The organism is Streptomyces sp. NPDC057280, assembly GCF_042668605.1.
Lineage (GTDB): Bacteria > Actinomycetota > Actinomycetes > Streptomycetales > Streptomycetaceae > Streptomyces.
On record NZ_JBHUYR010000016.1, the window covers coordinates 1 to 56,811 of the forward strand.

The window sequence follows — 56,811 nt, forward strand, 5'->3', positions numbered from 1 at the left end:
GTGGCCTGAACCATCAAGTTCCGGCCACCCCGGCGGCACGTTTCTGCTGAGGCGGGAAGCGGCTCAGCTCTCCTCGTGGGACACCGCGCGACGCGCGTCGGCGTCCAGCACGCCCCAGCTGATCAGCTGCTCGGTGAGGACCGAGGGCGACTGGTCGTAGATGACGGCGAGTGTGCGCAGGTCGTCCTGACGGATCGAGAGCACCTTGCCGTTGTAGTCACCGCGCTGCGACTGGATCGTCGCGGCGTAGCGCTGGAGGGGGCCCGCCTTCTCGGCCGGCACGTGGGCCAGCCGCTCCAGGTCGAGAACCAGCTTCGGCGGCGGCTCGGCGGCGCCACCCGGGGTGGTGCCCGGCAGCAGCTCCTGAACGGGCACACCGTAGAAATCCGCCAACTCGGCGAGGCGCTGCACGGTCACGGCACGGTCGCCGCGCTCGTACGAACCGACCACGACCGCCTTCCAGCGTCCCTGGGACTTCTCCTCGACACCGTGGAGGGAAAGGCCCTGCTGGGTGCGGATGGCCCGGAGCTTCGCCCCGAGCTGTTTGGCGTATTCGCTGGACATATAGCTCCCCGGCACTGTGTCGACGCGGCCGGCAGGGGCGCCGTACCGCGCGGCTGGTAACTCACTGTGAGGTTACGCAGCGTTACTCTTCCGCGTCAAGCCGAATGAGCCGCACCGACTCTTCCGTGGTGGCGGTGGCCGATTAGGCCATGGGGGTGATCAGGGGTGTCCTGAGGGCCTGCTACCGTGGATGGCGCAAATCCGACGTCCTTTAAGGTCCGTCCCGTGAGGCGGAGAAGGAGGTCCGTTTCGTATGGACAAGCACGACCAGCAGGACACGCAGTCCGATGCCCGGCCCGTTCTCGAAGCCCCGGACATCGCCCGCGTACTGACCCGCATCGCCCACGAGATCGTCGAACGCGCCAAGGGCGCCGACGACGTGGTGCTCCTCGGCATCCCGACCCGAGGCGTCTTCCTCGCCCAGCGGCTCGCCGCCAAGCTGGAGGAGATCACCGACCGCAAGATTCCGGTCGGTTCGCTCGACATCACCATGTACCGCGACGACCTGCGCATGCATCCGCCGCGTGCGCTGGCCCGCACCGAGATCCCCGGTGACGGCATCGACGGCCGCCTCGTCGTCCTCGTCGACGACGTGCTCTTCTCCGGTCGCACCATCCGTGCCGCTCTCGACGCCCTGAACGACATCGGGCGTCCGCGCGCGGTGCAGCTCGCGGTCCTGGTCGACCGCGGCCACCGCGAACTGCCCATCCGCGCCGACTACGTCGGCAAGAACCTCCCCACGTCGTTGCGGGAGACGGTCAAGGTCCAGCTCGCCGAGGAGGACGGTCGCGACACCGTGCTGCTCGGTGCGAAGCAGACCCAGTAGCAAGCCGCGCGGCACGTCCGTCCTCGGCGTGCCCTGCCTTGCCCCGGAATCTCCCGACCTGAACTTCCTTACGGAGCCTGACAGATGCAGCGTCATCTCATCTCGGCCGCCGACCTCACCCGCGACGACGCCGTCCTGATCCTCGACACCGCCGAGGAGATGGCCCGGGTCGCCGACCGGCCGATCAAGAAGCTGCCGACCCTGCGCGGCCGCACGATCGTCAACCTCTTCTTCGAGGACTCCACGCGCACCCGGATCTCCTTCGAGGCCGCGGAGAAGCGCCTGTCCGCCGACGTCATCAACTTCACCGCCAAGGGGTCGAGCGTCTCCAAGGGCGAGTCCCTGAAGGACACCGCCCAGACCCTGGAGGCCATGGGCGTCGACGCCGTGGTCATCCGGCACGGCGCCTCCGGAGCGCCGTACCGCCTGGCCACCTCCGGCTGGATCGACGCCGCCGTCATCAACGCCGGTGACGGCACCCACCAGCACCCGACGCAGGCCCTGTTGGACGCCTTCACGATGCGCCGCCGGCTCATCGGACGGGACGCCGGGCTCGGCCAGGACCTGTCCGGCAAGCGCATCACGATCGTCGGCGACGTCCTGCACAGCCGCGTCGCCCGCTCCAACGTCGACCTGCTGCACACCCTCGGCGCCGAGGTCACCCTCGTCGCCCCGCCGACCCTGGTGCCGGTCGGCGTCGAGACCTGGCCCTGCGAGGTGTCGTACGACCTCGACAGCACGCTCGCCAAGTCCGACGCGGTGATGATGCTGCGCGTGCAGCGCGAGCGCATGAACGCCGCGTTCTTCCCGACCGAGCGCGAGTACTCGCGGCGCTACGGCCTCGACGGCGAGCGCATGGCGAAGATGCCCGAGCACGCCATCGTGATGCACCCCGGGCCGATGGTCCGCGGCATGGAGATCACCGCCGAGGTCGCCGACTCCGAGCGCTGCACCGTCGTGGAGCAGGTCGCAAACGGAGTCTCCATCCGGATGGCCGTTCTGTACCTGCTGCTGGGTGGAAACGAGCCCGCCGTCAGCCACACCCGTATCGAGGAGAAGTAAGAGACATGAGCAAGATCCTGATCCGTGGTGCGAAGGTGCTCGGCGGCGAGCCGCAGGACGTGCTGATCGACGGTTCGACGATCGCCGAGGTGGGCGTCGGTCTGAGCGACGAGGGCGCCGAGGTCGTCGAGGCGGCCGGCAAGGTCCTCCTGCCGGGCCTCGTCGACCTGCACACCCATCTGCGCGAGCCCGGCCGCGAGGACTCCGAGACCGTCCTGACCGGCACGCGCGCCGCCGCCTCCGGTGGCTACACCGCCGTGTTCGCCATGGCCAACACCTTCCCGGTCGCCGACACCGCCGGCGTGGTCGAGCAGGTCTACCGGCTCGGCCAGGAGCACGGCTACTGCGATGTGCAGCCCATCGGCGCCGTGACCGTCGGCCTGGAGGGCAAGAAGCTCGCCGAGCTCGGTGCCATGCACGAGTCGGCCGCCGGTGTCACCGTCTTCTCCGACGACGGCAAGTGCGTCGACGACGCGGTGATCATGCGCCGGGCGCTGGAGTACGTGAAGGCCTTCGGCGGGGTCGTCGCCCAGCACGCGCAGGAGCCGCGGCTGACCGAGGGCGCCCAGATGAACGAGGGGATCGTCTCCGCCGAGCTGGGGCTCGGGGGCTGGCCCGCGGTGGCCGAAGAATCGATCATCGCCCGGGATGTCCTGCTCGCCGAGCACGTCGGTTCCCGCGTCCACATCTGCCACCTGTCGACCGCCGGCTCCGTCGAGATCGTCCGCTGGGCCAAGTCCCGCGGCATCGACGTCACCGCCGAGGTCACCCCGCACCACCTGCTCCTCACCGACGAACTGGTGCGGACGTACAACCCGGTCTACAAGGTCAACCCGCCGCTGCGCACCGAGCGCGACGTGCTGGCCCTGCGCGAGGCGCTCGCCGACGGCACGATCGACATCGTCGCCACCGACCACGCCCCGCACCCGCACGAGGACAAGGACTGCGAGTGGGCCGCGGCCGCCATGGGGATGGTGGGCCTGGAGACCGCGTTGTCAGTGGTGCAGGAGACCATGGTGGACACCGGACTCCTCACCTGGGCCGGGGTCGCCGAGCGCATGTCCTTCAAGCCCGCCGAGATCGGTCGGGCCAAGGGGCACGGGCGTCCCGTCTCGGCTGGTGAGCCCGCCAACCTCACGCTCGTCGACACGGAATACCGTGGGGACGTGGACCCCGCGGGCTTCGCCTCGCGCAGCCGGAACACCCCGTACGAGGGGCGTGAGCTGCCGGGCCGTGTGACGCACACGTGGCTCCGGGGCAAGGCCACGCTCGTCGACGGGAAGCTCACGTGACACCTGTAATCCTGCTGGCCGCCGACCAGAAATCGGCTGAGGTCACCGACTGGGCCGCGCGCATCGGCTGGCTCGTCGGGCTGGCCCTGTTCGTCGCCCTCATCTACTGGCTGATGCGCGAGGGCTGGAAGTGGCGCGGCACGCTCCAGGGTGACCTGCCCGAGCTGCCCGACGCGCCGGACGACCTCGGTGCGGCGAGACTGACGATGAGCGGCCGCTACCACGGCTCCACCACCGCCGGGCAGTGGCTCGACCGCATCGTGGCGCACGGCCTCGGCACCCGCAGCCGGGTCGAGCTCACGCTGACGGACGCGGGACTGGACGTCGTACGGCCCGGTGCGACCGACTTCTTCATCCCGGTCGGGGCGCTGCGGGAGGCGGTGCTCGGCAAGGGCATCGCCGGCAAGGTCCTCACCGAGGGCGGCCTGCTGCTCGTGACCTGGGAACACGGGGACAGGCTGATCGACTCCGGCTTCCGCTCCGACCACGCGGCCGAGCACAACGAGTGGGTCGACGCCATTAACTCCATGATCAAAAAGACGGACAAGACGGAAACGGAAGGCGCACGATGACGACCTCCACGAAGGGGAACGCCTCGCAGAGGAAAGGGGCGCTTCCCGCGGTACTCGTCCTGGAGGACGGCCGGATCTTCCGCGGCCGCGCCTACGGGGCCGTGGGGGTGACCTTCGGCGAGGCGGTGTTCTCCACCGGCATGACCGGTTACCAGGAGACCCTCACCGACCCGTCGTACCACCGCCAGGTCGTCGTGATGACCGCCCCGCACGTCGGCAACACCGGCGTCAACGACGAGGACCCGGAGAGCAAGCAGATCTGGGTCGCCGGATACGTCGTGCGCGACCCCGCGCGCGTGCCGTCCAACTGGCGCTCGCGCCGCTCCCTCGACGAGGAGCTGGCCCAGCAGGGCGTCGTCGGCATCTCGGGCATCGACACGCGCGCGTTGACGCGCCATCTGCGCGAGCGCGGCGCCATGCGCGTCGGCATCTTCTCCGGCGAGGCGCTGCCCGACGAGGGCACCATGCTGACCGAGGTGCGCCAGGCCCCCGAGATGAAGGGCGCCGACCTCTCCGCGGAGGTCGCCACCAAGGAGGCGTACGTCGTCCCGGCGATCGGCGAGAAGAAGTTCACCGTCGCCGCGGTCGACCTCGGCATCAAGGGCATGACCCCGCACCGGATGGCCGAGCGCGGCATCGAGGTGCACGTGCTGCCGGCCACGGCGACCGTCGAGGACGTCTACGCCGTCGACCCCGACGGTGTGTTCTTCTCCAACGGGCCCGGCGACCCGGCCACCGCCGACCACGCCGTCTCCGTGATGCGGGGCGTCCTGGAGCGCAAGACGCCCCTCTTCGGCATCTGCTTCGGCAACCAGATCCTCGGCCGCTCGCTCGGCTTCGGCACCTACAAGCTGAAGTACGGCCACCGCGGCATCAACCAGCCGGTGCAGGACCGTACGACCGGCAAGGTCGAGGTCACCGCGCACAACCACGGCTTCGCCGTCGACGCCCCGCTCGACAAGGTGTCCGACACCCCCTACGGCCGCGCCGAGGTCTCCCACGTCTGCCTCAACGACAACGTGGTGGAGGGCCTCCAGCTGCTCGACCAGCCGGCCTTCAGCGTCCAGTACCACCCCGAAGCGGCCGCGGGCCCGCACGACGCCGCCTACCTGTTCGACCGCTTCGTTTCCCTGATGGAGGGCCAGCGTGCCTAAGCGCACCGATATCCAGTCCGTCCTGGTCATCGGCTCCGGCCCGATCGTCATCGGCCAGGCCGCCGAGTTCGACTACTCCGGCACCCAGGCATGCCGCATCCTGCGCGCCGAGGGCCTCCGCGTCATCCTGGTCAACTCCAACCCGGCGACGATCATGACCGACCCGGAGATCGCCGACGCCACGTACGTCGAGCCGATCACCCCGGAGTTCGTCGAGAAGATCATCGCCAAGGAGCGCCCCGACGCCCTGCTGCCCACCCTGGGCGGCCAGACGGCCCTCAACACGGCCATCTCGCTGCACGAGGCGGGCACGCTGGAGAAGTACGGCGTGGAGCTGATCGGCGCCAACGTCGAGGCCATCAACAAGGGCGAGGACCGCGACCTCTTCAAGGACGTCGTCGAGGAGGTCCGCAAGAAGATCGGGCACGGCGAGTCCGCCCGCTCGGTCATCTGCCACTCCATGGAGGACGTCCTCGCGGGCGTCGACACGCTCGGCGGCTACCCGGTCGTCGTCCGCCCGTCCTTCACCATGGGCGGCGCCGGCTCCGGCTTCGCGCACGACGAGGAGGAGCTGCGCCGCATCGCCGGCCAGGGCCTCACGCTCTCGCCGACCACCGAGGTGCTCCTCGAGGAGTCCATCCTCGGCTGGAAGGAGTACGAGCTGGAGCTGATGCGCGACAAGCACGACAACGTCGTGGTCGTGTGCTCCATCGAGAACTTCGACCCCATGGGCGTGCACACCGGCGACTCGATCACCGTCGCCCCGGCGATGACGCTGACCGACCGCGAGTACCAGGTGCTGCGCGACGTCGGCATCGCGATCATCCGCGAGGTCGGTGTCGACACCGGCGGCTGCAACATCCAGTTCGCGGTGAACCCCGAGGACGGTCGCGTGATCGTCATCGAGATGAACCCGCGCGTGTCCCGGTCCTCGGCGCTCGCCTCCAAGGCGACCGGCTTCCCGATCGCCAAGATCGCCGCCAAGCTCGCCGTCGGCTACACCCTCGACGAGATCCCGAACGACATCACCCAGGAGACCCCGGCCTCCTTCGAGCCCACGCTCGACTACGTGGTCGTGAAGGCCCCGCGCTTCGCCTTCGAGAAGTTCCCGCAGGCCGACTCCACGCTGACCACGACCATGAAGTCGGTCGGCGAGGCCATGGCCATCGGGCGCAACTTCACCGAGGCCTTCCAGAAGGCGCTGCGCTCGCTGGAGAAGAAGGGCAGCCAGTTCACCTTCGTCGGCGAGCCCGGCGACAAGGAGGCCCTGCTCGCGGAGTCCGTCCGGCCCACCGACGGCCGGATCAACACCGTCATGCAGGCCATCCGCGCGGGCGCCACGCAGGAGGAGATCTTCGAGTACACGAAGATCGACCCCTGGTTCGTCGACCAGCTCTTCCTCATCAAGGAGATCGCCGACGAGCTCGCCGAGGCCCCGGAGCTCACCCCCGAACTGCTGGCCGAGGCCAAGCGGCACGGCTTCTCCGACCAGCAGATCGGCGAGATCCGCGGCCTGCGCGAGGACGTCGTCCGCGAGGTCCGGCACGCGCTCGGCATCCGCCCGGTCTACAAGACGGTCGACACCTGCGCCGCCGAGTTCGCCGCGAAGACGCCGTACTTCTACTCGTCCTACGACGAGGAGACCGAGGTCGCGCCGCGCGAGAAGCCCGCGGTCATCATCCTGGGCTCCGGTCCCAACCGCATCGGCCAGGGCATCGAGTTCGACTACTCCTGCGTCCACGCCTCCTTCGCGCTCAGCGACGCCGGGTACGAGACCGTGATGGTCAACTGCAACCCCGAGACCGTCTCCACGGACTACGACACCTCCGACCGCCTGTACTTCGAGCCGCTGACGCTGGAAGACGTGCTGGAGATCGTCCACGCGGAGTCCCTCGCGGGCCCGATCGCCGGTGTCGTCGTCCAGCTGGGCGGCCAGACCCCGCTGGGCCTGTCGCAGGCGCTCAAGGACAACGGCGTGCCGATCGTCGGTACGTCCCCCGAGGCGATCCACGCCGCCGAGGACCGCGGCGCCTTCGGCCGCGTGCTCGCGGAAGCCGGCCTCCCGGCTCCCAAGCACGGCACCGCGACCACCTTCGCCGAGGCCAAGGCCATCGCCGACGAGATCGGCTACCCGGTCCTCGTCCGGCCGTCGTACGTCCTCGGCGGCCGCGGCATGGAGATCGTCTACGACGAGACCCGCCTCGCCTCCTACATCGCCGAGTCGACCGAGATCAGCCCCTCCCGGCCGGTCCTCGTCGACCGCTTCCTCGACGACGCCATCGAGATCGACGTCGACGCGCTCTACGACGGCACCGAGCTCTACCTCGGCGGCGTCATGGAGCACATCGAGGAGGCCGGCATCCACTCCGGCGACTCGGCGTGCGCGCTGCCCCCGATCACCCTGGGCGGCTTCGACATCAAGCGCCTGCGGGCCTCCACGGAGGCCATCGCGAAGGGCGTCGGGGTCCGCGGCCTGATCAACATCCAGTTCGCGATGGCCGGCGACATCCTCTACGTCCTGGAGGCCAACCCGCGCGCGTCCCGTACGGTCCCCTTCACCTCGAAGGCGACCGCGGTACCGCTGGCCAAGGCCGCCGCCCGCATCTCGCTCGGCGCGACCATCGCCGAGCTGCGCGCCGAGGGCCTGCTGCCCGCTCACAGCGACGGCGGCGAGCTGCCGTTCGACGCGCCGATCTCCGTCAAGGAGGCGGTCATGCCGTGGTCGCGCTTCCGCGACGTCCACGGCCGCGGTGTCGACACGGTCCTCGGCCCGGAGATGCGCTCCACCGGCGAGGTCATGGGCATCGACGCCGTCTTCGGCACGGCGTACGCCAAGTCGCAGGCGGGCGCCTACGGCCCGCTGCCCACCAAGGGCCGCGCGTTCATCTCGGTCGCCAACCGCGACAAGCGGTCGATGATCTTCCCCGCGCGTGAGCTGGTCGCCCACGGCTTCGAGCTGCTCGCCACCTCCGGCACCGCCGAGGTCCTCAAGCGCAACGGCATCAACGCCACGATCGTGCGCAAGCAGTCCGAGGGCACCGGTCCCAACGGTGAGAAGACCATCGTCCAGCTCATCCACGACGGCGAGGTCGACCTCATCGTCAACACCCCGTACGGCACGGGTGGCCGCCTCGACGGCTACGAGATCCGTACGGCGGCCGTGGCACGGTCGGTGCCGTGCCTGACGACGGTCCAGGCGCTCGCCGCGGCCGTCCAGGGCATCGACGCCCTCAACCACGGTGACGTGGGCGTCCGTTCGCTCCAGGAACACGCGGAACACCTGACCGCGGCCCGCGACTAGCAGCCCTGAGGGGGACACCGGAAACGGTGTCCCCCTCTTCGTGAGGACACCATGTACAAGATCTTCTTCAACCTCGTCTTCAAGCGGATGGACCCCGAGAAGGCCCACTACCTCGCCTTCCGCTGGATCCGGCTGGCCGTCAGGATCCCGGTCCTGCGGACGTTCGTCGCGGCGGCTCTCGCACCCCGTCACAAGGAACTCCGCACCGAGGCCTTCGGTCTGCGGATGCACGGCCCCTTCGGGCTCGCGGCCGGCTTCGACAAGAACGCGGTCGCGATCGACGGCATGTCGATGCTCGGCTTCGACCACGTCGAGATCGGCACGGTGACGGGGGAGGCCCAGCCCGGCAACCCCAAGAAGCGCCTGTTCCGGCTCGTGAAGGACCGCGCGCTCATCAACCGCATGGGCTTCAACAACGACGGCTCGCTTGCCGTGGCCGCCCGCCTGGCGTCCCGTACGCCCGTGTTCAAGACGGTCGTGGGCGTCAACATCGGCAAGACCAAGGTCGTACCGGAGACCGAGGCCGCCGCCGACTACGTGAAGTCGACCGAGCGGCTCGCGCCGTACGCCGACTACCTGGTCGTGAACGTGTCGTCCCCGAACACCCCGGGGCTGCGCAATCTGCAGGCCACGGAGTCGCTGCGGCCGCTGCTCACCGCCGTACGCGAGGCCGCCGACCGTACGGTGACGACTCGCCGCGTCCCGCTCCTGGTGAAGATCGCGCCCGATCTCGCGGACGAGGACGTCGACGCCGTCGCCGACCTGGCCGTCGAACTCGGCCTGGACGGGATCATCGCCACGAACACCACCATCGCGCGCGAGGGCCTCGGTCTGGCATCCGAACCCGCGCTGGTGAAGGAGACCGGCGGACTGTCCGGGGCGCCCCTGAAGGCGCGCTCCCTGGAGGTGCTGAGGCGCCTCTACGCGCGCGTGGGCGACCGGATCACCCTCGTCGGCGTCGGCGGCATCGAGAACGCCGAGGACGCCTGGCAGCGCATCCTCGCCGGTGCCACGCTCGTACAGGGCTACAGCGCGTTCATCTACGAAGGGCCCTTCTGGGGCCGGGCCATCCACAAGGGGCTCGCCGCGCGGCTGCGCACGAGCCCGTACGCCACGCTCGCCGACGCCGTCGGCGCCGATGTGAGGGAGACCGCATGACCGACTCTTTCGGCACCCGCCTGCGCCGGGCCATGGACGAGCGCGGCCCGCTGTGCGTCGGCATCGACCCGCACGCCTCCCTGCTCACCGAGTGGGGCCTGAACGACGACGTGGCCGGCCTGGAGCGGTTCAGCCGCACGGTCGTGGAGGCGCTGGCCGACCGGGTCGCCGTCTTCAAGCCGCAGGCCGCCTTTTTCGAGCGCTTCGGCTCGCGCGGCGTCGCCGTCCTGGAGAAGACCGTCGAGGAGGCGCGGGCGGGCGGCGCGCTGATCGTCATGGACGCCAAGCGCGGCGACATCGGCTCGACCATGGCGGCGTACGCCGAGGCCTTCCTGCGCAAGGACTCGCCGCTTTTCTCCGACGCGCTGACCGTCTCGCCGTACCTCGGCTACGGCTCGCTCTCGCCGGCGATCGCGCTGGCGCGGGAGAGCGGCGCGGGCCTGTTCGTGCTGGCGCTGACCTCCAACCCCGAGGGCGGCGAGGTGCAGCACGCGATCCGCGCGGACGGCCGGAACGTCGGCGCGACGATGCTGGCGCACCTCGCGGCCGAGAACACGGGGGAGGAGCCCCTCGGCTCCTTCGGGGCGGTCGTGGGCGCCACGCTCGGCGATCTGTCCTCCTACGACCTGGACATCAACGGCCCGCTCCTCGCGCCCGGCATCGGCGCTCAGGGGGCCACCCCGGCCGATCTGCCGGCGGTGTTCGGGGGCGTGCTGCGCAACGTCCTGCCCAACGTCAGCCGGGGCGTGCTGCGGCACGGTCCCGACGTCGGCGCGCTGCGGGAGTCCGCGGAGCGTTTCGCGGAGGAGATCAAGGCGGCTGTGGCGCTCGTATGACGGTCGTCCGGGGTGTTCGAGACGTTCTCCCGAGTCCTCCGATGAGTGCTTCCAGGCCGACTTGAGTCTGAATACATCCTCAAATCCGGGGCAGTATGTCTGAAATGTCCGGCCTGACGGAGGCTGACCAGGACTTTTCCGCTGTTCTCGCTGACTCTGGCGGAGTTGGCCGCTAGTCTCCGAGCAGAGTCAGTGGGCAAGCGTGTTGCTCGTGGCTCCCCAGGTGTGGGGCGACTAGGTTCCTCACCGGTCCGTATCCGACAGTTCAACATCCGAGGTGACGTAGGCGTGGCTCTTCCGCCCCTTACCCCTGAACAGCGCGCAGCCGCGCTCGAAAAGGCCGCCGCGGCTCGCCGGGAGCGGGCCGAGGTCAAGAATCGACTCAAGCACTCCGGCGCCTCTCTTCACGAGGTCATCAAGCAGGGCCAGGAGAACGACGTCATCGGCAAGATGAAGGTCTCCGCGCTGCTCGAGTCCCTGCCGGGCGTGGGCAAGGTCCGCGCCAAGCAGATCATGGAGCGACTGGGTATCTCCGAGAGCCGCCGCGTGCGTGGTCTCGGCTCGAACCAGATCGCTTCCCTGGAGCGTGAGTTCGGCAGCACCGGCTCCTGAGTCCGGCCTCCGCCGGACCGGGAGTCCCGGGCACTCCGGGATTGCTGGAATAATCGCTGCATGGCTGCAACATTCCGGGGGACGACCCCCGAGCCCCCGGACGTACGTCCGCGGCTGACCGTGCTCTCCGGCCCCTCAGGGGTCGGCAAGAGCACGGTCGTCGCCCATATGCGCAAGGAACACCCCGAGGTCTGGCTCTCGGTGTCGGCGACGACCCGCAAGCCCCGCCCCGGCGAGAAGCACGGCGTCCACTACTTCTTCGTCAGCGACGAGGAGATGGACAAGCTGATCGCCAACGGCGAGCTGCTGGAGTGGGCCGAGTTCGCCGGGAACCGCTACGGCACCCCGCGCAAGGCCGTCCTGGAGCGGCTGGAGGCCGGAGAGGGCGTCCTGCTGGAGATCGACCTCCAGGGTGCCCGGCAGGTCCGGGAGTCCATGCCCGAGGCCCAGCTGGTGTTCCTGGCTCCGCCCTCCTGGGACGAGCTCGTGCGCAGACTCACCGGACGCGGTACCGAGCCGCCCGAGGTGATCGAGCGCCGTCTCGACGCCGCGAAGGTGGAACTGGCGGCCGAGCCCGAGTTCGACGAGACCCTGGTCAACACCTCCGTCGAGGACGTGGCACGCGAGCTGCTAGCCTTGATGGACGTTGTGTGATCGTTTTCTAGATCTCATCCCAACTTTCGGAAGGCAGAGCGTGTCCTCTTCCATCACCGCGCCCGAGGGCATCATCAACCCTCCGATCGACGAGCTCCTCGAGGCCACCGACTCGAAGTACAGCCTCGTGATCTACGCGGCCAAGCGCGCCCGTCAGATCAACGCGTACTACTCGCAGCTCGGCGAGGGCCTCCTCGAGTACGTCGGTCCGCTCGTCGACACCCATGTCCACGAGAAGCCGCTCTCGATCGCGCTCCGCGAGATCAACGCGGGTCTGCTGACGTCCGAGGCCGTCGAGGGCCCGGCGCAGTAGTACTTTCAGATTGCAGTTTGCTTTTCCACAGGCCCGGCAGCGCGACTGTCGGGCCTGTGGTGTGTCATGGGAGTCGTAGGTTCGAGGGGGTCGAGCGATGGGAGACCTGGTGGACAAGCCGAGGGTCGTGCTGGGGGTCAGCGGTGGCATCGCCGCGTACAAGGCCTGTGAGCTGCTGCGGAGACTGACGGAGTCGGGCCATGACGTGCGTGTGGTCCCCACCGCCTCCGCGTTGCACTTCGTGGGCGCGGCGACCTGGTCCGCCCTGTCCGGCAACCCCGTCTCCACCGAGGTGTGGGACGACGTCCACGAGGTGCCGCACGTCCGCATCGGCCAGCACGCCGACCTGGTCGTCGTGGCCCCGGCGACGGCCGACATGCTCGCCAAGGCGGCCCACGGCCTGGCGGACGACCTGCTCACCAACACGCTCCTGACCGCCCGCTGTCCGGTCGTCTTCGCCCCGGCCATGCACACGGAGATGTGGGAACACCCCGCCACCCAGGAAAACGTGGCGACGCTGCGCCGCCGCGGCGCCGTCGTCATCGAGCCCGCCGTCGGGCGGCTCACCGGCGTCGACACCGGCAAGGGCCGGCTGCCCGACCCGGGGGAGATCTTCGAGGTGTGCCGCCGGGTCCTCGCGCGCGGAGTGCGGGAGCCCGATCTCGCCGGCCGCCATGTCGTCGTCAGCGCCGGCGGCACCCGCGAGCCGCTGGACCCGGTCCGCTTCCTCGGCAACCGCTCCTCGGGCAAGCAGGGGTACGCCCTCGCCCGTACCGCCGCCGCGCGCGGTGCGCGGGTCACCCTCGTCGCCGCGAACACCGGCCTGCCGGACCCGGCGGGTGTGGACGTCGTGCCGGTCGGCACCGCCGTGCAGATGCGCGAGGCGGTGCTGAAGGCGGCCGCGGACGCCGACGCGGTGGTCATGGCGGCGGCGGTCGCCGACTTCCGCCCCGAGAGCTACGCGAGCGGGAAGATCAAGAAGAAGGACGGCAAGGAGCCGGACCCGATCGTGCTGGTACGCAATCCGGACATCCTGGCCGAGATCTCGGCCGACCGTGCCCGGGACGGACAGGTGATCGTCGGCTTCGCCGCGGAGACGGACGACGTCCTGGCCAACGGCCGCACCAAACTCGCCCGCAAGGGCTGCGACTTCCTCGTCGTCAACGAGGTGGGAGAGCGCAAGACTTTCGGGGCGGAGGAGAACGAAGCGGTGGTGCTGGGTGCCGACGGCAGCGAGACACCGGTGCCGCACGGCCCCAAGGAAGCGTTGGCCGAAATCGTGTGGGACCTGGTGGCCGGGCGCCTGCGCTGAATGTTGCATTCACTTCACAGAGCTCTGGAACCTCACTATTCGGGGTGTGGCGGGCCTGGCCAAGCTCGCTCGACATTGGGCAGAATGCGCGTGCCGCAGGTCACAGCACTCCCGACAATCGAGACGGGTGAGTCCGTGGCCGAGCGCGACCGATAAACTGTTCTCGGACGATGCCGGGCGCAGCCCCCGTCCCGTCCGCCAATGATCAGCCAGCAGCCGCTGCAACCTCAGGGAGCGTTGTGTCCCGTCGTCTCTTCACCTCGGAGTCCGTGACCGAGGGTCACCCCGACAAGATCGCTGACCAGATCAGCGACACCATTCTCGACGCGCTCCTGCGCGAGGACGCGACCTCTCGGGTCGCCGTCGAGACCCTGATCACGACCGGCCTGGTGCACGTGGCCGGAGAGGTCACCACCAAGGCGTACGCCCCGATCCCGCAGCTGGTGCGGGACAAGATCCTCGCGATCGGCTACGACTCCTCGAAGAAGGGCTTCGACGGAGCCTCCTGCGGCGTCTCCGTGTCGATCGGCTCGCAGTCCCCCGACATCGCGCAGGGCGTCGACACGGCCTACGAGTCCCGCGTCGAGGGCGACGAGGACGAGCTGGACAAGCAGGGCGCCGGCGACCAGGGCCTGATGTTCGGCTACGCCACGGACGAGACGCCGACGCTGATGCCGCTGCCGATCTTCCTGGCGCACCGCCTGTCGAACCGTCTGTCCGAGGTCCGCAAGAACGGCACGATCCCCTACCTGCGCCCCGACGGCAAGACGCAGGTCACCATCGAGTACGACGGCGACAAGGCCGTCCGCCTCGACACCGTCGTGGTCTCCTCGCAGCACGCGTCGGACATCGACCTGGAGTCCCTCCTCGCCCCCGACATCCGCGAGTTCGTGGTGGAGCCGGAGCTGAAGGCGCTCCTCGACGAAGGCATCAAGCTGGAGACCGAGGGCTACCGCCTGCTGGTCAACCCCACCGGCCGCTTCGAGATCGGCGGCCCGATGGGCGACGCCGGCCTGACCGGCCGCAAGATCATCATCGACACGTACGGCGGCATGGCCCGCCACGGCGGCGGCGCCTTCTCCGGCAAGGACCCGTCCAAGGTGGACCGCTCGGCGGCGTACGCGATGCGCTGGGTCGCCAAGAACGTCGTCGCCGCGGGCCTCGCCTCCCGCTGCGAGGTGCAGGTCGCGTACGCGATCGGCAAGGCCGAGCCGGTCGGCCTGTTCGTGGAGACCTTCGGCACCGCCAAGGTCGAGGCCGAGAAGATCGAGAAGGCCATCGACGAGGTCTTCGACCTCCGCCCGGCCGCGATCATCCGCGACCTGGACCTGCTCCGCCCGATCTACGCCCAGACGGCGGCGTACGGCCACTTCGGCCGCGAGCTGCCCGACTTCACGTGGGAGAAGACGGACCGGGTGGAGGCGCTGCGGAAGGCTGCGGGGCTGTAAGGCTCGGCTTCCCGGGGTTTTTCCGAGGCCCGGCATCCCTGAGGGGTGCCGGGCCTCGGCATGTCCGGGCGCGGTCGGATGTCAGTGGGGTTTGGTAAGAATGCATGCGTGAGCAGCGGAGATGAGCGAGACGGTGGGCGGGGTGAGGGGGCGCCGCCTGAGCAGCTTGCGTTGATTCGGGAGAGTGTGCGGAAGGCCGAGGTGCCGCGGGCGAAGCCGCGGACCTGGCGGGGGGCCGCGCTCGCGAAGGAGCTGCCGGTCGCTCGGGTGCTGGTCGACAAAGGTGTGCTGCATCTCGATCGGTACTTCGACTACGCCGTGCCGGAGGAGCTCGACGCCGAGGCTCAGCCCGGGGTGCGGGTCCGGGTGCGGTTCGGGGCCGGGCGGGGGCGAGTGCGGGACGGGCGGCGTGAGGGTGGGGGGCTGATCGACGGGTTTCTCGTCGAGCGGGTCGCCGAGACCGACTACGCGGGGCCGTTGGCTGCCTTGGCGCAGGTTGTGTCGCCTGAGCCCGTGCTGAGTGAGGAGCTGCTCGGGCTGGCCCGTGCTGTCGCCGATCGGTATGCGGGGAGCCTTGCCGACGTGTTGCAGCTCGCCGTGCCGCCGCGCAGTGCGCGGGCCGAGCAGCGGCCCTCGCCCGCGCCGTTGCCGCCGCCTGCGGTGCCCGAGGTGGGGTCCTGGGTGCGATACGAGCACGGGGGCGCGTTTCTGGAGGCATTGGCGAGCGGGGGTGCTCCGCGGGCTGTCTGGAATGCGCTTCCCGGGGGTGAGTGGAGCGAGGAAATCGCTCGGGTTGTCGGGGCGACCCTGGTCTCGGGGCGGGGAGCCCTAGTCGTCGTGCCCGACGGGCGGGCCGTCGCGCGTGTCGATGCCGCGCTGACCGCATTGCTGGGCGAGGGGCGGCATGCCGTGCTCACCGCCGATGCCGGGCCCGAGAAGCGGTATCGGGAGTGGCTCGCCGTGCGGCGGGGCAGTGTGCGGGCCGTGGTCGGGACTCGGGCCGCCATGTTCGCTCCCGTGAGAGACCTCGGGCTGGTCGTGCTGTGGGACGACGGGGACGACAGCCACAGCGAGCCGCATGCGCCGCAGCCCCATGCGCGGGAAGTGCTGTTGCTGCGGGCCGCTCAGGACAAGTGCGGGTTTCTGCTGGGGAGCTGGAGCTGCACCGTGGAGGCGGCCCAGCTCGTCGAGAGCGGCTGGGCGCGGCCGCTGGTCGCCTCGCGCGAGCAGGTGCGGGGAGCTGCGCCGCTCGTGCGGACCGTGGGGGACGGGGACCTCGCGCGGGACGAAGCCGCTCGGGCCGCTCGGTTGCCGACGCTCGCCTGGCAGGCCGTTCGGGACGGGTTGCGGCAGGGGCCGGTGCTCGTGCAGGTGCCCCGGCGGGGGTACGTGCCGCGGATGGCCTGTGCCAACTGCCGGGCGCCTGCTCGGTGTCGGCACTGTTCGGGGCCCTTGGAGGGGCAGGAGGGCGCGGGCGCACTGCGGTGTGGGTGGTGCGGGCAGGAAGAAGCGGCCTGGCACTGTCCTGAGTGCGGTGGCTTTCGGCTGCGGGCTCAGGTCGTGGGGGCCCGGCGGACCGCGGAGGAGTTGGGGCGGGCGTTTCCCGCCGTGCCGGTGCGGACGTCCGGGCGGGAGCATGTGCTGGACACCGTGCCCGGGGCGCCTGCGCTGGTGGTGAGCACGCCGGGGGCCGAGCCGGTCGCCGAGGGCGGGTATGCGGCGGCCTTGCTGCTCGATGGGTGGGCCATGCTCGGGCGGCCTGATCTGCGGGCCGGTGAGGATGCGTTGCGGCGGTGGATCGCGGCGGCGGCGTTGGTGCGGCCGCAGGGGGTTGGGGGAACGGTGGTTGTGGTGGCCGAGCCCACGTTGCGGCCTGTGCAGGCGTTGGTGCGGTGGGATCCCGTCGGGCATGCGGTGCGGGAACTGTCCGAGCGGGCCGAGTTGGGGTTTCCGCCGGTGTCGCGGATGGCGGCGGTTTCCGGGCCGCCGGAGGGGGTTGCGGCGTTTCTGGGGGCGGTGGAACTGCCGGGGGAGGCTGAGGTGTTGGGGCCTGTGCCGTTGCCAGTGACGGTTGCGCGGGGGGCTGCTCGGCGGGTGGGGGCGCCGCCGCCCGGGGAGCAGTGGGAGCGGGCGTTGATCCGGGTGCCGCCGGGGAGGGGGGCGGCGTTGGCTGCCGCGCTCAAGGCTGCGCAGGCTGCGCGGATGGCTCGTGGGGGGGCTGGGGGGGAGGTTGCGGTTCGGGTGCGGGTTGATCCGCCGGATATTGGGTGACGGTGGGTGTTTGGCCGAGTTTGGGGTTCCCGCCCGCACCACCCGTTCGGGTTTCGTTGTCGGGTGCTGGTGGCCCTTGTGGGGGTTGAGCGTTGACGGCGGGTCCGGGCCGGGGTGGGGGAGTCGTTCGTAGGGTTCGGCGGGTGGGCCGTGGGGGTGGGGCGGTGCAGGGTTGCTGTGCGCTAGGGGGCGGGGTGCGTATGGCGGCCCTTGGGCAGGTATGCGGCTGCCCTCCCGAGGGGGCGGGAGGGCAGGGGGTTGGGTGGGGGCGTCAGCCGTTGCGGGGGCCGGGGAAGGCTGTGGGGCGTACCTCGTCGCGCAGGGCCGGGCTGCCGGCCGTCGGCTGGGTCGGCATGGAGCGGGCCGCGGGGACCGTCGGCATCGTGGGCATACCGGTGTTGACGCCTACGGTGCGGGGCGTCGACGTGTCCGTCGCCCGCTCGGCCTCGGCCGTCGCCTGGGCCGCGGCGCGGCGTGCGCCGTAACGGCGGTGCACCGCCTGCTTGGTGACGCCGAGTGCCGAGCCCACCGCGTCCCAGGAGAAGCCCAGCGAGCGGTCGAAGTCGACCGCGGCAGTGACCAGGGTCTCGACACTGTCCCGCAGTTCCTGTGCGAGGCGCACGGTGGGAGCGGGGGCGCGTCCGTAGACGACGAAGCCCGTGGAGGGGCCGGAGCGGCGCGGGCGGTAGACGTTGCCCAACTGCGCGGTGAGCGTGCGCAATGCGTCCACCTGCCGGCGGACCCGCTCGATGTCCCGCACCAGCAAGTGCAGGCTGGCCCGAGCCTGGGCGTCGTGGGTTGCGTGGTCGGCCATGAACAAGCCTCTCGAACCGGCGATGAAAAGGATCGGGCCGCAAGCGCGGCCCGTTGTGGTCAACTCTTTCTTGACCAACGCGTTTGCGCTCCGCTGGTCACGCAGTGGGGGCGTGGTGGCATATGCGTGCGCCGGGGGAGGCGGGTTCGCGCCTTGGGAGAGGGGTCGGTCTTCCGCGGGACCCGCACCGTCGGCGGGAGCGCGACCCGCACCGTCGGCGGGAGCGGACCCGCGCCGTCGGCGGGATTCCGTTCGCGGTCATAGACTTGGGCGCTGCCCGGTCATCCGCTCGCCCGAGAGGCCCCAACCCACCCATGAAGCTCGTCTTCGCCGGTACCCCCGAAGTCGCCGTTCCCGCTCTGGACGCTCTCCTCGCCTCCGGGCGGCACGAGGTGGCCGCTGTCGTCACGCGGCCCGACGCGCCGGCCGGGCGGGGGCGGAGGATGGTCGCGAGTCCGGTCGCGGAGCGGGCGGAAGAGGCGGGCATCGAGGTGCTGAAGCCCCTCAAGCCGCGGGACCCGGAGTTCCTGGAGCGGTTGACGCAGATCGCGCCCGACTGCTGCCCTGTCGTCGCCTACGGCGCCCTGCTGCCCCGCGTCGCCCTCGACGTCCCCGCCCACGGCTGGGTCAACCTGCACTTCTCGCTGCTGCCCGCCTGGCGTGGGGCCGCGCCCGTGCAGCACTCCATCATGGCGGGCGACGAGATCACCGGTGCTTCCACCTTCCTCATCGAGGAGGGGCTCGACTCCGGCCCCGTCTACGGGACGGTCACCGAGGAGATCCGCGCCACCGACACCAGCGGTGACCTGCTCACCCGGCTCGCCTTCGCCGGCGCCGGGCTGCTCGCCGCGACCATGGACGGCATCGAGGACGGCACCCTGAAGGCCGTACCGCAGCCGAACGAGGGCATCACGCTCGCGCCGAAGATCACCGTCGAGGACGCGCAGGTGGACTGGGCCACCCCGGCGCTGCGCGTCGACCGCGTCGTGCGCGGCTGCACGCCCGCTCCCGGTGCCTGGACCGTCTTCCGGGGCGAGCGGCTCAAGCTCATCCAGGTCACGCCCGTGCCCGAGCGGACCGACCTCGCGCCGGGGCAGCTGGCCGTCGGCAAGAACAGCGTCCATGTCGGCACCGGCTCCTACGCCGTCGAGCTGCTGTGGGTGCAGGCCCAGGGCAAGAAGCCGATGCGGGCCGCTGACTGGGCGCGCGGGGCGCGCATCGGTGAGGGAGAGGTCGTCGGCCGCTAGGTCCTGTCCGGCGGATCATGCCGCAGACGCGGGGCCTGGCACGCCGATCTGCGGCGTTGTCGTCGGTTGCCGACTCCCCCACGCTCGAACGACCTCGCGTGGGAGGGGCCCCACGCGTCGCCGCCCTCCTCCGCCTTGCAGCATGGGGGTACCTCCCACGCCCTTGAGGCAGTGGGGGAGTGCCAGATCCCGTTCACCGGGGCCAATCAGGTGCTGGGGCTTTCCTGCGACCTGATCCGCCGGACAGGCCCTGGCGCGCCGACGTGGGGGACGTACGCTTGGTGCGTATTCCTTCAAGACATCCGGAGCACCTTTTTCGTGAGCGACCAGCCCCGTCGGCCCCGCCCGTCCGGCAAGCCCTACCGTCGGCCCAAGAAGGACCCCGTCCGCATCCTCGCCTTCGAGGCCCTGCGGGCCGTGGACGAGCGGGACGCGTACGCCAACCTCGTACTGCCGCCGCTGCTGCGCAAGGCGCGGGAGAAAGGCGACTTCGACGGGCGGGACGCCGCGCTCGCCACCGAGCTCGTCTACGGGACGCTGCGGCGGCAGGGGACGTACGACGCGGTCGTCTCCGCGTGCATCGACCGGCCGTTGCGTGAGGTCGACCCGCCGGTGCTGGACGTGCTGAGCCTCGGGGTGCATCAGCTGCTCGGGACGCGCATCCCGACCCACGCCGCCGTGTCCGCCTCCGTCGAGCTGGCCCGGGTGGTGCTCGGTGACGGGCGGGCCAAGTTCGTCAACGCCGTGCTGCGGAAGGTCGCGCAGGACGATCTGGAGGGGTGGATCGCCAAGGTCGCGCCGCCCTACGACGACGATCCCGAGGACCATCTCGCCGTCGTGCACTCGCATCCGCGGTGGGTCGTGTCCGCGCTCTGGGACTCCCTCGGGGGTGGGCGCGCGGGCATCGAGGCGCTGCTCGCCGCCGACAACGAGCGGCCCGAGGTGACCCTCGTCGCCAGGCCGGGCCGGGCCACCACCGAGGAACTGCTGCGCGAGGAGGCCGCCGTCGCCGGGCGCTGGTCGCCCTATGCCGTACGGCTGACCGAGGGCGGCGAGCCCGGCGCCATCGAGGCCGTACGGGACGGGCGGGCCGGGGTGCAGGACGAGGGCAGCCAGTTGGTGGCCATCGCCCTGGCCAACGCGCCGCTCGACGGCCCCGACGAGAAGTGGCTCGACGGGTGTGCGGGTCCCGGTGGGAAGGCGGCGCTGCTCGGTGCGCTGGCCGCCGAGCGGGGGGCCATGCTCCTCGCCTCCGAGAAGCAGCCGCATCGGGCGGGGCTCGTCGCCAAGGCGTTGGCTGGGAATCCGGGGCCGTATCAGGTGATCGCCGCGGACGGGACGCAGCCGCCTTGGCGGGCCGGGAGTTTCGACCGGGTGCTGGTGGACGTGCCGTGCACCGGGCTGGGGGCGTTGCGCCGGCGGCCCGAGGCGCGGTGGCGTCGGCGGCCTGAGGATCTCGAGGGGTTCGGGCCGTTGCAGCGCGGGCTGTTGCGGACCGCGCTCGACTCCGTGCGGGTGGGGGGTGTCGTCGGGTACGCCACGTGCTCGCCTCACCTCGCTGAGACTCGGGCCGTTGTGCAGGACGTGCTCAAGCAGGTGCCGGATGCCGAGCTGATCGACGCGCGGCCTCTGCTGCCCGGGGTGCCTGAGCTTGGTGAGGGGCCTGATGTGCAGTTGTGGCCGCATGTGCATGGCACCGATGCGATGTATTTGGCGTTGATTCGGAAGACAGCGCCGTAGGGTCGGGCCGTGGTGCCAGTGCGGGTGCGTGGGGCCGTTCGCGCAGTTCCCCGCACCCCTAACGGCGTTGTCCCACCGTCGTCTCCTCAGGGGCCGGCGTCTCGGCTCCGTCCTCCTTCGACAACCGGTGCGGCCACCACACCTTCGGACCCAGGTCCAGGAACAACGCCGTCACCAGCACGGATCGCACGATGAACGTGTCCAGGATGATGCCCAGCGCCACCGCGAAACCGATCTCCGCGAACGCGACCATCGGGAGCGTGCCCAGGGCGGCGAAGGTGCCGGCCAGGACCAGGCCCGCCGAGGTGATCACCGCGCCGGTCGCCGCGAGGCCGGTCACCACGCCGGGGCGGGTGCCCTGGCGGGCGGCCTCCTCGCGGATGCGGGTCGTGAGGAAGATGTTGTAGTCGATCCCGAGGGCGACCAGGAAGACGAAGACGAACAAGGGGAAGTCCGTCGACTCGCCCGCGTAGTCGAACACGTACCTGAACGCGAGCGCACTGAGCCCCAGGGCCGCCGCGAACGACAGGATCACCGTGCCGATCAGCAGCAGCGGGGCGATCAGCGCCCGCAGCAGGGCGCACAGGATCAGCATGACCACGACCAGGACGAGCGGGATGATCAGCTCGTTGTCGTGGGCGGTGGCCTTGTCCATGTCGAGCAGGGCCGCCGTACCGCCGCCCACCTGGGCGTCGGCGTCCGGGATCGCGTGGACGGCGTCACGTACGCGCTCGACCGTCTGTTTGGCGGCCTCGCTGTCGGACGGGGCGGTCATCGTCGCCTCGAAGAGCACCTTGCCGTCGTACGAGGGTTTCGTGCCCGGAGGCAGGCCCAGGGAGTCGGGGACCACGCCCCGGGTGCCCGCCACGGCCTCGCCCACCTGCCGGGCCTGGGGCTGGTTGCTGACGATGACCAGCGGGTCGCCGCTGCCCGCCGGGAAGTACGTGGCCGAGACCTCCTGGCCGGAGATCGAGTCCGGCTTGCCGGTGAAGGCGTCGGCGTTGCTGATGCCCTCCGCGCGCAACTGGATCAGGCCCAGGGAGCAGATCGCCAGGGCCACCGCCGTGACGCCCCAGATCATGCGGGGGCGGCGGGCGATACGGCGGCCCGTGCGCGCCCAGATGCCGCGGTCCGTGGGGTCGGCCGAACCGAAGTGCGGGATCGCCGGCCAGAAGATCCAGCGGCCGCAGATCACCAGCAGGGCGGGGAACAGGGTCATCATCGCCAGCAGTGCGACCGCGACGCCGATCGCGGCGACCGGGCCGAGGCCTCGCGTCGAGTTCATCTCGGCGGCCAGCAGCACCAGCATGCTCAGGACTACCGTGGCGCCGGACGCGATCACCGCCGGGCCCGCCCGGTGCAGCGCCAGGGCCATGGCCTCGTGGCGGTCCTCGTGCCGTCGTAGCTCTTCCCGGTAGCGGGCCACCAGGAGCAGGGCGTAGTCCGTCCCCGCGCCGAAGACGAGGACCGTGAGGATGCCCGCGCTCTGGCCGTTGACCGTCAGGCCCGCGTGTTGCGCCAGCAGATAGATGAACGCCTGCGCGGTGAACAGGGCCGCGATCACCGACAGCAGGGGGACGATCAGGAGGGTCGGGCTGCGGTAGGTGATCAGGAGCATCACGATCACCACGCCCATCGCCGCCAGCAGCAGGGTGGAGTCGATGCCCTCGAAGGCCTCGGAGAAGTCCGCGGAGGTGCCGCCCGGGCCCGTGATGTGCACGGCGAGGCCGGCGCCGCCCTTCCCGGTGATGTCCCGGATGGAGTCGACCGCGGGGGCGATCTCCTCCCAGCCCTTCTCGTCCATCGTGATGGGGACGAGGATCTGGGCCGCGCGCGGGTTCGTCTCGCGGTCGTAGACCGGGCCGCGGGTCTCGGCCCCGCGGACGCCGTGGTCGCGGAGTTGCTTGAGCTGCTGGGCGTCCTGGGTGATCTGGGCCTTGTCCTGGGCCGTGAGGCCGCTCTCGCGCGCGTAGATGACGACCGCGGGGATCTGCTCGGGCCTGAAGTCCTCGGAGATCTGGAGGACTTGGGTGGACTCGGCGGAGCCGGGCAGCCAGGACGCGGCGTCGTTGTCCTGCGCGTCGGTGAGCTTGGAGGCGAGGGGCGCGGTCAGGAAGAGCACCACCAGCCACAGCACCAGGACGACCCACTTGGCCCGCCGTCCGCACACCAGATGTGCGATGCCACGCTCGTCACTCATGCCAACCCCCGCAACCACGCCGGGTAAGGGGCGCGGGGAACTGCGCGACCAGCCACATTCGGCCCGCACCGGACAAATGACCGTACCCATCCGGGACCCATGCGGCCAACCCCCGGAGGGCATGGCAGGCTTGGCACATGGCCGTGCAGATCAACCCCAGCATCCTGTCCGCAGACTTCGCCCGCCTCGCGGACGAGGCGAAGGCGGTGGAGGGAGCCGACTGGCTCCACGTCGACGTCATGGACAACCATTTCGTCCCGAACCTCACGCTCGGCGTGCCGGTCGTAGAGTCGCTGGCCCGTGCGACGGACACTCCGCTGGACTGCCATCTGATGATCGAGGCCCCCGATCGGTGGGCGCCCCAGTACGTCGAGGCGGGGGCCGGTTCCGTCACCTTCCATGTCGAGGCGGCCGCCGCCCCCGTCCGGCTCGCCCGGGAGATCCGCGCCAAGGGCGCCCGCGCCTCCATGGCGCTGAAGCCCGCGACGCCCATCGAGCCGTACGAGGATCTGCTCCCCGAGCTCGACATGCTGCTGATCATGACCGTGGAGCCGGGCTTCGGGGGACAGGCGTTTCTCGACATCATGCTCCCGAAGATCCGCCGCACCCGCGAGTTGATCAGCAAGCACGGCCTCGAACTGTGGCTCCAGGTGGACGGCGGAGTCGCGGCCTCCACCATCGAGCGGTGTGCCGACGCCGGAGCGGACGTCTTCGTCGCCGGTTCGGCCGTCTACAACGCGTCCGACCCGGCCGAGGCGGTACGTGCACTGCGCAACCAAGCGGAAGGGGCCACCGCCAAGGCGAGCTGGGCATGCGGCCACTGAGCCACAGGAACGTGAACGGCTCCCATCAGGGCTGATCGAGTCCGCCGGATCTGCAAGGATGAACGGCGAATCCAGAGTGTGAACAGCAGTGAGGAGATGGCCGTGTCGGGTATGTCGGCGGGCCGGTCAGCCATGCGGATGGGACCCGCTGAGCTGGTGCAGGCGGCGGCCATGGCCCGCCGCTTCTACCTCGAGGGCAAATCGAAGATCCAGATCGCCGAGGAGTTCGGCGTGAGCCGCTTCAAGGTGGCCAGGGTCTTGGAGACCGCTCTCGAACGGGATCTCGTACGGATCGAGATCCGCGTCCCGGCCGAGCTGGACGCCGAGCGCTCGGACGCGCTGCGTGCCCGGTACGGCCTCAGGCACGCCGTCGTGGTGGAGTCCCCGGCGGACGCCGAGGAGTCGCCGGACCCCGAGAACCTCGGTGAGACGGCCGCCGACCTGCTCGGCGAACTCGTCAACGAGGGCGATGTCCTGGGGCTCGCCTGGGGCCGGTCCACCATCCACATGGCGGCCGCCCTCGACCGGCTGCCGCCGTGCACGGTGGTGCAGCTGACGGGCGTGTACGACGCCGGGACCGCCGAGCGCGGCTCGGTGGAGGCGGTACGCCGTGCGGCCCAGGTCTCCGGCGGGGACGCCCACCCCATCTACGCGCCGATGCTGCTGCCGGACGCGGCCACCGCGGCCGCGCTGCGCAACCAGACAGGGATCGCGCGGGCCTTCGAGTACTTCGACAAGGTCACCGTCGCCTGTGTGTCGATCGGCTCCTGGGAGCCGGGCATCTCCACGGTGCACGACATGCTGAGTGACGAGGAGCGGGCGCACTACGCCTCCCTCGGCGTCGCCGCCGAGATGTCCGCGCACCTCTTCGACGCCCAGGGGCGCCGGGTGGGCCGGGACCTGGGGGAGCGGTGCATCACCGTCAAGGCGGACCAGCTCCGCCGTATCCCCGAGGTCGTCGCGATCGCGGGCGGGGCCCGCAAGGCGATGGCGATCGACGCGGTGCTGCGGTCCGGGCTGGTCACCAGCCTCGTCACGGACACGTCCGCCGCCGATGTGCTGATGGCGGCGGGGCCGACGCCGAAGCCCGCGCTGAACAGGGCTGACCCGGACGGCCTCTGACGGAAGGTCGGGGGAGGGCGGCCGTGGCAGCGTGGGTGACATGCCGCTGCGGTTCGTCCTCTGCCTGCTTCTCCTCGTGCTCGGGTGCTCGTCGACCCGGGCCTCCGACGAGGCCACTCCGTCGTGGGTCGGTGACATGGCCACCGTCCAGGAGGCCCGGCTCCCCGCGCAGGCCCGCGAGACGCTCGAACTCATCGACGACGGCGGGCCTTTCCCGTACTCCAGGGACGGGGCCGTCTTCGGGAACCGGGAACGGCTGCTCCCCGCCCACGAGCGTGGTTACTACCACGAGTACACCGTCCCCACGCCGGGCTCGCGCGATCGCGGGGCCCGGCGCATTGTCACGGGCCGGGGCGACGAGATCTACTACACCGACGATCACTACAACTCGTTCCGGGCGGTGCTGAGATGACCGAAGTTGTGGTCACGCTGGACCTCGACGGGGTCACCGACAAGGCCGGGCTGATGGACCGCTGCGCGCGGGACCTGCGGCTGCCGGACCACTTCGGCCGCAACTGGGACGCCCTGGCCGACGTCCTGTCCGACCCGGGCGTCTGGCCCGCGGAAGCCGTCGAGGCCGGGATCGTGGTCGTCGTACGGCACTGGGAGCGGTACGCCGAGGCGCGGCCGGAGGAGTGGGCGGTGGCGCGCGAGGTGTTCTCCGAGGCGTCCGTGCCCTCTGTGGCGCTCGCCCTTGGAGGATCCTCCTAGCGGCCCTCTGACCTGCTTGGACGATCTGTCCGGGCATCGCATTCAGGTTGACATGGGACAATGAAGTACGTGCTCTTCCCCCTGGCTGACCTGTCCGGGGGCCACCTCTGATCGACTGGGATGTGCAGCACGTGCGTTTCCTCAACGACATCCAGCCCCCGTACGACCTGACGTACGACGACGTCTTCATGGTGCCGAGCCGGAGCGCCGTCGGCTCGCGGCAGGGCGTGGACCTCAGCTCCCCGGACGGCTCGGGCACCACGATCCCGCTGGTCGTCGCCAACATGACCGCCATCGCCGGACGCCGTATGGCCGAGACGATGGCCCGGCGCGGTGGCCTCGTGGTCATCCCGCAGGACATCCCGATCGAGGTCGTCACCGACGTCGTCTCCTGGGTGAAGAGCCGCCACCACGTCCTGGACACCCCGATCGTGCTGGCCCCCCACCAGACCGTCGCGGACGCCCTCGCGCTGCTGCCCAAGCGGGCGCACAACGCCGGTGTCGTCGTCGACGACGAGGGCCGTCCCGTCGGTGTCGTCACCGACCAGGACCTGACCGGCGTGGACCGCTTCACGCAGCTGGAGGTCGTCATGTCGCGCGACCTGCTGCTCCTGGACGCCGACATCGACCCCCGCGAGGCCTTCAACCGCCTCGACGCGGCCAACCGGCGCTACGCCCCGGCCGTCGACGCCGAGGGCAAGCTGGCCGGCATCCTCACCCGCAAGGGCGCCCTGCGCGCCACGCTCTACACGCCTGCCGTGGACGCGAACGGCAAGCTGCGGATCGCCGCCGCCGTCGGCATCAACGGCGATGTCGCGGGCAAGGCCAAGCAGCTGCTCGACGCGGGCGTGGACACGCTCGTCATCGACACCGCGCACGGCCACCAGGAGTCGATGATCAGCGCGATCAGGACCGTACGGGCGCTCGACCCGCAGGTGCCGATCGTGGCCGGCAACATCGTCGCCGCCGAGGGGGTGCGGGACCTCATCGAGGCCGGCGCGGACATCATCAAGGTCGGTGTCGGCCCCGGCGCCATGTGCACCACCCGCATGATGACCGGCGTGGGCCGGCCGCAGTTCTCGGCGGTGCTGGAGTGCGCGGCGGAGGCCAGGAAGTACGGCAAGCACGTCTGGGCCGACGGCGGTGTCCGGCACCCGCGTGACGTCGCCATGGCGCTGGCCGCCGGTGCGTCCAACGTGATGATCGGGTCCTGGTTCGCGGGGACGTACGAGTCGCCTGGCGACCTCCAGCAGGACGCCGACGGACGGCTCTACAAGGAGTCGTTCGGCATGGCCTCCGCGCGGGCGGTGCGCAACCGCACGTCCGAGGAGTCGGCCTACGACCGCGCCCGCAAGGCGCTGTTCGAGGAGGGCATCTCCACCTCCCGCATGTTCCTCGACCCGGCCCGTCCGGGCGTCGAGGACCTGGTCGACTCGATCATCGCGGGCGTCCGCTCCTCCTGCACCTACGCCGGTGCGGGCTCCCTGGAGGAGTTCGCCGAGAAGGCGGTCGTCGGCATCCAGAGCGCGGCCGGCTACGCGGAGGGCAAGCCGCTGCACGCCAGCTGGAGCTAGGCGCGCCGCTGGGGAAGCCGTATTGCGGGACCGCACAACAAACAGGCGCCCGCATGCGATGAACGCAACGATCTTGCGCGTATGCGCAAAGTTGCTGCATTACGACCGTGATGCCCTGGCTCATAGGGTCATGCGCTGTACGTGGCGTGGCGGGGACCCCGCTCGGTGGGTTCCCGCTTGCGCGGGTGCCCCGCCGGTCCCCCTCGCGCCGACCGCAGCGACGAAGGAGTCAGCGCGTGCTCGACCAAGGCGCACCCCCGCACCCCCGCACCACACCGTCCCCGGGTCTCGGTGCACGCCTGATGCGGCGCAAGCCCGTGGAACGCCTGGTCGCCGAGGGCGGCCAGGGCGAGGGCGGCAGTCTGCGCCGCACCCTCGGGCTGTGGCAGCTGACCATGATCAGCATCGGTGCCACGCTCGGCACCGGCATCTTCGTCGTCCTCGGCGAGGCCGTGCCCAAGGCCGGCCCCGCCGTCACCCTGTCCTTCGTCATCGCCGGACTGACGGCCCTCTTCTCGGCCCTGTCCTACGCCGAGCTCGCGGGCACCATCCCGGTCTCCGGCTCGTCGTACTCGTACGCGTACGCAACCCTCGGCGAACTGGTCGCCTGGGTCTGCGGCTGGTGTCTGCTGCTGGAGTACGGCGTCTCGGTCGCCGCCGTCGCGGTCGGCTGGGGCCAGTACCTGAACGAGCTGCTCGACGGGACCATCGGCGTCACCATCCCGGACGCGCTGTCCGCCCCGCCCGGTGACGGCGGCATCTTCAACCTGCCGGCGCTGATCGTCGTCCTCCTCGCCATGGCGTTCCTGCTGGGCGGCGCGCGGGAGTCCGCGCGAGCCAACACCGTCATGGTCGTCGTGAAGATCGGTGCGCTGGTGCTGTTCTGCGCCATCGGCATCCAGGGCTTCCGCGCCGGCAACTACGAGCACTTCATGCCGCTCGGCATGGCGGGCGTCAGCGCGGCCGGGGCGACGCTCTTCTTCTCGTACATCGGCTTCGACGCCGCCTCCACCGCCGGCGAGGAGGCGAAGAACGCCCAGCGCGACCTGCCGCGCGCGATCATGCTGTCGCTGGTCATCGTCACCGCGCTGTACGTCCTCGTCGCGGCCGTCGCCGTCGGCGCGAGGCCCTGGCAGCGGTTCGGGGACTCCGAGGCCGCGCTCGCCCAGATCATGCGCGAGGTGACCGGACAGAGCTTCTGGGGGACCCTGCTGGCCGCGTGCGCGGTCATCGCCATCGCGAGTGTGGTGCTGACCGTGCTCTACGGGCAGACTCGCATCCTCTTCGCGATGTCCCGGGACGGGCTGGTGCCGAAGGTGTTCGGGCGCGTGCACCCGAAGACCGGCACGCCGCGGGCCAACACGGTGATCGTCTCCCTGTTCTGCGGTGTCCTCGCCGCCGCGATCCCGCTGGGGCAGCTCGCAGACGCCACCAGCATCGGCACACTCTTCGCCTTCGGGCTGGTCAACATCGCCGTCGTGGTGCTGCGCCGGACGCGTCCGGAGATGCCGCGCACCTTCCGGGTGCCGCTGTCGCCGGTGCTGCCGGTGCTGGGGCTCGGCTTCTGCGTCTGGATGATGGGCAGCCTGTCCGCCGTCACCTGGGTGGTCTTCGGAGTCTGGATGGCGGCCGGGCTCGTGTTCTACTTCGTATACGGCCATCGCCGTTCCCGTCTCGCGACGACCGCAACGCCCGCATCACCTGAGAGCTGAACCACCCACCGTGCTCAACGATCTCGACGAACGCATCGTCCACGCCCTCGCCGAGGACGCCCGCCGCTCCTACGCGGACATCGGGCAGATCGTCGGCCTGTCCGCGCCCGCGGTGAAACGCCGCGTCGACCGGCTGCGGGCCACCGGCGCGATCACCGGGTTCACGGTGCGGGTCGATCCGTCGGCGCTGGGGTGGGAGACCGAGGGGTTCGTCGAGATCTACTGCCGGCACAACACGTCGCCGGAGACGATCCGGCGGGGTCTTGAGCGGTACCAGGAGGTGGTCGCCGCGTCCACGGTCACCGGGGACGCGGATGCGGTCGTGCAGGTCTTCGCGTCGGACATGCGGCACTTCGAGAGGGTGCTGGAGCGGATCGCCGGGGAGCCGTTCGTGGAGCGGACCAAGTCGGTGTTGGTGTTGTCGCCGTTGCTGAGGCGGTTCTCGTCGGGGGCGCCGGGGTAGGGGCGGGGGCGAGCTCGGGGCGATCTGCCGTGTGCCGGGTGCGGGTGGTTCGTGGCTGGTCGCGCAGTTCCCCGCGCCCCTAAAGGCCCTTTACTCCGCCGTCTTCCTCGCCAGCGCGTTGTTGTCCATCGAGTTGTGGACGCTGAAACTCACCGCGTCCGAGCGGTAGCGGTCGTCCGACCACTCCACCGGGCGGCCCTCGCGCGTCGTCGTCACGCGGCGGACCCGCAGCAGCGGGCTGGTGCGGCGGACGGACAGGAGGTCCGCGTCCTGGGCGCCCGCCGCCACCGCGTCGATGACATGCTCGCCGTACGCGAAGACCAACCCGGTGTCGTCGTACAGACGTTGGGTGACGGACGGGCAGTCCGGCTCGATGGGTTCGACCGCCGGGGAGATCCAGTCGGCGTACACCGTCCGTTCGAGGAGCACCGGTTCGCCGTCCAGGCCGCGGACCCGCAGGACGTGCAACACCGGCGTGCCCGTACGCAGTTGGAGGCGTACGGCGTCCTCGGCGGTGGCCGGCCGGTACTCCTGCGTGATCACCTGGCCCGTCGCCTCGCGGCCCATCGCCCGCGCCCACTGGGCGAAGCTGCGCAGTTCCGCGAAGCTCTGGCTGCGGCGGCTGGCCAGCACCACGCGGCGGGCGCCCTGGCGGGAGCCGATGAGCCCCTCGGCGGTCAGGGCCGCGACCGCCTGGCGGACCGTGCCGCGTGAGACGCCGTACTGGGCCGCGAGGTCTGTCTCGGCGGGCAGGCGGCTGCCGACCGTGTACTCCTCGCGGTCGATCGCCCGGCGCAGTTCGTCGGCGATCTCCTCGTGTCGCGCCGCCATGCTTCCCCTCTGAGTCGAATGCTGTGCACAGCGTGACCAGCCTAGTCGACATCTGGCGATGGGTGGAGGGGACCTTGATTGGCCCGGAATTCGGGGGTCAGGGTTTTTTCAGTGTTTACGAAGACGACACCAGCGGCAGCCTTACTGGGGCCAACTTGTTCAGACAAGTTCTCAACGCCCTGGAGAAGCCGTGACCTTGTCCCTGCCGAGAACCGCCGCCCTCGGCGCCATAGCCGCGCTCACCCTGAGCGCCTGCGGCGCCGCCCCCGACACCGCGTCCACCACCGCCGACGGCAAGAACGCCGCCACCGCCACCTCCGCCGCCGACTTCGGCGGACTCGACGCCCTCGTCAAGGCGGCCAAGAAGGAGGGCAAGCTCAACGCCATCGCCCTGCCCCGCGACTGGGCCAACTACGGTGCGCTCATCGACGGGTTCGAGAAGAAGTACGGCATCAAGATCGCCGTCGAGAACCCCGACGGCGCCAGCCAGGACGAGATCAACGCCGTGACGTCGCGCAAGGGCCAGGACCGCGCCCCCGACGTCCTCGACCTCGGCAGCTCCTTCGCGATCAGCGCCGCCCAGCAGGGGCTCCTCGCGCCCTACAAGGTCGCCTCGTTCGCCGACATCCCGAGCGGGCAGAAGGACGCCCAGGCCCGCTGGTACAACGACTACGGCGGCTACATCTCCATCGGCTGCGACGCCAAGCGCGTCAAGAGCTGTCCCACCACCTTCGCCGACCTGCTCAAGCCGCAGTACAAGGGCCAGGTCGCCCTCAACGGCAACCCCACGAAGTCCGGTTCGGCGTTCGGCGGCGTCTGGGCGGCCGCGCTCGCGAACGGCGGCTCGTTCGACGACATCCAGCCCGGCCTCGACTTCTTCAAGAAGCTCAAGGACAACGGCAATTACACGCCCGTCGAGTCGACCCCGGCCACCGTCGAGAAGGGCGAGACGCCCATCAGCATCGACTGGGACTACCTCAACGCCGGGTACGCCGACGAGTTCAAGTCCAAGGGCGTGGACTGGAAGGTCGCCGTACCGAGCGACGGCCAGTTCTCCCAGTTCTACTCCCAGGCCATCAACAAGGACGCCCCGCACCCGGCGACCGCCCGCCTGTGGCAGGAGTACCTCTACAGCGCCGAGGGCCAGAACCTGTGGCTCAAGGGCTACGCCCGCCCGGCCCTGATGACCGCCATGGAGAAGGCCGGCACCCTCGACAAGACCGCCGCCGCCAAGCTCCCGAAGGTCTCGGGCACGCCCTCCTTCCCGACCGAGGCCCAGCAGGACAAGGCCAAGACGGTCCTCGGACAGGGCTGGGCGAAGGCCGTCTCCGGATGACGGCCACGCTCCCGCGGGTCGACACGGCGCCCGCCGCTGCGGTGAAGCGGCGGCGCCGGTCGCTCGGCTGGGTCGCCGTCCTGCCGCTGCTCGTCTTCACCGCGGTGGCCTTCGGGCTGCCCGCCTGGGCGGTCCTCGACGGCGCCTTCACGGCCAAGAGCACCGGCGCCTACACCACGGCCAACCTGACCGCCTCGCTGCAGGGCGCCTACCTCACCGCCCTCCTCGGCAGCGTCAAGCTGTCCGCCGTCTCCGCCGCCCTCGCGACGCTCCTCGGGCTGCCGCTCGCCCAGGCCGTCGTCACCTCCCGGTACCGCGCGCTGCGCGAGGCCGTGCTCACCGCGTCCGGCGTCCTCGCCAACTTCGGCGGCGTCCCGCTCGCCTTCGCCTTCGTCGCCACCCTCGGCAACGCCGGCGTGCTGACCCGGCACCTGGGCCTCACCGACAAGGGCTGGGACCTGTACAGCTTCTGGGGACTGGTCGTCGTCTACCTCTACTTCCTCATCCCGCTGATGGTCCTCACCATCACCCCCGCCCTGGAGGGGCTGCGCGTCCAGTGGCGCGAGGCCGCGCAGAACAACGGGGCGACCACCGCGCAGTACTGGCTGCACGTCGCCCTGCCCGTCCTGCTGCCCACGCTCCTCGGCGGGTTCGTGCTGCTCTTCGGCAGCGCCTTCGCCGCCTACGCCACCGCCGCCGCGATCGTGGGCAGTTCCGTCCCGCTGATCACCCTCCAGATCGCCGACGCCCTCTCCGGCAACGTGCTCGTCGGCCAGGAGAACGTGGCGCTCGCCCTCAGCCTCGACATGGTCCTCGTCGCGGGCCTCGTCATGGCGGTGTACCTGCCCCTGCAGCGGAGGAGTGCGCGATGGCTCGCCTGAACCTGTGGCGGTGGGGCGTGTTCGGCCTCGCCGGGCTGTACTTCCTGGTGCCGCTGGCCGCCTCCGTCGTCTTCACGGTCGACGTACCGGGGCAGGGCCTCACTGCCGACGCCTACACGCAGATCCTGTCCACCGGCGGCTTCGGCTCCAGTCTGCTGCTCTCGCTGGAACTGGCCCTCGCCACCATCGCCGTCGTCCTGCTGCTGATGGTGCCCGCCATGGTCGCGCTGCGGCTCGGCGCGCCGAAGCTGCGGCCGGTGGTGGAGGTGGTGTGCTCGCTGCCGCTGGTCGTGCCGCCGATCGCGTTCGTCGCCGGCATCGTCACGGTCCTGAAGTGGGGGCCCGAACACCTCTCCCGCACCCCGCTGTTCCAGACCTTCGTGGCGATCCAGAACCCCGACTTCCCGGTCGTGCTCGTCCTGGCGTACGTCGTGATGGCGCTCCCCTTCGTGTACCGGGCCCTGGACGCCGGACTGCGCGCGATCGACGTCCCCACCCTCGTCGAGGCCGCCCGCAGTTGTGGCGCGAGCTGGCCGCAGGCCCTGGTCCAGGCCGTGCTGCCCAACCTGCGCGGCGCCCTGCTCAACGCCTCCTTCCTCACGCTGGCGCTGGTGCTCGGCGAGTTCACCGTGGCCCAGCTCCTCGGCTTCCAGCCCTTCGCGGTGTGGATCGTCAACGTCAGCGGCTCCCAGGCCCAGTTGTCCGTCGCCGTGTCCGTGATGAGCCTGCTCGTCACCTGGCTGCTGCTCCTCGTCCTGGCCGGCTTCGGCGGGCGCTCCCGTACCACGTCCCGGGGTTGAACCATGAAAACGAACGAGAACGTCGCCGCCGTGCAGACCACCGAGAAGGCCGCCACCGTCGAATTCCGGGGACTCAGAAGGGAGTTCGGGGCCACGGTCGCGCTCGACGGCCTCGACCTCACCGTCCGCCCGGGTGAGCTGCTCGCCCTGCTCGGCTCGTCCGGCTGCGGCAAGACCACCGCCCTGCGGATGCTCGCCGGCTTCGAACACCCCGACTCCGGCGAGGTGCTGGTCGACGGCGAGGACGTCACCCGGGTCCCGGCCCACCGGCGTGACGCCGGGATGGTCTTCCAGTCGTACAGCCTCTTCCCGCACCTCGACGCGGTCGACAACGTGGCCTTCGGGCTGCGCATGCGCGGGGTGCGTACCGGTGAACGGCGGGCGCGTGCCGCCGAGTTGCTGGAACTGGTCGGCCTCGCCGACAAGGGCGGGCGCTATCCGCACCAGCTCTCCGGCGGCCAGCAGCAGCGCGTCGCGCTGGCCCGCGCCCTCGCCCTGCGGCCCCGGGTGCTGCTCCTCGACGAACCGCTGTCCGCGCTCGACGCCAAGGTGCGGCTCACCCTCCGCGAGGAGATCAGGCGGCTCCAGCAGGAGCTCGGCATCACCACCCTGTTCGTCACCCACGACCAGGAGGAGGCCCTGTCCATGGCCGACCGGGTCGCCGTGATGCACGCCGGGAAGCTCGAACAGTGCGCGGAACCCGCCGAGTTGTACGGCCGGCCCGCCACCGCCTTCGTCGCCGAGTTCGTCGGGACCATGAGCCGGATTCCGGGCCGGGTCTCCGACGGCGTGGTCGACGTGCTGGGGCAGCGGCTGCCGGTCGACGGCACGGGGCCGCAGGCCGGTGAGGTGGACGTGCTGGTGCGGCCGGAGGCCGTCCGGGTGGGCGCCGACGCGGACGGCAAGGCCCGCGTGCTCGCCACGTCTTTCCTGGGCGCCGCGGTACGCGTCACCGTGCGGCTCGCCGACGGCAGCGAGGTGAAGGCCGACCTGCCCGCGCACGAGACCACCGGTCTGACCGCCGGTGCCTCGGTGAACGTGTCCCTGCCCGAGCGGCCGGTGCTGGTCGCGGAACGTACCGCATGAAAGAGACCGAGATGACCCGACTCCCGCTCCAGGCCGTCCTGTTCGACATGGACGGCACGCTCGTCGACACCGAGCGGCTGTGGTGGGAGGCGGTGCAGCGGGTCGCCGGGCGGGACCTTACCGAGGCGGATCGGGCGGACGTCCTCGGCCGCCCCGTCGAGCACACCGCCGGCTGGCTGTCCGCGGCCACCGGCGCCCCGGCCGCCGGCCTCGCCGACGCCCTTCACCAGGAGTTCGCCGACCGCGTCCGCACCGGTGTCGTGCCCCGCCCCGGCGCGCTCGACCTGCTCGACGCGCTGGCCCGCGAGGGAGTGCCGACGGCCCTGGTGACCGCGTCCCCCCGGTCGGTCGCCGACACCGTGCTCGACGTGCTGGGGGCGGACCGCTTCGGCGTCTCGGTCACCGCCGACGACACCGACCGCACCAAGCCCGAGCCGGACCCGTATCTCGCCGCGTGCCACGCGCTCGGCGTCGACCCCTCGGGATGCGTCGCCGTCGAGGACACCGCGACCGGCGTCGCCTCCGCCGAGGCGGCGGGCTGCACGGTGCTCGCCGTGCCGTCCCTCGCCCCCATCGAGGCGGCACCCGGCCGGACGGTCGGGACCAGCCTGGCCGGGGTGACCCCCTCGGCACTGCGCGCCCTCCTCCCGTACCGCCTCCGGGTCATGACCTGGAACCTCTGGTACGGCGGCACCAAGGTGCACGACCACCGGGCCAAGCAGCTCAAGGTCATCGCCGAGACCGACGTGGACGTGGTCGGTCTCCAGGAGACGTACGGCACCGCCGCCGAGGAACTCGCCCAGGCGCTCGGCTGGCACCACCACCGGGCCGGGGAGAACCTCGGGATCATCAGCCGGTACCCGATCACCGCCGTCCTCGGCGACCCGGACGTGGGGTTCTACGGAGCCGCCGGCGCGCGGATCGCCGTGGCCGGTCAGGAGGTCGAGGTCTGGACGGCGCATCTGGACTACGAGCGGTACGGGCCCTACGAGGCCGAGCCGCTCGCGCACGAGGAGGTGCGGCTCGGGCAGATGCGCGACACCCTGCGCCGGATCGGACCGGCCTCGCCCGTCGTCCTCGTCGGTGACTTCAACTGCCCCTCCCACCTGGACTGGCCGGGCGTCGAGTGGCCGGTCACCCGGGCGGCCGAGGAGGCGGGCTTCGCCGACTCCTACCGGCAGGCCCGTCCCGATCCCGTGCGGGACCCCGGCCACACCTGGTCGCCGGTGGTCGTCCACCCGGAGCCGCAGGACCGGATCGACTTCGTCCTCCACCGAGGCCTGCGCGTCTTGGACTCCCGGACGTTCGTCAGCGGCTCGCCGCGCCCCTGCCCGGACGTCGCGGACAACGACTGGCCGTCCGACCACGCCGCCGTGATCACCACTTTTTCGCTGGGCAGCGGGCCGGGACCTGTCTAGCATCGGTGTCATGACCTGGCGACATTGATCCACCAGCCGTGCCTCCCGAGGGCCGCCTCGGACGCCGTACCGACGACGTCCGAACCGCCCTTCCGGGAAGGCCTCATGACACTCTCACCCGCACGTGTGCCCGCGACCGCTGTCCGTCGGCTGACGCGCACGCTGTACGGCTACGCGTTCCTCGACGACTTCGTGCTGCTCTACCCCGTGTACGCGCTGCTGTTCGCGGACACGGGGATGTCGCTCTGGCAGATCTCCTCGCTGTTCGCCCTGTGGTCGATCACCGGCGTGGTGCTGGAGGTCCCCTCCGGCGCCCTGGCCGACGCCGTGTCCCGACGGCTGCTGCTGTGGGTCGGCCCGCTGTTCAACGCCGTCGGCTTCACGCTGTGGGTGCTTGCCCCGGCGTACTGGTCCTTCGCGCTCGGCTTCGTCCTGTGGGGCGTCGGCGGAGCACTCTGCTCCGGCTCGCTGGAGGCGCTGGCGTACGACGAACTGGAGCGGCTCGGCGCCGCCGGCCGGTACGCGCGCGTGATGGGGCGGGTCCGCGCGGCGCGGCTGGCCGCCACCATGGCGTCGATCGGGCTGGCCGGGCCGGTGTTCGCGCTGGGCGGCTATCCGATGGTGGGCGCGGCGAGTGTCCTCGCCTGTGCGCTCGCCGCCGCGGCGGCGACCCGGCTCCCCGAGCACCGCGCGGGGCGGGAGTCCGGCGGTGACGGCTGGTGGGTGACCCTGCGCGGCGGGCTCGGCGAGGCGCGCGGGAACCGTTCCGTCCGGGGCGCCCTGCTGCTGATCCCGGCCGTCGCCGCGGTGTGGGGTGCGCTCGACGAGTACACGCCCCTGCTGGTCCGCGACACCGGCGTCGCCGAGGCGACCGTCCCCTATCTGATCCTGCTCGTCTGGACGCTCGTCACCGCGGCGAGCCTGCTGACCGGGCCCGCCGAACGCCTCGGCGGCACCGGAACGGCCTGGCTGCTGGCGGGCTCCGCGCTGGCGATGGCGGTCGGCGCCGCGGTCCGCACCCCGGCCGGTATCGCGCTCGTGGGCCTCGCCTTCGGGGGCTTCCAGCTGGCGGAGGTGCTCGCCGACGTACGCCTCCAGCACCGCATCGACGACGCCCGCCGGGCCACCCTCACCTCGGTGGCGAGCCTGGGCACCGAACTCCTCACGGTCGTCACGTTCGCGGCGTACGCCCTGCTCGGCGCGCGGGTCGCGCACAGTACCGTCTTCGTGATCCTGGCGGTGCCCTACCTGGTCACCGCCCTGGTCCTCGGCGGCCTCCCCGGCAGCCGACGCAACGAATCGCCGCCGAAGCCGCCTCGCGCGCAATGAACCGCTCGGCGGCGCGCAACGGCTCCTTCTTGTCGGGCCTGGTCAGGCGGCCGTACCGTCTAGATGGCCCCCGCAACCACCCTTTTCGCCCCCCGGTGAGGATCACGCATGCGCACCGCCCTGCTCCAGAGCTCCGGCCGCCCCGGCTCGGTCGACGGGAACCTCAAGGTCCTCGACGAGGCCGTGGGCCGTGCCGCCGCCGCGGGCGCCGGACTGCTGACCGCGCCGGAGATGTTCCTCACCGGGTACGCCATCGGTGACGACATCGCCCGCCTCGCCGAGCCGGCCGACGGGGAGGCCGCGGACGCGGTCGCGGAGATCGCCGCGCGGCACGGGGTCGCCATCGCGTACGGATACCCGGAAGCGTCTTCCGGTTCGGTCTTCAACTCCGCCCAGCTGATCTCCGCCGCCGGCGAGCGCCTCGCCAACTACCGCAAGACCCACCTCTTCGGCTGCTTCGAGCGCGACCACTTCACGCCGGGCGAGCAGCACGTCGTACAGGCCGAGCTGAACGGTCTGACCGTCGGCCTGCTGATCTGCTACGACGTCGAGTTCCCGGAGAACGTCCGGGCGCACGCGCTGGCCGGCACGGACCTCCTTCTCGTCCCGACCGCCCAGATGCACCCGTTCCAGTTCGTCGCCGAGTCGATGATCCCGGTGCGGGCCTTCGAGAGCCAGATGTACGTCGCCTACGTCAACCGGGTCGGCCAGGAAGGGGAGTTCGAGTTCGTCGGGCTCTCCGTCCTCGCCGGCCCCGACGGGATCGCCCGCACCCGCGCCGGACGCGAGGAGCAACTGGTGTTCGCGGACGCCGACCCGGCCTTCCTCGCCGCCTCCCGCGAGGCCAACCCGTATCTGCGGGACCGGCGTCCCGAGCTCTACGTCTGAACACCCCCGCAGTCTTCGCAGCATTCGCAAGGAGTCCGTACCCCATGACGTCCACGGTGCCCACCGCCGTCCAGCACGCCGACGAGCAGCAGCCGCCGATCACCATGTTCGGCCCGGACTTCCCGTACGCGTACGACGACTTCCTCGCCCACCCGGCGGGCCTCGGCCAGATACCGGCGACCGAGCACGGCACCGAGGTCGCGGTCATCGGCGGCGGTCTGTCCGGCATCGTGGCCGCCTACGAGCTGATGAAGATGGGCCTGAAGCCGGTCGTCTACGAGGCCGACCAGATCGGCGGCCGGCTGCGGACCGTCGGTTTCGAGGGCTGCGACCCGTCCCTGACCGCCGAGATGGGCGCGATGCGCTTCCCGCCCTCCTCCACCGCCCTCCAGCACTACATCGACCTGGTGGGACTGGAGACCCGCCCGTTCCCCAACCCCCTCGCGGAAGCGACGCCTTCGACCGTCGTCGACCTCAAGGGCGAGTCGCACTACGCCGAGACCATCGACGACCTGCCGCAGGTCTACCGCGATGTCGCCGCCGCCTGGAACAAGTGCCTCGAAGAGGGCGCCGACTTCTCCGACATGAACCAGGCCATGCGTGAGCGGGACGTGCCGCGCATCCGGGAGATCTGGGCGAAGCTCGTCGAGAAGCTCGACAACCAGACCTTCTACGGCTTCCTCTGCGACTCCGAGGCGTTCAAGTCCTTCCGGCACCGCGAGATCTTCGGCCAGGTCGGCTTCGGCACCGGCGGCTGGGACACCGACTTCCCCAACTCCATCCTGGAGATCCTCCGCGTCGTCTACACCGAGGCCGACGACCACCACCGCGGCATCGTCGGCGGCTCCCAGCAGCTGCCGCTGCGGCTGTGGGAGCGTGCGCCGGAGAAGATCGTCCACTGGGCGTACGGCACCTCGCTGGCGAGCCTGCACGTGAACGGTGAGCCCCGCCCGGCCGTGACCCGGCTGCACCGCACGGCGAACAACCGGATCACCGTGACGGACGCGAACGGCGACATCCGCACCTACCAGGCGGCCGTCTTCACCGCCCAGTCCTGGATGCTGCTGTCGAAGATCGCCTGCGACGACTCGCTCTTCCCGATCGACCACTGGACCGCGATCGAGCGCACCCACTACATGGAGTCGAGCAAGCTCTTCGTGCCCGTCGACCGGCCGTTCTGGCTGGACAAGGACGAGGAGACCGGGCGGGACGTCATGTCGATGACCCTCACCGACCGTATGACGCGCGGGACTTATCTCCTCGACGACGGCCCCGACAAGCCGGCCGTCATCTGCCTCTCGTACACCTGGTGCGACGACAGCCTGAAGTGGCTGCCGCTGTCCGCGAACGAGCGGATGGAGGTCATGCTGAAGTCGCTCGGCGAGATCTACCCGAAGGTCGACATCCGCAAGCACATCATCGGCAACCCGGTGACCGTCTCCTGGGAGAACGAGCCCTACTTCATGGGCGCGTTCAAGGCCAACCTGCCCGGCCACTACCGCTACCAGCGGCGCCTGTTCACCCACTTCATGCAGGACCGGCTGCCCGCGGACAAGCGCGGCATCTTCCTCGCCGGCGACGACGTCTCCTGGACGGCCGGCTGGGCCGAGGGCGCGATCCAGACCGCGCTGAACGCGGTCTGGGGCGTCATGCACCACTTCGGCGGCAGCACCGACGCGACCAACCCGGGACCGGGTGACGTGTACGACGAGATCGCGCCGGTCGAGCTGCCGGAGGACTGAGACTCGACGAAGGGCGAGGGCTCAACAGGGGCTAGATGCCGGCCGCGCGGGCCTTCTCGTACACCTCCGCGGCGACCTCCTTGAACTCCTGCGCGTCCCGCACGGAGCTCTGGAGCTCGATGAGGATCTCGTCCAGGCCGACCTCGGCATGCGCGACCAGGTCCTCGACGATCTGGTCGACGCTGCCCTGGAAGGGGGCGCGGTCGGCACCGGAGTGGCCGGACGCCGAGTACCGGGTGTTGACGCGTACGACCGTCTGGATCGGCTCCGTGCGCCCGCGCTCGGCGGCCAGCTCCTGGAGCCCCCGCCACTGCGCGGCCAGCGTCTCGGCGCCCATACCGACCGGCATCCAGCCGTCGGCGTGGTCGACGAGCCGCCGCTGCGCCTTCTTCGACATGGCCGGCAGCAGGATCGGGATCGGCCGGGCGGGCTTGGGACCCACCACGGCGGACGCGATCTTCGTGAGCCGTCCGTCGTACGCCACCGGGTCCGGGCCCCAGACCGCGCGGCACACCTCGATCAGCTCGTCCAGGACCTGCCCGCGCTCCTCGAAGGGGCGCACGGACGCGGCCGCGTACTCGTCGAGGGACCAGCCGGTGCCGAGGCCGGCGACGACCCGTCCGCCGCTCGCCGCGTCCAGCGAGGCGAGGGACTTGGCGAGCTGGAACGGCACGTGCAGCGGGGCGACCAGCACACTGGTGCCGAGCCGGGCCCGCTCGGTCACCGCGGCGGCCAGGGTGAGCGTGACCAGCGGGTCGGCGACCCCGCGGTACGCCTCCGGCCAGGGCAGACCCTCTATCCCGTACAGGCCCTGCGTGGCGGGCTCGGGGAACAGGGCGCGCTCGTACACCCACAGGCTGTCGTAGCCGATCCCCTCGGCGGCGCGGGCCACGTCGGGCACGTCCCTGCCGAGGTCGTACTGCTTGTTCTGGGGGAGTCCGAGTCCGAGCCGTGTCGCCATTCCTGCTCCTTTGCACGGGATGCCTGTCTGTCGAACGTACAACGTTCACTGAACAGTTCGGGTGCGGTGAGCGCGGGACTGGCCGGATCAGTCCGGTAGTGGCGTGAGCAGCATGCGTCCCGCGAATCCCACCGCCGTGTCCAGGCGTTCGGTGAACTCGGCCGCCACATCGGGGAGCCCGCGCAACGCCCACAGCGCGCGGGCCGCGGTCCAGGTCGCGTCCCGGGCCCGCTCCAGGCTCCACGCGCCGAGCAGGTGGGTGAGCGGGTCGGCGATCTGGAGCAGGTCGGGCCCCGGCATCAGATCTTCGCGGATGCGCTCCTCCAGCGAGACGAGGAGATCGCCCACGCGGTCGAACTCGTCCTCCACGTCGACGGGTTCGCAGTCGAGCGTACGACAGGTGTCCACGACGGCCAGCGCCAGGTCGTGCCCGATGTGCGCGTTGATGCCCGCCAGCGCGAACTGCAACGGACGTACGCCGGGATGCCGGCGGAACTGGAACAACGGCCGCCAGCAGGCGGGCGGGCGCCGGTCGCGGGCCACCGCGTCGACCGCCCGCAGATACCGCTCGGCGAACCGCACGTCCAGCGTGATCGCGGCCCGCGCGTCCGCGAACCGGCCGCTGTCGATGCCCCGGTCGACCGCCTCGGTGACGGCGAGGTAGACGCGGTTGAACACCGCGATCCCGTCCCGCTCCGGAAGGGCCTCGTCCAGGGCTCGCATCCGGTCGACGACGGTGTCGACGGGAGTGGTGAAGTGCTCCAACTGCGCCATGCACGCAGGGTCCCAGGCCTAGGCTGGCCCGAGTGGTGGCGGGCCCGACGCTTCCCCAGAACGGGGGAACGCGCCCGTCGTGGGGGAGGGATCAGCGGGTGTCGGGCTCACGTGCGCGTCGCCTGGCCGAGCGCCGGGCGGAGCGGCGGCGTGCGGCGCGGCGCAACGGCATGGTCGCGGCGGCCTCCGTCGTGGTCGCCGTCGGCACCGCGACCGGGATGGTGTCCGCACTGGACGACGGGCGCGGCGCGAACGAGGCCCGTCCCGAGGTGACGGAGTCACCGACCCTGGACCTCCGGCCGCCCGCCCCGTCGACGTCGGTGACCAGCGGGTCGGCGTCCCCGTCGACCGCCCCGAAGAAGCAGGCGAGCCCCACGCCGACGAAGACCGAGAAGAAGCAGCCGCCCGCGCACACCGCCGCCCGCCTCTACCGCCACCCCGACTCCCAGGTGCTCGACTGGGTCCGCGACAACGCCGGCGATCCCCGGTACGACGTCATCGCGTCCCGGATCGCCGACCAGCCGGCGGCCGTGTGGTTCGCCGAGTACGCGCCCGACACCGTCACGGCACGGGTCAGGGCCGTCACCGGGGGCGCCGCCGCGCAGGGCAGGGTGCCGGTCGTCGTGGCGTACACGATCCCGGACCGGGACTGCGGCGGCGCCTCCAAGGGCGGAGCGCCGGACCTCGACGCGTACGACGCCTGGATCGACCGGTTCGCCGCCGGGCTGGGCTCCGGCGAGGTCGTCGTGATCCTGGAGCCCGACTCGATCGCCCAGTCCGAGTGTCTCTCCGGCGCCCGACGCGCCGACCGCTTCGCCTCGTTGGCCCGCGCGGGCCGCGTCATCAAGGCCGCGAACCCCAAGGCGCGCGTCTACTACGACGCCGGCCACTCCGGCTGGCACCCGGCGGCCAAACAGGCGGACCTGCTGCGCCAGGCGGGCGCCGGCTCCGCCGCGTCCTCCGACGGGATCTTCAGCAACGTCTCCAACTTCCACCGCACCGCCGACGAGATCGCCTACGACCGCCGGGTCCTGACGGCCCTCGGCGGCCCGGCGAGCCTCGGTGCCGTCATCGACACCAGCCGCAACGGCAACGGCGCCCCGGCCGACGGCGAGTGGTGCGACCCGGACGGCCGCAAGCTGGGCCGGACGCCGACCTTGAACACCGGTGAGGCCCGCATCGACGGCTATCTGTGGGTGAAGCTGCCGGGGGAGTCGGACGGCTGCAAGGGGGCGCCGGGGACGTTCACCCCGTCGTACGCCTACGACTTGGCGTCGTCGTAGGAGCCGTCGGACGAGCCCTCATAGGACGACGTTCCCTCGTCCAGCAGCGGCTTCTGCTCCTTCAGATGGGCCGGCGCGAACGCCCGCAGCGCGTGGTAGCCGGTGATGACGACCAGCGTGCCGAGCGCGATGCCGCTCAGCGAGAAGGTGTCCGTGAACTTCATCGTCACGTTGCCGACGCCGATGATGATGCCCGCCGCGGCCGGCACCAGGTTCAGCGGATTGCGCAGGTCCACCCCGGAGTTGATCCAGATCTGCGCGCCGAGCAGGCCGATCATGCCGTAGAGGATGACGGTGATGCCGCCGAGGACCCCGCCCGGGATCGCGGCGACGACCGCGCCGAACTTGGGGCACAGGCCGAAGAGCAGCGCGAAACCGGCGGCGGCCCAGTAGGCGGCCGTGGAGTAGACGCGGGTCGCGGCCATCACACCGATGTTCTCGGAGTACGTGGTGTTGGGCGGGCCGCCCAGCGCGGTGGACAGCATCGAGCCGACGCCGTCCGCCGAGATCGCGGTGCCGAGCTTGTCGTCCAGCGGGTCACCGGTCATCTCGCCGACCGCCTTGACGTGTCCGGCGTTCTCGGCGACCAGCGCGATGACGACCGGGAGGGCGACGAGGATCGCCGACCACTCGAAGGACGGGCCGTGGAAGTCCGGCAGCCCGATCCAGTCGGCCCGGCCGACCGCGGAGAGGTCCAGCCGCCAGTGGTCGGTGAGCTTGCCGCTCGCGTCGACCGCGTGGATGCGGCCGAAGATCCGGTCGAAGGCCCAGGAGATGCCGTACCCGAAGAGCAGCCCCAGGAAGATCGCGATCCGGGACCAGAAACCGCGCAGGCAGACGACCGCCAGACCGGTGAACAGCATGACCAGCAGGGCCGTCCACTGGTCCTGCGGCCAGTAGGTGCTCGCGGTCACCGGGGCCAGGTTGAAGCCGATCAGCATGACCACCGCGCCGGTGACGATCGGCGGCATCGCGGCATGGATGATCCGCGCCCCGAACCGCTGCACGGCGACCCCGACGAGGAACAGCGCGACGCCCACCACGAACACCGCGCCGGTCACCGTGGCGCTCGTGCCGCCCTGGGCGCGGATCACGGCGGCGACGCCCACGAAGGACAGCGAGCAGCCGAGGTAGCTGGGCACCCGGCCGCGGGTGGCGAGCAGGAAGATCACGGTCGCGACGCCGGACATCATGATCGCCAGGTTGGGGTCCAGGCCCATGAGGACGGGAGCCACGAAGGACGCCCCGAACATCGCCACCACGTGCTGGGCGCCGAGTCCGACCGTGCGGGGCCAGGAGAGCCGTTCGTCGGGGCGTACCACCGCCCCGGGCGCGGGCGTCCGCCCGTCTCCGTGCAGCTTCCAGCCGACGCCAAGATCCATGGTGCGGTTTCGCCTTCCTCGTACCTGCGGAGTACCTGCGGATGTCCGGACCATTGTCAGGGAGATCCGCCCAGGTCACCGCCCCGAGCGCAACCAGAGGGTGAGCGACCGCTTAGCATGAGGGGGTCCCTGCCGTACGTCCCTGGAGCACCACCCGTGACCGCCGAAGCCCCGACCGCCCCCGCCGTGTCCCACGGCCGGCTGATCCCCGTCACCGTCCACTTCGACGACCTGGACGCGCTCGGCCTCCTGCACAACGCCCGCTACCCGCTCAAGGTCGAGCAGGCCTGGACCGAGCTGTGGCAGGAGCACGGCATCCACTTCGAGGGCGACTGGGCGGCGGCCGGCGACGCCTGCAACGCCGTCAAGGAACTGCGCATCTCGTACGAGGCGCCGGTGACGAGGACCGGCGTCTACGCCGTCCACCTCTGGCTGGAGAGGCTCGGCACGACCGGGCTGACGTACGGCTTCCGCTTCTGTTCGCGGGACGGCGCGGTGACCTACGCGCGGGGTGCCCGGGTCCTCGTACGGCTGGACTCCGAGACCCTGCGGCCGGCGCCGTGGAGCGAGCGGTTCAGGGCCGCGGGTCGGGAACTGCTGCTGCCGGAGGGCTGATCTTCGGGCGGTCGCGGTCGCCGCCCCGCAGCACGCCCGCGAAGGCCACGAGGCCGCTCGCCAGGACCGTCACCAGGATGAACGACACCAGCAGGCTGGTCGCCTGGGCGATGGTGCCGATCGCGCTCGGCGCGACCAGCCCCGAGGTGTAGGTGATCGTCGCGACACCGGCGATGGCCAGGCTCGGGTTCGAGCCGCTGCGCCCTGCGGCGGCGAAGCACAGCGGCACGACCACCGCGATCCCCAGCCCCATCAGGGCGAACCCGGACATCGCCATGGCCGGGTTGCGGGCGGTGACGATCAGCAGTCCGCCGAGCGCGGCGAGCGCGCCGCCCGCCCGGACCGTGCGCACCGATCCGTACCGGTCGACGATCCGGTCGCCGGCGAGCCGCGCGATCGCCATCGTCAGCGTGAAGCCGGTCGTGCACGCCGCCGCGAGCCCCGCCGACGTCTCCAGCTGGTCCCGCAGATAGACCGCGGACCAGTCCAGGCTCGCGCCCTCCGCGAACACCGCGCAGAAGCCCACGGCACCGATGAGCAGCGCCGACTTCGGCGGCAGGGCGAAGCGGGGCGGCGCCTCCTCGTCCTCGGCGGGCTGGAGGTCCAGCACCCAGCGGCAGGACAGCAGGCCGAGGCAGGTGAGGACGGCCGCCGCGAGCGCGTGGTGCAGCCGCGCGTCCGAGCCCAGGTGGGCGGCGAGGGTGCCGGCCGCCGAGCCGATCAGCGTGCCCACGCTCCACATGCCGTGCAGGCTGGACATGATCGACCGGCCGAGCCGGTTCTCGACCTCGACGCCGAGCGCGTTCATGGCCACGTCCGCCATACCGGCCGTGGCGCCGTACACGAACAGCGCCAGACACAGGGCGACCAGGTTCGGGGACACGGACGGCAGGACCAGGGACAGCGTCCACAGGGAGATGAGGCCGCGCAGCGCGTTGCGGGCGCCGAAGCGGTGGCTGATGCTCCCCGCGAGCGGCATCGCCACGGACGCTCCGAGTGCGGGGAAGGCGAGGGCGAGGCCCAACTGCCCGGCGCTCACCGAGGCATGGTCCTGGATCCACGGCACGCGGGTCGCGAACGAGCCGGTGACGGCACCGTGCACGGCGAAGACGGCGGCCACGGCGTAGCGGGCGCGCTTCACCTGCCGCTGGTCGTACAGCACGTCACTCATACTCTCCCGCCCCTTTGCGGCCTGTGGATCCCGCCGACGCCGTAAACTATCAGGGACCCTGCCTGATAGATAGAACATGAAAAGCCGCCGATCTGGAAGGATCCCGGCATGCCCGCATCCCCCAGCACCGCCCGGGCCATCAACGACCGGCTCGCCCTGCGTCTGCTCCAGCGCGAAGGGCCGTTGACGGCAGGGCAGTTGAAGCAGCTCACCGGCCTGTCCCGGCCGACGGTCGCCGACCTCGTCGAGCGCCTCGCCGCGGCCGGGCTGATCGAGGTGGCCGGGGAGTCGGGCGAGCAGCGCCGGGGGCCGAACGCGAAGCTGTACGGCATCGTCGCCGACCGTGCCCATCTGGCCGCGCTCGACGTGCGCACCGAGGGCGTCTCGGTCGTCGTCTCCGATCTGCTGGGCCGGGTACTGGCCGAGTCCTCGGCCCCGATCGCCGGGGACGTCGGCACCGGACCGGCGGTCGAGCAGGCGGTGGCCCTGGTGGAGCGGGTCGCCAAGGAGGCCGGCGCCGACCGCCTGCACACCGTCGGCATCGGTGCCCCCGGCCTCATCGACCCCGCCACGGGTGAACTCCGCAACTCCACGGGCCTGCCCGAGTGGCACCGCCGCCTGGTCGCCACCCTCCAGGAACGCCTCCCGGAGGCTCGGGTCCAGGTCGAGAACGAGACGAACCTGGCGGCCCTGGCGGAGCAGCGGGACGGTGTGGCCGGCGACCGGGACACCTTCGTCCTGCTGTGGCTCGGTCACGGCACCGGCGCGGCGGTGGTCCTGGACGGTTCGCTGCGGCGCGGTGCTTCCGGCGGCACGGGGGAGATCGGCTTCCTGCCGGTACCGGGGACGGCGGGGCTGCCGTCGGCGACGGGATGCGAGGGCGGCTTCCACTCGCTGGCGGGCTCGGCGGCGATCGCGGAGCTGGCGGAGGAGTACGGGGTGGTGGCGGAGGCCGACGGGCATGCGCCGGTGGCGGCGGGGCTGGTCGCCGCCGGGACCACGGCCTTCCTGGACGCCCTCGCCGACCGCATCGCCGTGGGCGTCTCGTCCGTGGTGGCCGTCCTGGACCCCGGCTGCGTGGTGCTGGGCGGCGAGGTGGGGCAGGCGGGCGGAGCGGGCTTGGCACGGAGGGTGGAGGCGCGGGTGCGCCGGATGTCACCGCTGCCGACCGAGGTACGGGCCGGCGCGCTGGGCGGCGCGGCGGTGCTGCGGGGCGCGCTGCTGACGGCACGGGACCGTGCCCAGGACGAACTCTTCAGCCCGCCTGAGCGCTGACGCCAGGCCTGAACTGAAGGGCCCGGCGGCGGGCAAGGGCCGTCGTCACCGCCGCCGGGCCGGTCTGCGGTGATCCAGAAAGGACTAGACCAAAGAGTCTTACAACTCGGTCGAGTTGAGAAGTCCAGTCACGGCACCTGTGAGCCACTCCACACAACTCACCCGTATGGACCACGATCAGGCGTGGCACACTGGCCCTGTACCAGAAGCAGCGCACTCCGGGGTCGGTGAAAGTCCGAACCGGCGGTTACAGTCCGCGACCCGACCGCTTCCAGCGGCCGGTTGACCAGGTGAAATTCCTGGACCGACGGTTAAAGTCCGGATGGGAGGCAGTGCGCGGCGGGCGGGCATTCGTGTCGCGCCGCCGTAAGTGTTCGTCCTCGTGGACGACTCTGTCCGGCGTCGCCCCCGGTGTTCCTGCTCGCTCATTCTGTCGTCATCGACAGCCCCGGAGTCCGTGCCCGAATGAGGCAGGAGGACCCGGGAAGTGTTCACCGGAATCGTCGAAGAGCTGGGTGAGGTCACCGCCGTCGAGAATCTCGGCGACGCCTCCCGCTTCCGGCTGCGCGGCCCCGTCGTCACCGACGGCGCGAAGCACGGCGACTCCATCGCCGTGAACGGGGTCTGTCTCACCGTCGTCGAGCACGAGGGCGACGAGTTCACCGCCGACGTCATGGCGGAGACCCTCAACCGCTCCAGCCTCGGCGCCCTCACCGTCGGCTCCCGCGTCAACCTCGAGCGCCCCACCGCCGTGGGCGCCCGCCTCGGCGGCCACATCGTGCAGGGCCATGTGGACGGCACGGGCCAGGTGCTGGAGCGCAAGCCCTCCGAGAACTGGGAGATCGTGAAGGTCTCGCTCCCCGCGGACCTCTCGCGCTACGTCGTGGAGAAGGGCTCCATCACGGTCGACGGCATCAGCCTCACCGTCGTCGAGGCCGGCCCCGACTACTTCACGGTCAGCCTCATCCCCGCCACCCTCGACCTGACCACGCTCGGCCACAAGCAGCCCGGCGACCCGGTCAACCTCGAGGTCGACGTCGTCGCCAAGTACGTCGAGCGGCTGCTCGCGAGCACGCAGGGAGCGGGCAAGTGAACTCGCTCAACACCGAGGCGTTCAGCCTCTTCGGCCAGCACATCCTCTGGTCGGACATGATCGGCAACATCTTCGGCCTGATCGCCCTCGCCCTCGGCTGGCGCCGCTCCATCTGGAGCTGGCCCGTGCAGTTCCTGGCCGGCCTCATCCTCTTCGGCGCCTTCTACGGCCATCTGACCGGCAGCGCCGGCAAGCAGGCGATCGTCATGGTCGTCGCGCTGTACGGCTGGTGGCAGTGGAACCGCAGCAAGGAGCAGGGCGGCGACGGTCACATCGCCCCGCGGTTCGCCAGCTGGCGCGAGCGCGGCGCGATGACCGCCGCCGCGGCCGTCGGCACCGTCGCCGTCGCCCTGCTGTTCAAGGCCTACCCGAGCCTGTCCTGGGACCCTTGGCCGGACGCCTACATCTTCGTCGGCACCGTCGCCGCGATGTACGCCCAGGCGCGCGGCATGGTCGAGTTCTGGATCGCCTGGCTCCTCGTCGACCTGGTCGGCGTCCCCCTCAACTTCGCCAACGGTTACGCCTTCTCCGGCTTCGTCTACGTCATCTACGGCGCGCTCGTCCTGTGGGGCATGCGCGACTGGTGGCTGCGCTCCCGCACGGCCGCGCGGCCCGCTCTGGAAGGAGCGCCGGCATGAGCACCGCAACGATCCTGTACAGCACGGACGGCATCGAGGACTTCGCGCTCGACCCGGTCGAGCAGGCCGTCGCCGACATCGCGGCCGGCCGCCCGATCGTCGTCGTCGACGACGAGGACCGGGAGAACGAGGGCGACCTCGTCGTCGCGGCCGAGAAGATCACCCCCGAGATCGTGGCCTTCATGATGAGCGAGTGCCGCGGCCTGATCTGCGCTCCCATGGAGGGCGAGGAGCTGGACCGGCTCCGGCTCCCGCAGATGGTCGAGGACAACACCGAGCAGATGAAGACGGCGTTCACCGTCTCCGTCGACGCCTCCGGCGCCCACGGCGTGACCACCGGCATCTCCGCCGCCGACCGCGCCACCACACTCCGGCTGCTGGCGAGCGGCGACGCCGAGCCCACCGACTTCGTCCGCCCCGGCCATGTCTTCCCGCTGCGCGCCCAGCCCGGCGGCGTGCTGGTCCGCAACGGCCACACCGAGGCCGCCGTCGACCTCGCCCGCCTCGCGGGCCTGCGCCCGGCCGGCGCGATCGTCGAGATCGCCGGCGAGGACGGCCGGATGCTGCGCCTGCCCGAGCTGATCCCGTTCGCCCGCAAGCACGGCCTGACGATCATCTCCATCGAGGACCTGATCGCCTACCGCCGCTCCGCCGAGCCCACCGTCCACCGCGAGGCCGAGACCCGGCTGCCCACCGCCCACGGCGAGTTCACGGCGTACGGCTACCGCTCCACCGTCGACGGCGTCGAGCACGTCGCCCTCGTGCACGGCGAGATCGGCGACGGCGAGGACGTCCTGGTCCGCGTCCACTCCGAATGCCTCACCGGCGATGTCTTCGGCTCCGCCCGCTGCGACTGCGGCCCCCAGCTCGACGCCTCCCTGGAGCGCATCCAGAACGAGGGCAGGGGAGTGGTGGTCTACCTGCGCGGCCACGAGGGACGCGGCATCGGCCTGCTGTCCAAGCTGCGGGCCTACGAACTCCAGGAGCGCGGCCGTGACACCCTCGACGCCAACCTGGAACTCGGTCTGCCCGCCGACGCCCGGGACTACGGCGCCGGCGCCCAGATCCTCAAGGACCTCGGCGTGCGCAGCGTCCGCCTGATGACCAACAACCCCGACAAGTCCGACGCCCTGCTCCGCCACGGACTCAAGGTCAACAGCCGGGAGCCGATGCCCGTACAGGCGGGCGAGCACAACCTCCGTTACCTGCGCACCAAGCGGGACCGGATGGGCCACGACCTGCCCTGGCTGGACACCGCCCCCGCGGCCCCCGTGTCCGCCTGCAACAACCAGTAACCCCTGTAAAGCACATCTAGGAGACCTGAGAACGTGAGCGGCAAGGGTGCACCGGAGCTGTCCGTACGCAACGTGGGCGACCTGCGGGTCGCCGTCATCGCGGCGCAGTGGCACGAGAAGGTGATGGACGGACTGGTCGACGGCGCCCTGCGCGCCCTGCACGACCTGGGCATCGACGAGCCGACCCTGCTCCGGGTCCCCGGCAGCTGGGAGCTCCCGGTCGTCGCCAAGGTGCTGGCCGGGCGGGGCTACGACGCGATCGTCGCCCTCGGCGTCGTGATCCGCGGCGGCACCCCCCACTTCGAGTACGTGTGCCAGGGCGTCACCCAGGGCCTCACCCAGGTCTCCGTCGAGACCGGCGTCCCCGTCGGCATGGGCGTGCTGACCTGCGACACCGAGGAGCAGGCCCTAGACCGGGCCGGCCTCGAGGGCTCCAACGAGGACAAGGGGCACGAGGCGGTGACGGCGGCGGTGGCGACCGCGGCCACCCTCCGCTCAGTATCTGAACCGTGGCGCTGACGGACGGCGGGTGTGGCATAGGCTGAGCGTCACCATGTCCAATAAGACGTTCGAGGAGCTCTTCACCGAGCTCCAGCACAAGGCCGCACACGGCGACCCCGCCACCTCCCGCACCGCGGAACTGGTCGGCAAGGGCGTCCATGCCATCGGCAAGAAGGTCGTCGAGGAAGCCGCCGAAGTCTGGATGGCCGCCGAGTACGAGGGCAAGGAGGCCGCTGCCGAGGAGATCTCGCAGCTGCTGTACCACGTCCAGGTGATGATGGTCGCCCGCGGCATCTCGCTGGACGACGTCTACGCCCACCTTTAAGTCGCACCCGCCGCACCCCACACCTCTCACGTAAGGAAGCCGACCTCATGCTGCGCATCGCCGTCCCCAACAAGGGTTCCCTGTCAGGCCCTGCGGCGGAGATGCTGCATGAGGCCGGCTACCAGCAGCGCCGCGAGTCCAAGGAACTGCGGATCGTCGACCCGGAGAACGAGGTGGAGTTCTTCTACCTCCGCCCCCGCGACATCGCGATCTACGTCTCCTCCGGCCGCCTCGACATCGGCATCACCGGCCGCGACCTGCTCATCGACTCCGGCGCCAAGGCCGAGGAGATCCTCCCGCTCGGCTTCGCCCGCTCCACCTTCCGTTTCGCCGCCAAGCCCGGCACCGCGACCGGCGTCCAGGACCTCAAGGGCAAGACGGTCGCCACCTCCTACGAGGGCATCGTCGAGGGCCACCTCGCCGACAGCGGCGTCGACGCCTCCGTCGTCCACCTCGACGGCGCCGTCGAGACCGCCATCGAGCTCGGCGTCGCCGAGGTCATCGCGGACGTCGTCGAGACCGGCACCTCGCTGCGCAACGCGGGCCTGGAGGTCTTCGGCGAGCCGATCATGAAGTCCGAGGCGGTCGTGATCCGCCGCACGGACGCGGACACCTCCTCGGAGAACGAGCCCAAGGTGCAGCAGTTCCTGCGCCGCCTCCAGGGCGTCCTCGTCGCCCGGACCTACGTGATGATGGACTACGACTGCCGCGTCGAGCAGCTGGAGAAGGCCGTCGCCCTCACGCCGGGCCTGGAGTCCCCGACCGTCTCCCCGCTGCACAACGAGGGCTGGGTCGCCGTCCGCGCGATGGTCCCCGCCAAGGAGGCGCAGCGGATCATGGACGACCTGTACGACATCGGCGCGCGGGCCATCCTGACGACGGCCATCCACGCCTGCCGTCTCTGAGGTACCCCGCAGCCATGTCCGACGTGCCCGCCCTCCCCGTCACCTTCCGCCCCGGCCGCACCCGCGCCGTGCTGCTCACCGCCGGTGTCGCGATCTTCGCCACGATCACCGCGATCGCGCTGCTCCTGGAGAAGCTCGGCCCCGGTGAGCGGCTCAGCTTCATCGTCACCGCGGCCCTCCTCTTCGGCGTCCTGGCCATGCTCGCCCGCGTCAAGGTGGTCGCCGACGACTCCGGCGTCACCGTGGTGAACATCGCGAGCAGGCGCCGCCTCGACTGGGCCGAGATCATCCAGGTGAACCTCCGCCCCGGCGACCCCTGGGTGTTCCTCAACCTCAGCGACGGCACCAGCCTGCCCGCCCTGGGCATCCAGCCGGGCATCGCCAAACAGCAGGCCATCGCCGACGCCCGCGCTCTGCGGGCGCTCGTCGAGGCCCGTGGCCCAAGGGATCTGCCGTAGAGGGCCCTGTCTTGATTAATCTGTTCGCGGAGGCGTTTTCGTCGCGCCTCCGCCGCTGATGTCCCGACCGGCCCTCAGCGGCCCGACCGCTACCCGAGGAGTGATTCCCTCCAGCGATGGACGGATCGTCCTGTAGTACCTGCGCCGCCCCCTCCCGACATACCGGTGAGGCGGCGGCATCATGACCATCCCCCTGCTGCTCCTCGCAGCCGCCTTCCTGCTGATTCTCGCCAACGGCTTCTTCGTCGCGGCCGAGTTCGGCCTCGTCACCGTCGAGCGGCCGGAAGCCGAGAAGGCTGCTGCCGAGGGCGACAAACGCGCCCGTACGGTCGTGGAGTCGCTCAAGGAGCTCTCCTTCCAGCTCTCCGGCACCCAGCTCGGCATCACCATCACCTCCCTCGTCGTCGGCATGCTCGCCGAACCGGCACTCGCGGAGCTGCTGCACGGCCCGATCACCGCGATCGGCATCCCCGAGGGTGCCGTCTCCGGTGTCGCGGTCGTCATCGGCATGCTGCTGGCGTCCGCCGTGCAGATGGTGATCGGCGAACTCGTGCCCAAGAACTGGGCGGTGTCCAAGCCGCTGCAGGTCGCCCGTTTCGTCGCCGGCCCGCAGCACGCCTTCGCGCGCCTGTTCCGCCCGGTCATCGCCGCGCTGAACGCGGTGGCCAACCGCCTCGTCCGCGCGCTCGGCGTCGAGCCCACCGAGGAGCTGGCCTCCGCCCGCACCCCCGGTGAACTCGTCTCCCTGGCCCGGCACTCGGCGCAGGCCGGCGCGCTGGAGCAGGACACCGCCGACCTGTTCGTACGGACCCTGTCGCTCGCCGAACTCACCGCGCAGCACGTCATGACCCCGCGCGTGAAGGTCAGCTCGCTGCAGTCGTCCGCGACCGCCGAGGACGTCGTCAACCTCACCCGTGCCACCGGCCTGTCCCGCTTCCCCGTCTACCGGGAGAAGATCGACGAGATCGTCGGCATGGTCCATCTCAAGGACGCCCTGGCCGTCCCCACCCACGAGCGGCTGCGCACCCCGGTCGGCAGGATCGCCCGCCCGGCGCTGCTGGTCCCGGAGACCCTCCCGGTCCAGCCGCTCCTCGCCCAGCTGCGCAGCGAGCAGCCCATCGCCGTCGTCGTCGACGAGTACGGCGGTACGGCCGGCGTGGTCACCCTGGAGGACATCGTTGAGGAGATCGTCGGCGAGGTCCGCGACGAGCACGACGGTCAGGACGTGCCCGAACTCGCCGCCGCCCCGCCGGAGGACGGCCGCCCCGCCTGGGACGCCGACGGCAGCTGCCGGGTCGACATCCTCCAGCGCATAGGCCTCGACGTACCCGAGGGGCCGTACGAGACGGTCGCCGGCCTGGTCGCCGACCTGCTCGGCCGGATCCCCGCCGTCGGTGACAAGGCCGAACTGCCCGGCTGGCGGCTGTCGGTGCGCCGCGTCGGCCACTACCGCGCCGAGCGGGTCCGGCTGGTCCGCACGGGTGTCGTCGTGGAGGCCGCCCGATGAGCGTGCTCCAACTCCTCTTCGCCGGGCTGCTCGTGCTCGCCAACGGCTTCTTCGTCGGCGCCGAGTTCGCGCTCGTCTCCGTCCGCCGCAGCCAGATCGAACCGCTCGGCACGGCCCGGGCCCGCCAGGTGCTGTACGGCCTGGAGCGGCTGCCGCAGATGATGGCCGCGGCCCAGTTCGGCATCACCGTCTGCTCGTTGACGCTGGGCGCGGTCGCCGAACCGACCGTCGCGCAGCTGCTGGAGCCGGTCTTCGAGTGGATCCACCTGCCGCACGGCATGATCCACCCGCTGGGCTATGTGATCGCGCTCGCCGCGGTTGTCTTCTTCCACCTCGTCATCGGCGAGATGGTCCCGAAGAACCTGGCGATGGCCGCCCCGGAGAAGGCCGCGCTGTGGCTGAGCCCCGGTCTCGTTGCCTTCGCCCGGGTGTGCAAGCCCATCACGATCGCCCTCGGCGCCTGCGCCCAGGCGATCCTGCGGCTCTTCCGCGTCGAGCCCAAGGACGAGGTCGAGGCGGTCTTCACCAGCGAACAGCTCAACCGCCTGGTGGAGGACTCCGGGCAGGCCGGCCTCCTCGACCCCGAGGAGCAGGAACGCCTGGAGGACGCCCTGGAACTGGGCTCCCGCCCGGTCACGGACGTACTGCTCCAGAGCGACTCCCTGGTGACCGTCGGCCCGTCGGTCACCCCGGGGCAGGTGGTCGAGCTGACCGCCCGTACCGGCTACTCCCGCTTCCCGGTCGCCGCCGACAACGGCGCCTTCATGGGCTACCTGCACGTGAAGGACGTACTCGACCTGGAGGAGTCCGAGCGGGCGGTGCCGCAGCACATCTGGCGCTCCATGACGACCCTCCGGTCGGAGCTGCCGCTGGACGACGCCCTGACGGTGATGCGCCGCGCGGCGACGCATCTGGCCCAGGTGGCGGACGCGTCGGGCAGGGTGCTGGGCCTGGTCGCCCTGGAGGACGTGCTCGAACTCCTGGTGGGCGAGGTGACGGACCCGGCCCACCGAGAGGCCACGGAGGTGAAGGTGACCGAGCCCCGGGCGAGCGGTGAGCCCGAGGAGGCGTTCGCCCAGTAGCGCCGGGCGGGGGGCTACAGCGCCGACGGGTCCTGTGGCCCCCGCCCCGACAGCACCTCTCCGTACGCCTGCATCAGATCCGGCAGCCGCAGCGTCGACAGGTCGTCCCGCGTCAGCATCCCCGGGTAGGTCGACAGCCGCAGATCCCGGTACGCGCAGCTCTTCTCGTACAGCGTCCGCAGGAACCGCCCGTTGCCCAGCTCGTCGATCCAGCCCTGGTCCACCACGTGCCCGGCGATCGAGCGCAGCTCGTCCAGCGCCTCCTCGTCCCACACGTCGCCGTTCTCCGCGGCGAGGACCTCACCGATCGAGGTCAGCTCCAACGGGCGGTACGACGGGAAGTCCACGCGGGTCGTGAAGCGCGAGGACAGTCCGGGGTTGGCGGCGAGGAGGCGGTCCATGCCCTCGGGATAGCCGGCCAGGATCACCACCAGGTGGTCCCGGTTGTCCTCGGCCCGCTTCAGCAGCACCTGCAAGGCCTCGTCGCCGTACGCGTCGCCCTTGCCGTAGCCGGAGTTGGAGAGCGAGTACGCCTCGTCCACGAACAGCACCCCGCCGATCGCGGAGTCGATGAGCTCGTTGGCCTTCACAGCGGTCTGCCCGAGGTACTCGCCGACGAGATCGGCCCGCTGGGCCTCGACCAGATGGTCGCCGCCGAGGAGGCCGAGGGCGTAGAAGACGCGGCCCAGGATGCGGGCCACGGTGGTCTTGCCGGTGCCGGACGGGCCGGAGAAGACGAAGTGCCGCTTGGGGGGCTGGACCGGCAGGCCCTGCCCGGCGCGCAGCCGCGCCATGTTCAACTGTGCCGACAGCGCCTTGACCTGCCGTTTCACGGGCTCCAGGCCCACCATGCGCTCCAGTTCGTTGAGCGCTTCCTCGAGTAAGACCGGGTCGGTGGGGCCGGCGGGCAGGGTCGGGGAGGTGGCGAGCTTCTCGCGCACCGCCGGGTCGGTCACCTGCGGCAGCGGGCCCGTCGGCAGGTCGGGCTCGGACAGCCGGAGGTCCCGGCCCTCCGTGCCGAACAGCGGATCGAGACCGTCCGGCCCGTCCAGGACGTCCTGCGCGCCGGACAGCGTGATCGCCGCGAGGTCGGCCGCGTCGTCGTAGCCGTCGCCCTCGGAGATCGCCGCGAGCCGGGCGGAGGTGTCCATGAACGCCGGGTCGACGCGGTGCACGGCACGGTAGAGGGGGAGCGCGGCGGCGGAACGGCCGGTGCCCTCGTGGGCCCGGGCGAGCCAGTAGCGCAGTTCCTTGCGCTGCGGCTGCTCGCTGCGGCAGCGCATCAGCGCCGCCGACAGCAGGGGCTCCGCCTGGCCGTACATCTCCAGCCGCACCCGCGCCATGCCGCCGAACAGGCCGGCCTCGATGCCGAGCAGCGGGTCGTCGATCAACGGGTCGGTGTGCCGGATGAGCTGGTCCCAGTCCTTGACCAGATAGGACCGGCAGGCGTGCA

Annotated in this window: 52 protein-coding genes and 1 riboswitch (1 of these 53 only partly in view); of the genes, 43 read left to right on the forward strand and 9 right to left on the reverse strand. The window is 71.1% G+C overall.

The window, feature by feature from the left end:
- Nucleotides 1-63 precede the first annotated feature (63 nt).
- Nucleotides 64-564, reverse strand: coding sequence for a transcriptional regulator BldD (bldD, locus tag ACFUO4_RS43295; RefSeq protein ID WP_003956405.1), 501 nt, complete (start codon nt 562-564; stop codon nt 64-66).
- A 253-nt stretch (nt 565-817) separates the two neighbouring features.
- Between bldD and pyrR the strand changes: the two genes are divergently transcribed.
- The 14 genes from pyrR (at nt 818) to ACFUO4_RS43365 (ending at nt 17,375) form a co-directional block, all read left to right on the forward strand.
- On the forward strand, nt 818-1,390 hold the full coding sequence (pyrR, locus tag ACFUO4_RS43300) for a bifunctional pyr operon transcriptional regulator/uracil phosphoribosyltransferase PyrR (RefSeq protein ID WP_079308743.1): 573 nt from the start codon (nt 818-820) through the stop codon (nt 1,388-1,390).
- A gap of 84 nt (nt 1,391-1,474) precedes the next feature.
- Nucleotides 1,475-2,452 (forward strand): aspartate carbamoyltransferase catalytic subunit, encoded by a 978-nt coding sequence (locus ACFUO4_RS43305; RefSeq protein ID WP_079308744.1) that lies wholly within the window; start codon nt 1,475-1,477, stop codon nt 2,450-2,452.
- A 5-nt stretch (nt 2,453-2,457) separates the two neighbouring features.
- A complete protein-coding gene (locus ACFUO4_RS43310) occupies nt 2,458-3,744 on the forward strand; it encodes a dihydroorotase (protein ID WP_079308745.1) in 1,287 nt (428 codons plus the stop codon).
- Entirely contained in the window at nt 3,741-4,316 is a 576-nt protein-coding gene (locus ACFUO4_RS43315; protein ID WP_383496150.1) for a hypothetical protein, read from the forward strand. Before ACFUO4_RS43310 ends, ACFUO4_RS43315 begins: the two co-directional genes overlap by 4 nt.
- Nucleotides 4,313-5,470 (forward strand): glutamine-hydrolyzing carbamoyl-phosphate synthase small subunit, encoded by a 1,158-nt coding sequence (gene carA / locus ACFUO4_RS43320; protein WP_383496153.1) that lies wholly within the window; start codon nt 4,313-4,315, stop codon nt 5,468-5,470. Before ACFUO4_RS43315 ends, carA begins: the two co-directional genes overlap by 4 nt.
- Nucleotides 5,463-8,771: a carbamoyl-phosphate synthase large subunit gene (gene carB / locus ACFUO4_RS43325; protein ID WP_383496156.1), complete on the forward strand. Its 3,309-nt coding sequence runs from the start codon at nt 5,463-5,465 to the stop codon at nt 8,769-8,771. The genes carA and carB overlap by 8 nt, the downstream gene beginning before the upstream one ends.
- 51 nt (nt 8,772-8,822) lie before the next feature.
- Nucleotides 8,823-9,929 (forward strand): quinone-dependent dihydroorotate dehydrogenase, encoded by a 1,107-nt coding sequence (locus tag ACFUO4_RS43330; protein ID WP_383496158.1) that lies wholly within the window; start codon nt 8,823-8,825, stop codon nt 9,927-9,929.
- Nucleotides 9,926-10,765, forward strand: coding sequence for an orotidine-5'-phosphate decarboxylase (gene pyrF / locus ACFUO4_RS43335; RefSeq protein ID WP_383496161.1), 840 nt, complete (start codon nt 9,926-9,928; stop codon nt 10,763-10,765). Before ACFUO4_RS43330 ends, pyrF begins: the two co-directional genes overlap by 4 nt.
- Nucleotides 10,766-11,053: 288 nt before the next feature.
- Nucleotides 11,054-11,377, forward strand: a complete 324-nt coding sequence (locus tag ACFUO4_RS43340; protein WP_003977346.1) for an integration host factor — start codon at nt 11,054-11,056, stop codon at nt 11,375-11,377.
- A gap of 60 nt (nt 11,378-11,437) precedes the next feature.
- Nucleotides 11,438-12,031 (forward strand): guanylate kinase, encoded by a 594-nt coding sequence (gene gmk / locus ACFUO4_RS43345; RefSeq protein WP_079308751.1) that lies wholly within the window; start codon nt 11,438-11,440, stop codon nt 12,029-12,031.
- Nucleotides 12,032-12,071: 40 nt separating this feature from the next.
- Nucleotides 12,072-12,344, forward strand: a complete 273-nt coding sequence (rpoZ, locus tag ACFUO4_RS43350) for a DNA-directed RNA polymerase subunit omega (protein WP_003982715.1) — start codon at nt 12,072-12,074, stop codon at nt 12,342-12,344.
- Nucleotides 12,345-12,453: 109 nt separating this feature from the next.
- Nucleotides 12,454-13,656: a bifunctional phosphopantothenoylcysteine decarboxylase/phosphopantothenate--cysteine ligase CoaBC gene (gene coaBC / locus ACFUO4_RS43355; protein WP_383496356.1), complete on the forward strand. Its 1,203-nt coding sequence runs from the start codon at nt 12,454-12,456 to the stop codon at nt 13,654-13,656.
- Between the two features lie 239 nt (nt 13,657-13,895).
- Nucleotides 13,896-15,104, forward strand: coding sequence for a methionine adenosyltransferase (gene metK / locus ACFUO4_RS43360; RefSeq protein WP_383496164.1), 1,209 nt, complete (start codon nt 13,896-13,898; stop codon nt 15,102-15,104).
- 78 nt (nt 15,105-15,182) lie between these two features.
- Complete coding sequence (locus tag ACFUO4_RS43365; RefSeq protein ID WP_383496359.1) at nt 15,183-17,375, forward strand: primosomal protein N'; 2,193 nt, start codon at nt 15,183-15,185, stop codon at nt 17,373-17,375.
- Nucleotides 17,376-17,646: 271 nt separating this feature from the next.
- On the opposite strand, the gene ACFUO4_RS43370 is transcribed toward ACFUO4_RS43365, so the two are convergent.
- On the reverse strand, nt 17,647-18,189 hold the full coding sequence (locus ACFUO4_RS43370) for a hypothetical protein (RefSeq protein WP_383496168.1): 543 nt from the start codon (nt 18,187-18,189) through the stop codon (nt 17,647-17,649).
- Nucleotides 18,190-18,503: 314 nt separating this feature from the next.
- Between ACFUO4_RS43370 and fmt the strand changes: the two genes are divergently transcribed.
- A complete protein-coding gene (fmt, locus tag ACFUO4_RS43375) occupies nt 18,504-19,436 on the forward strand; it encodes a methionyl-tRNA formyltransferase (protein WP_383496171.1) in 933 nt (310 codons plus the stop codon).
- A 318-nt stretch (nt 19,437-19,754) separates the two neighbouring features.
- Nucleotides 19,755-21,176 (forward strand): RsmB/NOP family class I SAM-dependent RNA methyltransferase, encoded by a 1,422-nt coding sequence (locus ACFUO4_RS43380; protein WP_383496175.1) that lies wholly within the window; start codon nt 19,755-19,757, stop codon nt 21,174-21,176.
- A gap of 58 nt (nt 21,177-21,234) precedes the next feature.
- On the opposite strand, the gene ACFUO4_RS43385 is transcribed toward ACFUO4_RS43380, so the two are convergent.
- Nucleotides 21,235-23,376 carry an MMPL family transporter gene (locus tag ACFUO4_RS43385; RefSeq protein ID WP_383496178.1) on the reverse strand — a complete coding sequence of 714 codons (2,142 nt, stop codon included), beginning with the start codon at nt 23,374-23,376 and terminating at the stop codon, nt 21,235-21,237.
- Nucleotides 23,377-23,513: 137 nt separating this feature from the next.
- Between ACFUO4_RS43385 and rpe the strand changes: the two genes are divergently transcribed.
- From rpe to ACFUO4_RS43420, 7 genes are all read left to right on the forward strand, one after another.
- Nucleotides 23,514-24,200 carry a ribulose-phosphate 3-epimerase gene (rpe, locus tag ACFUO4_RS43390; RefSeq protein ID WP_079308753.1) on the forward strand — a complete coding sequence of 229 codons (687 nt, stop codon included), beginning with the start codon at nt 23,514-23,516 and terminating at the stop codon, nt 24,198-24,200.
- 78 nt (nt 24,201-24,278) lie between these two features.
- A complete protein-coding gene (locus ACFUO4_RS43395) occupies nt 24,279-25,322 on the forward strand; it encodes a sugar-binding transcriptional regulator (protein WP_059196357.1) in 1,044 nt (347 codons plus the stop codon).
- A gap of 40 nt (nt 25,323-25,362) precedes the next feature.
- The gene (locus tag ACFUO4_RS43400) at nt 25,363-25,734 is read left to right on the forward strand and encodes a ribonuclease domain-containing protein (RefSeq protein WP_383496182.1); all 372 of its coding nucleotides are present in this window, start codon (nt 25,363-25,365) and stop codon (nt 25,732-25,734) included.
- The gene (locus ACFUO4_RS43405) at nt 25,731-26,033 is read left to right on the forward strand and encodes a barstar family protein (protein WP_079308755.1); all 303 of its coding nucleotides are present in this window, start codon (nt 25,731-25,733) and stop codon (nt 26,031-26,033) included. Before ACFUO4_RS43400 ends, ACFUO4_RS43405 begins: the two co-directional genes overlap by 4 nt.
- Nucleotides 26,034-26,164: 131 nt before the next feature.
- Nucleotides 26,165-27,607 (forward strand): GuaB1 family IMP dehydrogenase-related protein, encoded by a 1,443-nt coding sequence (locus ACFUO4_RS43410; RefSeq protein WP_179143342.1) that lies wholly within the window; start codon nt 26,165-26,167, stop codon nt 27,605-27,607.
- A 236-nt stretch (nt 27,608-27,843) separates the two neighbouring features.
- Nucleotides 27,844-29,319, forward strand: coding sequence for an amino acid permease (locus ACFUO4_RS43415; protein WP_079308757.1), 1,476 nt, complete (start codon nt 27,844-27,846; stop codon nt 29,317-29,319).
- Nucleotides 29,320-29,329: 10 nt separating this feature from the next.
- A complete protein-coding gene (locus ACFUO4_RS43420) occupies nt 29,330-29,782 on the forward strand; it encodes an Lrp/AsnC family transcriptional regulator (RefSeq protein ID WP_079308758.1) in 453 nt (150 codons plus the stop codon).
- Between the two features lie 90 nt (nt 29,783-29,872).
- On the opposite strand, the gene ACFUO4_RS43425 is transcribed toward ACFUO4_RS43420, so the two are convergent.
- Complete coding sequence (locus ACFUO4_RS43425; RefSeq protein ID WP_383496187.1) at nt 29,873-30,613, reverse strand: GntR family transcriptional regulator; 741 nt, start codon at nt 30,611-30,613, stop codon at nt 29,873-29,875.
- Nucleotides 30,614-30,803: 190 nt separating this feature from the next.
- Here ACFUO4_RS43425 and ACFUO4_RS43430 point away from each other — a divergent pair, with 190 nt between their 5' ends.
- From ACFUO4_RS43430 to ACFUO4_RS43465, 8 genes are all read left to right on the forward strand, one after another.
- Nucleotides 30,804-31,949, forward strand: coding sequence for an ABC transporter substrate-binding protein (locus ACFUO4_RS43430; RefSeq protein WP_383496190.1), 1,146 nt, complete (start codon nt 30,804-30,806; stop codon nt 31,947-31,949).
- Nucleotides 31,946-32,830 (forward strand): ABC transporter permease, encoded by an 885-nt coding sequence (locus ACFUO4_RS43435; RefSeq protein ID WP_383496193.1) that lies wholly within the window; start codon nt 31,946-31,948, stop codon nt 32,828-32,830. Before ACFUO4_RS43430 ends, ACFUO4_RS43435 begins: the two co-directional genes overlap by 4 nt.
- Nucleotides 32,818-33,630 carry an ABC transporter permease gene (locus ACFUO4_RS43440; protein WP_079308761.1) on the forward strand — a complete coding sequence of 271 codons (813 nt, stop codon included), beginning with the start codon at nt 32,818-32,820 and terminating at the stop codon, nt 33,628-33,630. Before ACFUO4_RS43435 ends, ACFUO4_RS43440 begins: the two co-directional genes overlap by 13 nt.
- A gap of 3 nt (nt 33,631-33,633) precedes the next feature.
- Nucleotides 33,634-34,716, forward strand: coding sequence for an ABC transporter ATP-binding protein (locus ACFUO4_RS43445; RefSeq protein WP_383496197.1), 1,083 nt, complete (start codon nt 33,634-33,636; stop codon nt 34,714-34,716).
- An 11-nt stretch (nt 34,717-34,727) separates the two neighbouring features.
- Nucleotides 34,728-36,134: an HAD-IA family hydrolase gene (locus ACFUO4_RS43450; RefSeq protein WP_383496200.1), complete on the forward strand. Its 1,407-nt coding sequence runs from the start codon at nt 34,728-34,730 to the stop codon at nt 36,132-36,134.
- 105 nt (nt 36,135-36,239) lie between these two features.
- On the forward strand, nt 36,240-37,463 hold the full coding sequence (locus ACFUO4_RS43455; protein ID WP_383496203.1) for an MFS transporter: 1,224 nt from the start codon (nt 36,240-36,242) through the stop codon (nt 37,461-37,463).
- 108 nt (nt 37,464-37,571) lie between these two features.
- On the forward strand, nt 37,572-38,351 hold the full coding sequence (locus ACFUO4_RS43460) for a carbon-nitrogen hydrolase family protein (protein WP_383496206.1): 780 nt from the start codon (nt 37,572-37,574) through the stop codon (nt 38,349-38,351).
- Between the two features lie 44 nt (nt 38,352-38,395).
- Entirely contained in the window at nt 38,396-40,093 is a 1,698-nt protein-coding gene (locus ACFUO4_RS43465) for an NAD(P)/FAD-dependent oxidoreductase (protein WP_079308764.1), read from the forward strand.
- 31 nt (nt 40,094-40,124) lie between these two features.
- Here the strand turns inward: ACFUO4_RS43465 and ACFUO4_RS43470 are convergent, their stop codons facing one another.
- Both ACFUO4_RS43470 and ACFUO4_RS43475 read right to left on the reverse strand, forming a co-directional pair.
- Complete coding sequence (locus ACFUO4_RS43470) at nt 40,125-41,054, reverse strand: LLM class F420-dependent oxidoreductase (RefSeq protein ID WP_383496209.1); 930 nt, start codon at nt 41,052-41,054, stop codon at nt 40,125-40,127.
- A gap of 87 nt (nt 41,055-41,141) precedes the next feature.
- A complete protein-coding gene (locus tag ACFUO4_RS43475) occupies nt 41,142-41,828 on the reverse strand; it encodes a DUF5995 family protein (protein ID WP_383496212.1) in 687 nt (228 codons plus the stop codon).
- Nucleotides 41,829-41,998: 170 nt separating this feature from the next.
- On the opposite strand from ACFUO4_RS43475, the gene ACFUO4_RS43480 reads away from it, so the two are divergent.
- A complete protein-coding gene (locus ACFUO4_RS43480; protein ID WP_383496362.1) occupies nt 41,999-43,111 on the forward strand; it encodes a glycoside hydrolase family 6 protein in 1,113 nt (370 codons plus the stop codon).
- Here ACFUO4_RS43480 and ACFUO4_RS43485 read toward each other — a convergent pair.
- Nucleotides 43,090-44,493, reverse strand: coding sequence for a uracil-xanthine permease family protein (locus ACFUO4_RS43485; protein WP_079308767.1), 1,404 nt, complete (start codon nt 44,491-44,493; stop codon nt 43,090-43,092). The two genes, ACFUO4_RS43480 and ACFUO4_RS43485, sit on opposite strands and share 22 nt — an antisense overlap.
- Nucleotides 44,494-44,649: 156 nt before the next feature.
- Here ACFUO4_RS43485 and ACFUO4_RS43490 point away from each other — a divergent pair, with 156 nt between their 5' ends.
- Nucleotides 44,650-45,108 (forward strand): acyl-CoA thioesterase, encoded by a 459-nt coding sequence (locus ACFUO4_RS43490; protein ID WP_383496215.1) that lies wholly within the window; start codon nt 44,650-44,652, stop codon nt 45,106-45,108.
- Here ACFUO4_RS43490 and ACFUO4_RS43495 read toward each other — a convergent pair.
- Nucleotides 45,068-46,279, reverse strand: coding sequence for an MFS transporter (locus ACFUO4_RS43495; protein WP_383496218.1), 1,212 nt, complete (start codon nt 46,277-46,279; stop codon nt 45,068-45,070). The genes ACFUO4_RS43490 and ACFUO4_RS43495 overlap by 41 nt on opposite strands.
- Before the next feature lie 108 nt (nt 46,280-46,387).
- Here ACFUO4_RS43495 and ACFUO4_RS43500 point away from each other — a divergent pair, with 108 nt between their 5' ends.
- From ACFUO4_RS43500 to ACFUO4_RS43545, 10 genes are all read left to right on the forward strand, one after another.
- Nucleotides 46,388-47,554 carry an ROK family transcriptional regulator gene (locus ACFUO4_RS43500; RefSeq protein WP_383496220.1) on the forward strand — a complete coding sequence of 389 codons (1,167 nt, stop codon included), beginning with the start codon at nt 46,388-46,390 and terminating at the stop codon, nt 47,552-47,554.
- A 209-nt stretch (nt 47,555-47,763) separates the two neighbouring features.
- A riboswitch (FMN riboswitch) is annotated at nt 47,764-47,894 on the forward strand.
- A gap of 147 nt (nt 47,895-48,041) precedes the next feature.
- The gene (locus tag ACFUO4_RS43505) at nt 48,042-48,647 is read left to right on the forward strand and encodes a riboflavin synthase (protein WP_383496223.1); all 606 of its coding nucleotides are present in this window, start codon (nt 48,042-48,044) and stop codon (nt 48,645-48,647) included.
- The gene (locus ACFUO4_RS43510) at nt 48,644-49,285 is read left to right on the forward strand and encodes a nicotinamide riboside transporter PnuC (RefSeq protein WP_383496226.1); all 642 of its coding nucleotides are present in this window, start codon (nt 48,644-48,646) and stop codon (nt 49,283-49,285) included. Before ACFUO4_RS43505 ends, ACFUO4_RS43510 begins: the two co-directional genes overlap by 4 nt.
- Entirely contained in the window at nt 49,282-50,580 is a 1,299-nt protein-coding gene (locus ACFUO4_RS43515; RefSeq protein ID WP_079308773.1) for a bifunctional 3,4-dihydroxy-2-butanone-4-phosphate synthase/GTP cyclohydrolase II, read from the forward strand. Before ACFUO4_RS43510 ends, ACFUO4_RS43515 begins: the two co-directional genes overlap by 4 nt.
- Nucleotides 50,581-50,613: 33 nt before the next feature.
- Nucleotides 50,614-51,099 carry a 6,7-dimethyl-8-ribityllumazine synthase gene (gene ribH / locus ACFUO4_RS43520; protein ID WP_020128903.1) on the forward strand — a complete coding sequence of 162 codons (486 nt, stop codon included), beginning with the start codon at nt 50,614-50,616 and terminating at the stop codon, nt 51,097-51,099.
- 34 nt (nt 51,100-51,133) lie between these two features.
- Nucleotides 51,134-51,406, forward strand: coding sequence for a phosphoribosyl-ATP diphosphatase (locus tag ACFUO4_RS43525; protein ID WP_030946750.1), 273 nt, complete (start codon nt 51,134-51,136; stop codon nt 51,404-51,406).
- A gap of 47 nt (nt 51,407-51,453) precedes the next feature.
- Entirely contained in the window at nt 51,454-52,311 is an 858-nt protein-coding gene (hisG, locus tag ACFUO4_RS43530; RefSeq protein WP_383496231.1) for an ATP phosphoribosyltransferase, read from the forward strand.
- Nucleotides 52,312-52,325: 14 nt separating this feature from the next.
- A complete protein-coding gene (locus ACFUO4_RS43535; protein WP_383496234.1) occupies nt 52,326-52,769 on the forward strand; it encodes a PH domain-containing protein in 444 nt (147 codons plus the stop codon).
- A 181-nt stretch (nt 52,770-52,950) separates the two neighbouring features.
- On the forward strand, nt 52,951-54,276 hold the full coding sequence (locus ACFUO4_RS43540; RefSeq protein WP_079308776.1) for a hemolysin family protein: 1,326 nt from the start codon (nt 52,951-52,953) through the stop codon (nt 54,274-54,276).
- Nucleotides 54,273-55,358 (forward strand): hemolysin family protein, encoded by a 1,086-nt coding sequence (locus ACFUO4_RS43545; RefSeq protein WP_079308777.1) that lies wholly within the window; start codon nt 54,273-54,275, stop codon nt 55,356-55,358. The genes ACFUO4_RS43540 and ACFUO4_RS43545 overlap by 4 nt, the downstream gene beginning before the upstream one ends.
- 14 nt (nt 55,359-55,372) lie before the next feature.
- Here the strand turns inward: ACFUO4_RS43545 and ACFUO4_RS43550 are convergent, their stop codons facing one another.
- Nucleotides 55,373-56,811 carry the 3' portion of an AAA family ATPase gene (locus tag ACFUO4_RS43550; protein WP_383496239.1) on the reverse strand. It continues 418 nt past the right edge of the window, so 1,439 of the gene's 1,857 nt are visible here — the last part of the coding sequence; the start codon falls outside the window, past its right edge; the stop codon is at nt 55,373-55,375.

Excerpts from the sequence above, each read along its gene's own strand:
- ACFUO4_RS43535 (WP_383496234.1), top strand. The coding sequence starts at position 52,326 with ATGTCCGACGTGCCCGCCCTCCCCGTCACCTTCCGCCCCGGCCGCACC.
- ACFUO4_RS43480 (WP_383496362.1), top strand. The coding sequence starts at position 41,999 with ATGGTCGCGGCGGCCTCCGTCGTGGTCGCCGTCGGCACCGCGACCGGG.
- ACFUO4_RS43455 (WP_383496203.1), top strand. The coding sequence starts at position 36,240 with ATGACACTCTCACCCGCACGTGTGCCCGCGACCGCTGTCCGTCGGCTG.
- ACFUO4_RS43500 (WP_383496220.1), top strand. The coding sequence starts at position 46,388 with ATGCCCGCATCCCCCAGCACCGCCCGGGCCATCAACGACCGGCTCGCC.
- ACFUO4_RS43450 (WP_383496200.1), top strand. The coding sequence starts at position 34,728 with ATGACCCGACTCCCGCTCCAGGCCGTCCTGTTCGACATGGACGGCACG.
- pyrF (WP_383496161.1), top strand. The coding sequence starts at position 9,926 with ATGACCGACTCTTTCGGCACCCGCCTGCGCCGGGCCATGGACGAGCGC.
- ACFUO4_RS43365 (WP_383496359.1), top strand. The coding sequence starts at position 15,183 with ATGTCAGTGGGGTTTGGTAAGAATGCATGCGTGAGCAGCGGAGATGAG.
- ACFUO4_RS43495 (WP_383496218.1), bottom strand. The coding sequence starts at position 46,279 with ATGAGTGACGTGCTGTACGACCAGCGGCAGGTGAAGCGCGCCCGCTAC.
- ACFUO4_RS43470 (WP_383496209.1), bottom strand. The coding sequence starts at position 41,054 with ATGGCGACACGGCTCGGACTCGGACTCCCCCAGAACAAGCAGTACGAC.
- ACFUO4_RS43305 (WP_079308744.1), top strand. The coding sequence starts at position 1,475 with ATGCAGCGTCATCTCATCTCGGCCGCCGACCTCACCCGCGACGACGCC.
- ACFUO4_RS43400 (WP_383496182.1), top strand. The coding sequence starts at position 25,363 with ATGCCGCTGCGGTTCGTCCTCTGCCTGCTTCTCCTCGTGCTCGGGTGC.
- hisG (WP_383496231.1), top strand. The coding sequence starts at position 51,454 with ATGCTGCGCATCGCCGTCCCCAACAAGGGTTCCCTGTCAGGCCCTGCG.
- ACFUO4_RS43545 (WP_079308777.1), top strand. The coding sequence starts at position 54,273 with ATGAGCGTGCTCCAACTCCTCTTCGCCGGGCTGCTCGTGCTCGCCAAC.
- ACFUO4_RS43515 (WP_079308773.1), top strand. The coding sequence starts at position 49,282 with ATGAGCACCGCAACGATCCTGTACAGCACGGACGGCATCGAGGACTTC.
- ACFUO4_RS43425 (WP_383496187.1), bottom strand. The coding sequence starts at position 30,613 with ATGGCGGCGCGACACGAGGAGATCGCCGACGAACTGCGCCGGGCGATC.
- ACFUO4_RS43460 (WP_383496206.1), top strand. The coding sequence starts at position 37,572 with ATGCGCACCGCCCTGCTCCAGAGCTCCGGCCGCCCCGGCTCGGTCGAC.
- ACFUO4_RS43330 (WP_383496158.1), top strand. The coding sequence starts at position 8,823 with ATGTACAAGATCTTCTTCAACCTCGTCTTCAAGCGGATGGACCCCGAG.
- ACFUO4_RS43435 (WP_383496193.1), top strand. The coding sequence starts at position 31,946 with ATGACGGCCACGCTCCCGCGGGTCGACACGGCGCCCGCCGCTGCGGTG.
- rpe (WP_079308753.1), top strand. The coding sequence starts at position 23,514 with ATGGCCGTGCAGATCAACCCCAGCATCCTGTCCGCAGACTTCGCCCGC.
- ACFUO4_RS43405 (WP_079308755.1), top strand. The coding sequence starts at position 25,731 with ATGACCGAAGTTGTGGTCACGCTGGACCTCGACGGGGTCACCGACAAG.
- ACFUO4_RS43525 (WP_030946750.1), top strand. The coding sequence starts at position 51,134 with ATGTCCAATAAGACGTTCGAGGAGCTCTTCACCGAGCTCCAGCACAAG.
- gmk (WP_079308751.1), top strand. The coding sequence starts at position 11,438 with ATGGCTGCAACATTCCGGGGGACGACCCCCGAGCCCCCGGACGTACGT.
- ACFUO4_RS43475 (WP_383496212.1), bottom strand. The coding sequence starts at position 41,828 with ATGGCGCAGTTGGAGCACTTCACCACTCCCGTCGACACCGTCGTCGAC.
- ACFUO4_RS43310 (WP_079308745.1), top strand. The coding sequence starts at position 2,458 with ATGAGCAAGATCCTGATCCGTGGTGCGAAGGTGCTCGGCGGCGAGCCG.
- ACFUO4_RS43465 (WP_079308764.1), top strand. The coding sequence starts at position 38,396 with ATGACGTCCACGGTGCCCACCGCCGTCCAGCACGCCGACGAGCAGCAG.
- bldD (WP_003956405.1), bottom strand. The coding sequence starts at position 564 with ATGTCCAGCGAATACGCCAAACAGCTCGGGGCGAAGCTCCGGGCCATC.
- ACFUO4_RS43370 (WP_383496168.1), bottom strand. The coding sequence starts at position 18,189 with ATGGCCGACCACGCAACCCACGACGCCCAGGCTCGGGCCAGCCTGCAC.
- fmt (WP_383496171.1), top strand. The coding sequence starts at position 18,504 with ATGAAGCTCGTCTTCGCCGGTACCCCCGAAGTCGCCGTTCCCGCTCTG.
- carA (WP_383496153.1), top strand. The coding sequence starts at position 4,313 with ATGACGACCTCCACGAAGGGGAACGCCTCGCAGAGGAAAGGGGCGCTT.
- ACFUO4_RS43440 (WP_079308761.1), top strand. The coding sequence starts at position 32,818 with ATGGCTCGCCTGAACCTGTGGCGGTGGGGCGTGTTCGGCCTCGCCGGG.
- pyrR (WP_079308743.1), top strand. The coding sequence starts at position 818 with ATGGACAAGCACGACCAGCAGGACACGCAGTCCGATGCCCGGCCCGTT.
- ACFUO4_RS43540 (WP_079308776.1), top strand. The coding sequence starts at position 52,951 with ATGACCATCCCCCTGCTGCTCCTCGCAGCCGCCTTCCTGCTGATTCTC.
- ACFUO4_RS43485 (WP_079308767.1), bottom strand. The coding sequence starts at position 44,493 with ATGGATCTTGGCGTCGGCTGGAAGCTGCACGGAGACGGGCGGACGCCC.
- ACFUO4_RS43385 (WP_383496178.1), bottom strand. The coding sequence starts at position 23,376 with ATGAGTGACGAGCGTGGCATCGCACATCTGGTGTGCGGACGGCGGGCC.
- ACFUO4_RS43445 (WP_383496197.1), top strand. The coding sequence starts at position 33,634 with ATGAAAACGAACGAGAACGTCGCCGCCGTGCAGACCACCGAGAAGGCC.